55 protein-coding genes and 1 riboswitch (1 of these 56 running past the window's edge) are annotated in these 57,671 nt (G+C 35.3%); of the genes, 40 read left to right on the top strand and 15 right to left on the bottom strand.

All coding sequences use genetic code 11. The features are described from left to right. Nucleotides 1-158, bottom strand: partial view of a transcription repressor NadR gene (locus T513_RS0103905; RefSeq protein ID WP_330014156.1) — the 5' portion only. The gene continues 343 nt to the left of window position 1, outside the view; the window shows 158 of its 501 coding nt (coding positions 1-158); it begins with the start codon at nt 156-158; the stop codon falls past the left edge of the window. Nucleotides 159-401: 243 nt separating this feature from the next. Here T513_RS0103905 and T513_RS0103900 point away from each other — a divergent pair, with 243 nt between their 5' ends. The 17 genes from T513_RS0103900 to malQ all read left to right on the top strand — a co-directional run bounded on the left by T513_RS0103900 (nt 402) and on the right by malQ (nt 17,405). Next, complete coding sequence (locus T513_RS0103900; protein WP_031589011.1) at nt 402-1,379, top strand: carbohydrate kinase family protein; 978 nt, start codon at nt 402-404, stop codon at nt 1,377-1,379. Between the two features lie 12 nt (nt 1,380-1,391). Beyond that, a complete protein-coding gene (locus T513_RS0103895) occupies nt 1,392-3,599 on the top strand; it encodes an amylosucrase (RefSeq protein WP_236700958.1) in 2,208 nt (735 codons plus the stop codon). 1 nt (nt 3,600) lies between these two features. Then, complete coding sequence (locus T513_RS0103890; RefSeq protein WP_031589009.1) at nt 3,601-4,431, top strand: HAD hydrolase family protein; 831 nt, start codon at nt 3,601-3,603, stop codon at nt 4,429-4,431. A gap of 67 nt (nt 4,432-4,498) precedes the next feature. Further along, nucleotides 4,499-6,364 carry a PTS sucrose transporter subunit IIABC gene (locus T513_RS0103885; RefSeq protein ID WP_031589007.1) on the top strand — a complete coding sequence of 622 codons (1,866 nt, stop codon included), beginning with the start codon at nt 4,499-4,501 and terminating at the stop codon, nt 6,362-6,364. A gap of 43 nt (nt 6,365-6,407) precedes the next feature. Continuing rightward, nucleotides 6,408-6,665: an HPr family phosphocarrier protein gene (locus T513_RS0103880; protein WP_029071593.1), complete on the top strand. Its 258-nt coding sequence runs from the start codon at nt 6,408-6,410 to the stop codon at nt 6,663-6,665. A 47-nt stretch (nt 6,666-6,712) separates the two neighbouring features. After that, entirely contained in the window at nt 6,713-7,414 is a 702-nt protein-coding gene (locus tag T513_RS0103875; protein ID WP_031589006.1) for a hypothetical protein, read from the top strand. 118 nt (nt 7,415-7,532) lie between these two features. Further along, on the top strand, nt 7,533-8,228 hold the full coding sequence (locus T513_RS0103870; RefSeq protein WP_031589005.1) for a hypothetical protein: 696 nt from the start codon (nt 7,533-7,535) through the stop codon (nt 8,226-8,228). A 212-nt stretch (nt 8,229-8,440) separates the two neighbouring features. Beyond that, entirely contained in the window at nt 8,441-9,142 is a 702-nt protein-coding gene (locus tag T513_RS0103865) for an amino acid ABC transporter permease (protein WP_029072667.1), read from the top strand. Then, entirely contained in the window at nt 9,132-9,863 is a 732-nt protein-coding gene (locus tag T513_RS0103860) for an amino acid ABC transporter ATP-binding protein (protein WP_029071589.1), read from the top strand. The genes T513_RS0103865 and T513_RS0103860 overlap by 11 nt, the downstream gene beginning before the upstream one ends. A gap of 11 nt (nt 9,864-9,874) precedes the next feature. Beyond that, the gene (locus T513_RS0103855) at nt 9,875-10,621 is read left to right on the top strand and encodes a transporter substrate-binding domain-containing protein (RefSeq protein WP_029071588.1); all 747 of its coding nucleotides are present in this window, start codon (nt 9,875-9,877) and stop codon (nt 10,619-10,621) included. Nucleotides 10,622-10,684: 63 nt separating this feature from the next. After that, nucleotides 10,685-11,503 carry a 16S rRNA (adenine(1518)-N(6)/adenine(1519)-N(6))-dimethyltransferase RsmA gene (gene rsmA, locus T513_RS0103850; protein WP_029071587.1) on the top strand — a complete coding sequence of 273 codons (819 nt, stop codon included), beginning with the start codon at nt 10,685-10,687 and terminating at the stop codon, nt 11,501-11,503. Further along, nucleotides 11,500-12,348, top strand: a complete 849-nt coding sequence (ispE, locus tag T513_RS0103845) for a 4-(cytidine 5'-diphospho)-2-C-methyl-D-erythritol kinase (protein WP_029071586.1) — start codon at nt 11,500-11,502, stop codon at nt 12,346-12,348. Before rsmA ends, ispE begins: the two co-directional genes overlap by 4 nt. 108 nt (nt 12,349-12,456) lie before the next feature. Next, nucleotides 12,457-13,401: a bifunctional UDP-N-acetylglucosamine diphosphorylase/glucosamine-1-phosphate N-acetyltransferase GlmU gene (locus T513_RS0103840; RefSeq protein ID WP_031589003.1), complete on the top strand. Its 945-nt coding sequence runs from the start codon at nt 12,457-12,459 to the stop codon at nt 13,399-13,401. A 51-nt stretch (nt 13,402-13,452) separates the two neighbouring features. Further along, complete coding sequence (locus tag T513_RS0103835) at nt 13,453-14,406, top strand: ribose-phosphate diphosphokinase (RefSeq protein ID WP_029071585.1); 954 nt, start codon at nt 13,453-13,455, stop codon at nt 14,404-14,406. Nucleotides 14,407-14,456: 50 nt separating this feature from the next. Continuing rightward, complete coding sequence (locus T513_RS0103830) at nt 14,457-15,209, top strand: TatD family hydrolase (RefSeq protein ID WP_031589001.1); 753 nt, start codon at nt 14,457-14,459, stop codon at nt 15,207-15,209. Nucleotides 15,210-15,251: 42 nt separating this feature from the next. Then, a complete protein-coding gene (locus tag T513_RS0103825) occupies nt 15,252-15,920 on the top strand; it encodes a DUF975 family protein (protein ID WP_029071583.1) in 669 nt (222 codons plus the stop codon). A gap of 93 nt (nt 15,921-16,013) precedes the next feature. Further along, the gene (malQ, locus tag T513_RS0103820) at nt 16,014-17,405 is read left to right on the top strand and encodes a 4-alpha-glucanotransferase (protein ID WP_031589000.1); all 1,392 of its coding nucleotides are present in this window, start codon (nt 16,014-16,016) and stop codon (nt 17,403-17,405) included. 120 nt (nt 17,406-17,525) lie between these two features. Here the strand turns inward: malQ and T513_RS0103815 are convergent, their stop codons facing one another. Together T513_RS0103815 and T513_RS0103810 are read right to left on the bottom strand one after the other, a co-directional pair. After that, nucleotides 17,526-18,635, bottom strand: a complete 1,110-nt coding sequence (locus T513_RS0103815; RefSeq protein WP_031588999.1) for an ABC transporter ATP-binding protein — start codon at nt 18,633-18,635, stop codon at nt 17,526-17,528. A gap of 93 nt (nt 18,636-18,728) precedes the next feature. Then, complete coding sequence (locus T513_RS0103810; protein ID WP_031588998.1) at nt 18,729-20,579, bottom strand: amylo-alpha-1,6-glucosidase; 1,851 nt, start codon at nt 20,577-20,579, stop codon at nt 18,729-18,731. A gap of 144 nt (nt 20,580-20,723) precedes the next feature. On the opposite strand from T513_RS0103810, the gene T513_RS0103805 reads away from it, so the two are divergent. From T513_RS0103805 to T513_RS0103760, 10 genes are all read left to right on the top strand, one after another. Beyond that, nucleotides 20,724-21,218 (top strand): hypothetical protein, encoded by a 495-nt coding sequence (locus T513_RS0103805; RefSeq protein ID WP_029072675.1) that lies wholly within the window; start codon nt 20,724-20,726, stop codon nt 21,216-21,218. 3 nt (nt 21,219-21,221) lie between these two features. Next, on the top strand, nt 21,222-22,736 hold the full coding sequence (locus T513_RS0103800; RefSeq protein ID WP_031588997.1) for a response regulator: 1,515 nt from the start codon (nt 21,222-21,224) through the stop codon (nt 22,734-22,736). A 2-nt stretch (nt 22,737-22,738) separates the two neighbouring features. Beyond that, the gene (locus tag T513_RS0103795; protein ID WP_031588996.1) at nt 22,739-24,436 is read left to right on the top strand and encodes a cache domain-containing sensor histidine kinase; all 1,698 of its coding nucleotides are present in this window, start codon (nt 22,739-22,741) and stop codon (nt 24,434-24,436) included. 135 nt (nt 24,437-24,571) lie between these two features. Further along, the gene (locus tag T513_RS0103790; protein WP_031588995.1) at nt 24,572-25,804 is read left to right on the top strand and encodes an extracellular solute-binding protein; all 1,233 of its coding nucleotides are present in this window, start codon (nt 24,572-24,574) and stop codon (nt 25,802-25,804) included. Between the two features lie 47 nt (nt 25,805-25,851). Continuing rightward, nucleotides 25,852-27,219, top strand: coding sequence for a carbohydrate ABC transporter permease (locus tag T513_RS0103785; RefSeq protein ID WP_173438340.1), 1,368 nt, complete (start codon nt 25,852-25,854; stop codon nt 27,217-27,219). Further along, nucleotides 27,219-28,079, top strand: coding sequence for a sugar ABC transporter permease (locus T513_RS0103780; protein WP_031588994.1), 861 nt, complete (start codon nt 27,219-27,221; stop codon nt 28,077-28,079). Before T513_RS0103785 ends, T513_RS0103780 begins: the two co-directional genes overlap by 1 nt. Nucleotides 28,080-28,239: 160 nt before the next feature. Then, a complete protein-coding gene (locus tag T513_RS0103775; RefSeq protein WP_236700960.1) occupies nt 28,240-29,706 on the top strand; it encodes an extracellular solute-binding protein in 1,467 nt (488 codons plus the stop codon). A 106-nt stretch (nt 29,707-29,812) separates the two neighbouring features. Continuing rightward, complete coding sequence (gene mnmG / locus T513_RS0103770; RefSeq protein WP_029071572.1) at nt 29,813-31,672, top strand: tRNA uridine-5-carboxymethylaminomethyl(34) synthesis enzyme MnmG; 1,860 nt, start codon at nt 29,813-29,815, stop codon at nt 31,670-31,672. Nucleotide 31,673: 1 nt separating this feature from the next. Next, nucleotides 31,674-32,372 (top strand): 16S rRNA (guanine(527)-N(7))-methyltransferase RsmG, encoded by a 699-nt coding sequence (gene rsmG, locus T513_RS0103765; RefSeq protein ID WP_029072679.1) that lies wholly within the window; start codon nt 31,674-31,676, stop codon nt 32,370-32,372. 15 nt (nt 32,373-32,387) lie between these two features. Continuing rightward, on the top strand, nt 32,388-33,200 hold the full coding sequence (locus tag T513_RS0103760; protein WP_029071570.1) for a ParB/RepB/Spo0J family partition protein: 813 nt from the start codon (nt 32,388-32,390) through the stop codon (nt 33,198-33,200). Nucleotides 33,201-33,221: 21 nt separating this feature from the next. Here T513_RS0103760 and T513_RS0103755 read toward each other — a convergent pair whose 3' ends face one another. Next, nucleotides 33,222-34,250, bottom strand: coding sequence for a lactonase family protein (locus tag T513_RS0103755; protein WP_031588991.1), 1,029 nt, complete (start codon nt 34,248-34,250; stop codon nt 33,222-33,224). Between the two features lie 162 nt (nt 34,251-34,412). Here T513_RS0103755 and T513_RS0103750 point away from each other — a divergent pair, with 162 nt between their 5' ends. After that, nucleotides 34,413-34,904 carry an Lrp/AsnC family transcriptional regulator gene (locus T513_RS0103750; protein ID WP_029069945.1) on the top strand — a complete coding sequence of 164 codons (492 nt, stop codon included), beginning with the start codon at nt 34,413-34,415 and terminating at the stop codon, nt 34,902-34,904. A 1-nt stretch (nt 34,905) separates the two neighbouring features. Beyond that, the gene (locus T513_RS0103745; RefSeq protein ID WP_029069946.1) at nt 34,906-36,084 is read left to right on the top strand and encodes an aminotransferase class I/II-fold pyridoxal phosphate-dependent enzyme; all 1,179 of its coding nucleotides are present in this window, start codon (nt 34,906-34,908) and stop codon (nt 36,082-36,084) included. 10 nt (nt 36,085-36,094) lie between these two features. Here T513_RS0103745 and T513_RS0103740 read toward each other — a convergent pair whose 3' ends face one another. Beyond that, the gene (locus T513_RS0103740; RefSeq protein ID WP_031588989.1) at nt 36,095-36,511 is read right to left on the bottom strand and encodes a hypothetical protein; all 417 of its coding nucleotides are present in this window, start codon (nt 36,509-36,511) and stop codon (nt 36,095-36,097) included. Between the two features lie 130 nt (nt 36,512-36,641). On the opposite strand from T513_RS0103740, the gene T513_RS11685 reads away from it, so the two are divergent. Further along, the gene (locus tag T513_RS11685; protein ID WP_051654375.1) at nt 36,642-37,376 is read left to right on the top strand and encodes an alpha/beta hydrolase; all 735 of its coding nucleotides are present in this window, start codon (nt 36,642-36,644) and stop codon (nt 37,374-37,376) included. Here the strand turns inward: T513_RS11685 and T513_RS0103730 are convergent, their stop codons facing one another. From T513_RS0103730 to T513_RS0103705, 6 genes are all read right to left on the bottom strand, one after another. Further along, the gene (locus T513_RS0103730; protein WP_031588987.1) at nt 37,377-38,009 is read right to left on the bottom strand and encodes an epoxyqueuosine reductase QueH; all 633 of its coding nucleotides are present in this window, start codon (nt 38,007-38,009) and stop codon (nt 37,377-37,379) included. Beyond that, complete coding sequence (gene queA, locus T513_RS0103725; protein WP_031588986.1) at nt 37,993-39,042, bottom strand: tRNA preQ1(34) S-adenosylmethionine ribosyltransferase-isomerase QueA; 1,050 nt, start codon at nt 39,040-39,042, stop codon at nt 37,993-37,995. Before queA ends, T513_RS0103730 begins: the two co-directional genes overlap by 17 nt. Nucleotide 39,043: 1 nt before the next feature. After that, on the bottom strand, nt 39,044-40,177 hold the full coding sequence (gene tgt / locus T513_RS0103720) for a tRNA guanosine(34) transglycosylase Tgt (RefSeq protein WP_029069951.1): 1,134 nt from the start codon (nt 40,175-40,177) through the stop codon (nt 39,044-39,046). 84 nt (nt 40,178-40,261) lie between these two features. Then, nucleotides 40,262-41,215, bottom strand: coding sequence for a TIGR03943 family putative permease subunit (locus T513_RS0103715; protein WP_029069952.1), 954 nt, complete (start codon nt 41,213-41,215; stop codon nt 40,262-40,264). A gap of 3 nt (nt 41,216-41,218) precedes the next feature. Next, nucleotides 41,219-42,346: a CobW family GTP-binding protein gene (locus tag T513_RS0103710; RefSeq protein ID WP_031588985.1), complete on the bottom strand. Its 1,128-nt coding sequence runs from the start codon at nt 42,344-42,346 to the stop codon at nt 41,219-41,221. A 97-nt stretch (nt 42,347-42,443) separates the two neighbouring features. Beyond that, entirely contained in the window at nt 42,444-42,968 is a 525-nt protein-coding gene (locus T513_RS0103705) for a folate family ECF transporter S component (protein WP_035876578.1), read from the bottom strand. 63 nt (nt 42,969-43,031) lie between these two features. Beyond that, nucleotides 43,032-43,130: riboswitch (THF riboswitch) on the bottom strand. Between the two features lie 208 nt (nt 43,131-43,338). Between T513_RS0103705 and serC the strand changes: the two genes are divergently transcribed. Together serC and T513_RS0103695 are read left to right on the top strand one after the other, a co-directional pair. Beyond that, a complete protein-coding gene (gene serC / locus T513_RS0103700; protein ID WP_031588981.1) occupies nt 43,339-44,424 on the top strand; it encodes a 3-phosphoserine/phosphohydroxythreonine transaminase in 1,086 nt (361 codons plus the stop codon). Between the two features lie 15 nt (nt 44,425-44,439). Further along, nucleotides 44,440-45,609 carry a phosphoglycerate dehydrogenase gene (locus T513_RS0103695; RefSeq protein WP_031588980.1) on the top strand — a complete coding sequence of 390 codons (1,170 nt, stop codon included), beginning with the start codon at nt 44,440-44,442 and terminating at the stop codon, nt 45,607-45,609. A gap of 30 nt (nt 45,610-45,639) precedes the next feature. On the opposite strand, the gene T513_RS0103690 is transcribed toward T513_RS0103695, so the two are convergent. Both T513_RS0103690 and T513_RS0103685 read right to left on the bottom strand, forming a co-directional pair. Beyond that, nucleotides 45,640-46,485 carry a Cof-type HAD-IIB family hydrolase gene (locus T513_RS0103690; protein WP_031588979.1) on the bottom strand — a complete coding sequence of 282 codons (846 nt, stop codon included), beginning with the start codon at nt 46,483-46,485 and terminating at the stop codon, nt 45,640-45,642. 72 nt (nt 46,486-46,557) lie between these two features. After that, nucleotides 46,558-47,418: a YitT family protein gene (locus T513_RS0103685; RefSeq protein ID WP_031588978.1), complete on the bottom strand. Its 861-nt coding sequence runs from the start codon at nt 47,416-47,418 to the stop codon at nt 46,558-46,560. Nucleotides 47,419-47,525: 107 nt separating this feature from the next. On the opposite strand from T513_RS0103685, the gene T513_RS0103680 reads away from it, so the two are divergent. The 3 genes from T513_RS0103680 (at nt 47,526) to T513_RS0103670 (ending at nt 50,884) form a co-directional block, all read left to right on the top strand. Beyond that, a complete protein-coding gene (locus T513_RS0103680) occupies nt 47,526-48,206 on the top strand; it encodes a response regulator transcription factor (RefSeq protein ID WP_029072864.1) in 681 nt (226 codons plus the stop codon). Then, nucleotides 48,199-49,875, top strand: a complete 1,677-nt coding sequence (locus T513_RS0103675; protein ID WP_035876575.1) for a sensor histidine kinase — start codon at nt 48,199-48,201, stop codon at nt 49,873-49,875. The genes T513_RS0103680 and T513_RS0103675 overlap by 8 nt, the downstream gene beginning before the upstream one ends. 70 nt (nt 49,876-49,945) lie before the next feature. Beyond that, a complete protein-coding gene (locus T513_RS0103670; RefSeq protein WP_031588974.1) occupies nt 49,946-50,884 on the top strand; it encodes a 3-hydroxyacyl-CoA dehydrogenase in 939 nt (312 codons plus the stop codon). Between the two features lie 28 nt (nt 50,885-50,912). Here the strand turns inward: T513_RS0103670 and T513_RS0103665 are convergent, their stop codons facing one another. Continuing rightward, nucleotides 50,913-51,326 (bottom strand): Hsp20/alpha crystallin family protein, encoded by a 414-nt coding sequence (locus T513_RS0103665; protein WP_029069962.1) that lies wholly within the window; start codon nt 51,324-51,326, stop codon nt 50,913-50,915. A gap of 203 nt (nt 51,327-51,529) precedes the next feature. On the opposite strand from T513_RS0103665, the gene T513_RS0103660 reads away from it, so the two are divergent. Both T513_RS0103660 and T513_RS0103655 read left to right on the top strand, forming a co-directional pair. Further along, on the top strand, nt 51,530-52,288 hold the full coding sequence (locus T513_RS0103660) for an esterase family protein (RefSeq protein ID WP_029072861.1): 759 nt from the start codon (nt 51,530-51,532) through the stop codon (nt 52,286-52,288). 15 nt (nt 52,289-52,303) lie between these two features. Beyond that, nucleotides 52,304-53,635 (top strand): ATP-grasp domain-containing protein, encoded by a 1,332-nt coding sequence (locus tag T513_RS0103655; RefSeq protein WP_155266064.1) that lies wholly within the window; start codon nt 52,304-52,306, stop codon nt 53,633-53,635. A gap of 29 nt (nt 53,636-53,664) precedes the next feature. Here the strand turns inward: T513_RS0103655 and asnA are convergent, their stop codons facing one another. Next, entirely contained in the window at nt 53,665-54,681 is a 1,017-nt protein-coding gene (gene asnA, locus T513_RS0103650) for an aspartate--ammonia ligase (RefSeq protein WP_029069964.1), read from the bottom strand. A gap of 273 nt (nt 54,682-54,954) precedes the next feature. Between asnA and thrC the strand changes: the two genes are divergently transcribed. The 3 genes from thrC to T513_RS0103635 all read left to right on the top strand — a co-directional run. After that, entirely contained in the window at nt 54,955-56,439 is a 1,485-nt protein-coding gene (gene thrC, locus T513_RS0103645; protein WP_029072859.1) for a threonine synthase, read from the top strand. Nucleotides 56,440-56,442: 3 nt separating this feature from the next. Continuing rightward, nucleotides 56,443-57,339, top strand: coding sequence for a homoserine kinase (gene thrB, locus T513_RS0103640; RefSeq protein ID WP_029069966.1), 897 nt, complete (start codon nt 56,443-56,445; stop codon nt 57,337-57,339). Between the two features lie 143 nt (nt 57,340-57,482). After that, nucleotides 57,483-57,671 (top strand): hypothetical protein (locus tag T513_RS0103635; RefSeq protein ID WP_031588972.1); only part of this gene is annotated, 189 nt, incomplete at its 3' end.

Here is a 57,671-nt window from a genome sequence, read left to right as displayed (position 1 = left end):
CGAGGTGTCGCAATGATCTTATGGCCACTTGCTCTAAGAAGGGCAACATCACCAACGATAATCTGACGAGAAACGCCAAGCTCTTTAGCAAGAGCACTTGCGGAAAGTGGTTTTTCAGATTGGGTAATACGTTCAATTACTTTTTGTTTTCTATCCATTTTCATCACCTTTTGCTCATTATAAAAGAAAGAGTAAGTTAATGCAAACAAACTGGTAAAAGTGCAAAAAATCCCTCCCTATACAAAAGATTTAAAAAAATCAAGTGAAAATATTTTTTTATAAAAAATATCGTTAAAATGAAAGGTTTTCATGTTTTTATAATTTGAAAAGTGAAACGCTTTCATCATAAAAAAAATTATTGTATAGTGATGATAATGAAACAACATGAAAGGGGTATAAAAATGAGTGATTTAAAAGAATTTGATGTAGTAGCATTGGGAGAGCTGCTCATTGACTTCACGCAAGGAGGAATTTCGGAACAGGGGAATCCGATGTTCGAAGCTAATCCAGGAGGAGCTCCATGTAACGTATTATCAATGTTGACTCGTTTTGGGAAAAAGGTTGCCTTCATTGGGAAGGTTGGTAAAGATGGCTTTGGTGAACAGCTAGCACAGGCTATCGAAGAACAAGGAATCAGTACACGTGGTCTTTGTTTTGATGAAGATGTACATACAACATTGGCACTTGTACATAAATTAGAGAATGGGGATCGTGATTTCTCATTCTATAGAAAACCAGGAGCTGATATTAATCTTAAAGCTGAAGAAGTAGATGAAGATTTAATTGCAGGCTCACGTTTGTTCCATTTTGGAACTTTGTCATTAACTGATGAACCAGTTAAGAGTGCAACTAAGAAAGCAATCGAAGTTGCTGAAAGGAATGATTTGATCATTTCTTTTGATCCTAACTTAAGAGAACCACTATGGGATTCATTAGATGATGCAAAAGAAGCTTTTGATTATGGTATGAAACATTGCCATGTATTAAAGATTTCTGATAATGAAATCTTATGGTTTACAGGAAAAGATAATTATGATGATGGTATTGCATATTTACAGTCTCATTACCCTAATATTCAGTTAATTTGTCTTTCATTAGGTCCAGACGGATCAAGAGCTATCTATAAGGATCAGGTTGATGTTACTATCCCTGCTTTCCTTCAGGATAAAACAATCGAAACTACAGGTGCCGGAGATACTTTCTGTGCATGTGTTCTTAATGGTGTATTGGAAAACGGTCTTGATCACCTTGATGAAGAAAAAATTAAAACAATTATCACTTTTGCAAACGGTGCAGCTTCAATGATTACAACTAAGAAAGGGGCATTAAGAGTTATGCCTCATGTTGAAGATGTAGATCAGTTTATCAATAACTATTAAGGAGGACATCTTGTGATTAATCCAAATTGGGAACCAGAATTTAAAGAAAGACTTGAAAAGCATTATGATGAATTAAAGTGGCTTTATGCAGAAATCTACAATAATAATGAAGAAGCTTTCAATTATTTCTGTACAATGCTACATGATTATTACGTACAAAGAAAACCACTTCTTAAAGAGTGGGATGAAGCAAGACTCGCTGTCCCTGATTGGTATCGTGGAAACGATATGATGGGAGAGTTGATGTATACTCAGTGTTTTAATGAAGATTTAAAAGGTCTTAAGGAAAAACTTGATTATTTAAAAGAATGCCGTATTAATTATCTCCATTTAATGCCATTGCTTGAATCACCTGAAGGACGTAGTGATGGTGGATATGCGGTATCTGATTTTAGAAAAGTTCAGCCTGAAATTGGTACTATGGAAGACTTAGCTGCACTTGCAGATGAATGTCATGCTAAAGGTATGTCGTTATGTCTTGATTTCGTTATGAATCATACTTCAGAAGATCATGAATGGGCAAGACGAGCAAGAGCTGGTGAAAAAGAGTATCAGGATCGTTACTTCTTCTTTGATAATTGGAATATTCCAAATGAATTTGAGAAGACAGTTCCTCAGGTATTCCCACAGACAGCACCTGGAAACTTCTCTTGGTGTGATGAAGCTGGTAAGGTTGTAATGACTACATTCTATCCTTATCAGTGGGATTTGAATTATGCTAATCCAACTGTATTTAATGATATGACTGCCAATATGCTTTACTTATGTAATAACGGTGTAGATATCATTCGTTTAGATGCTGTTCCTTATATTTGGAAAACATTAGGAACAACTTGTCGAAACCTACCTCAGGTACATACATTAGTTAGAATCATGCACATGGCTGCTGATATCGTATGTCCTGGTACATTGTTATTAGGTGAAGTTGTTATGGAACCTTCAAAGGTTGTACCTTACTTTGGTACAGTTGATAAGCCAGAATGTCACATGCTTTATAATGTTACAACAATGGCTTCTACATGGCATACAGTTGCAACTAAGGATGTTAGATTATTAAGACATCAGCTAGAAACTGTATTTGCTTTACCTAAGTCATATACATTCCTTAACTACTTAAGATGTCATGATGATATCGGTTGGGGACTTGATTATGATTTCTTAGGACAGTTCGGTATTGAAGAAGTATCTCATAAGAAATACTTGAATGATTATTTAAAAGGTGCATTGTGGGAATCTCAGGCACGTGGTGAACTTTATAATGATGATCCACGTTTAGGTGATGCCAGAATGTGTGGTACAACAGCATCGCTTTGTGGTGTTGAAGCTGCTGATTTTGAACAGAATAAATGGAAATTGAAGATGGCAATTGATTTAGATATTACTCTTCATGCATTCCTATTTACTCAAAGTGGTATTCCAGTTCTTTACAGTGGTGATGAAATTGGTCAGCTTAATGATTATTCTTATCATGATGATCCATTAAAATGGGATGATTCAAGATACCTTCATAGAGGTAAGTTGAATTGGGATCATGTCGCTATGAGAGAAGATCTTTCTACTAGACAGGGACAGTTGTTCCAGGCTATCAAGAAATTACAGATCTTAAGAGCTTCATATGATGTATTTGACAGCAATGCAGATACATGGATTGTTGAACCATGGAATGATCATATCTTAGGTATCGGTAGATATTATAATGATCAGAAGCTGATTGCATTATTCAACTTTGCGGATAATGAGCAGACAGCATGGATTGATGAACCAGAAGATTTCATTGAATTAATGACTGGTGAAAAACGTGAAGCAAAAGCTGTACAGTTACCACCACATGGTTTCGTATGGTTATTCCATTCTTATAAAGAAAACAAGAAAACAATGACTGCGCCAGATCTTGAAGCTTTAACTAAGCCAAAGAAAAAAGCGCCAGCTAAAAAAGCAGCAAAAAAGACAACTGCTAAAAAAACAGTAAAAGCTAAAGCTGCTAAGAAAGAAACTAAGACTGAAGTGAAAACTGAAGTCAAGGAAACTAAAGCAGCAGCTAAAACTGTAGCTGCTAAGAAAGAAACAAAACCAGCAGCTAAGGCTGAAGTTAAAGAGACTAAGGCTGCTGTTAAGAAAGAAACAAAGCCAGCAGTGAAAACTGCAGCAAAAAAAGAGACTAAGAAGTCTTCGACAGTAAAAAAGACAAAATCAAAGAGTACAAAAGCGAAAGGGAAATAGTATGAGTAAGAGTGGTAAACTAATTTTCCTTGATATTGATGGAACATTAACAGAGCCAGGCTCAAATACACCTCCAGAAAGTGCTCTTAAGGCATTGGAAATGACTAAGGCAAAAGGAAACAAAGTTTTCCTTTGCACTGGTCGTAATGTTGCAATGCTGGCACCACTTTTAAAGTATGGATTTGATGGACTAGTTGCACTTGGAGGAGGGTATGTAACTGTCGGTGATGATGTCATCTTTGACTGTCCAATGTCGGATAGACAACGTGATATCGCTTTAGATGTACTTGGCAAGAATGGTGTATTCAGAACCATTGAAGCAAAAGACGCAACTTTTGGAGATGAAAGCTTAGGAGATTTCTTAAGTGATCAGACTGAGGGTAACAGTGAAATTGAAAGATGGCGTAAAGCTCTTGCTGAAGGATTGGGCATTAAGCCAATGAGTGAATATGATGGCCGTCCAATTTATAAAGTTGTTATCATGTGTAATAAGAGTGAACAGCTCGATGAAGCAAAGAAATATCTTGAAGGTGATTTCGCATTCATGATTCAGGATGTTGCCGCTCATAATTGCCTTAATGGAGATCTTGTAAACAGAAAGTTTGATAAGGGTCTTGGCATTAAGCGTATTTGTAAGACATTGGGTGTGGATATCAAGGATACATATGGTTTTGGAGATTCTATCAATGATCTAGAAATGATCGAAACAGTCGGTACTTCTGTTGTCATGGAAAATGGCAGTGAGGTATTAAAGAGAATGGCTGATGTTATTGCGCCTTCTGTTACTGAAGATGGTATTTATAGATCGTTTGAAGAACTTGGTTTAATTTAGTGAGAACATAGCTAGTTTCTATGTTTTATAAATCACAAAATTTAGTGTAAAGAGAGGGGAACAAAAAATGGCACTAGATTACAGAAAATGTGCAGAAGAAATCTATAGCCACTTAGGTGGAAAAGATAATATTGCTTCTGCGGCTCATTGTGCTACGCGTTTAAGACTTGCGATTGTTGATATCGATAAAGTTGATACGAAAGCACTTGAAAATGTTGAAGGAGTACAGGGTGTATTCAGTTCAAACGGACAGTTACAGTGTATCATCGGTACTGGAACTGTAAATCATGTTTACGATGAATTCTTAGCTGTTACTGGTTTATCTGCTGCAACTAAAGATGATGTAAAAGCTGCTGCAGCTGCTAACCAGCCATTACCACAGAGAATGGTAAAAACTCTTGGTGATGTATTCGTACCTATCTTACCTGCAATCGTTGCATCAGGTTTAATGATGGGTCTTGTTGAAGCCTTGGCAAAAGCAATGCCTGGATTTGGGGCTACTGACTGGTTCGCATTCCTTGATATGGTTTCAAATACTGCCTTTGCTTACTTACCAGTAATCGTTGCAGTTTCTGCTGCAAGAGTATTTGGTGGTAATATCTTCTTGGGCGCTGTTGTTGGTTTATTGATGATTCATTCAAACTTAACAAACGGCTGGAATGCTGCAAATGGATACAAAGTATGGTATCTATTTGGACATGCTAGAATTGGTGATTACGTTTTAGGTCAGATCAACCAGTTAGGTTATCAGGGGCACGTAATTCCAGTTATTATCGCAGTATGGTTCATGTCTAAGATTGAAAAGAAACTTCATGACGTTGTTCCTGCTGTTGTTGATTTATTTGTAACTCCATTAACTACAGTATTAGTTACTGCATTCTTAACTTTCATCGTTATTGGTCCTATTTTCTCAACACTTGAAACTTACGTATTACAGGCTGCACAGGTATTAATTACAGTTGGTGCTGGTATCGGTTCAGCTGTAATGGGTGCTGTATATCCAATTACAGTTGTAGCTGGTTTACATCATATGTACAACGTAATCGAAGCAGGTTTATTAGCATCTAAAGATTTTGGTAATTTAAATATTTGGATGCCTATCGCATCTGCAGCTAACTTCGCACAGTTCGGTGCATGTTTGGCTGTTGCCGTTAAGACTAAGAATCCTAAGATGAGAACAGTTGCTATTCCATCTGCATTATCTGCTTCATTAGGTATCACAGAACCTGCAATCTTTGGGGTTAACTTACGATTAATGAAACCTTTCATCGCTGGTATGATCGGTGGTGCTATTGGTGCTTGGTTCGGTGCAATTTCTAAATTAGGCGCTTCTGCTTATGGTGTTACTGGTATTCCAGGTTACTTAACAATTACAAATCCTGCAGTTTATACAATTGAGTTAGCTATCGCAGGTGGTATTGCATTCGCATTAACAATGGTTATCTGGCATGAAGATCCTGATGATATTCCTGCTGCAGAACCAGAAGGATTAGAAGCTCCTAAAGAAGTAGCTTTCACTACTGATAAAGGTGAAGTATTAGTACCAGTAAATGGTAAAGTTGTACCAGCTTCTGAAATTCCTGATCCAATGTTCTCTGCTGAAACTATGGGTCCATCAATCGGTGTTGAACCAGTTGAAGGTAAAGTTTATGCTCCATTCAATGGTACAGTTTCAATGATTTTCCCAACTAAACACGCTATCGGTATCCAGAGTGATGATGGTGTAGAATTATTAATTCATGTTGGTGTAGATACAGTCAACATGGAAGGTAAAGGCTTTGGTGCTAATGTAGAACAAGGTGATAAGATTTCTACTGGAGATCTATTATTGACATTTGATCGTGCTGAAATTAAACAGGCAGGATACTCTGATACAGTTGTCGTTGTTATTACAAACAAAGACGCATTAACTGATATCAAGAAAGCTGCTTAACATTAAGTCTTATACTTAAACAACTTCAAGAAAGGATAGAGATATGAAAGAATTTACATATACAATAAAAGATCCTGAAGGAATTCATGCACGTCCAGCAGGTCAGGTTGTAGCAAAAGCAAAGGAATTTGAATGTCATACAACTTTATGGGCTGATGGAAACGAGTATGACCTTAAGAAACTTCTAAGTGTCATGGGTGCTAATGTAGCAAAAGGTGACACAGTCGTTATTCGAACTGAAGGTGCTGATGAAGATAAGGCTGAAGTTGCGTTAAAGAAAGTATTCGAGGATAATTTATAAAAGATTCAGGTGGGAATTTATCCCTCACCTACTAAGGAGAGATTAAAATGAAATTAAAAAATGTTTTATTTGCAGCGTTAGCTGTCTGCTTAGTGGGATGTTCTAATGGTGCAAGTGCTAAAACAGTTGATTTAACTGATTATGTTGGTCAATCACCAAAAAGCACTTATTCACAGTTACGTAAACAGACAGATGGTGGTCAGTTTAAAGATGGTGGTATTTCTGGAAACTTAGCTTCTGATGGTGCCAACTATCGCTATCAGTCTACAGATGAGTTAACAGAAGTGACTGCTGCTGCTCGCTATAATACAGACAACAAACTTAAAGGTGATGCTGCTTTTGCTGATCCATATAGTGCATATACTAAGATGACTGTATTAAATGGTGAAATCGTTTATGCAACAGATGGTAAGACTGTTAACTATGTAACAATCTTAAAGAATGGTTATAAATCATATAAGATTTATGGCGTATCTCTTACTGATACATTAGATCAGGCCAAAGATACATTAAGCAAAGCTGGATTTACTGTAAAAGAAGAAACAGTAAATGAAGAAAAATATACAGTTGCAACTAGAGCAGCTGGTAAGAGTGAAGAAAAAGTTGTTCTAAAGCAGGATAAAGGTAAAATCGGTCGTATTGAATATTATTTAAATGCACCTTATCATAAGTTAGATGCAGAAAATATCAAGAAGACTGCAGAAGTCGTTGCTGCTGAAGAAGAAGCTCAGCTTCATGGAAAGAAATAGTAATAGATGATCAGCTCAAATGAGAGCTGATCATTTTTTTTAATAGACTTAATAAAATATGTATTGACGTTAGAATTACCATAAATTGTTATGATAGAAAAAAAGGGGAGGAAATGGTATGAAGAGATTGATTTTAGCATGTTTTATGGTAGTTGTATTGTTAATGGGATTAGTGTTGTTTTATCCAAAAGAAAAGTGGGAAGTTAAAGAAGGAAGTGCAAATGATGGCAATGTGTCCTATTCAATTGCTGTGAAAGATGCGTGGTATGATGAAAAAGCAGAAAAGTCATATGTTTCATCAGAGATTACTTTTAACTGGAGTAAAGCAGCATTCTTTAATAATGATGCTAATGTGCTTTCTGTGAAATGTAGTAATAATTTTTATGCAGTAGAAACAAAAGCCGACGTGAGCTATGCAGAAAATGATTATTTTGGTGAACTTGGTGAAATAAGAAATGTGTCTCATCCAACTGTTGATTTAAATGACTTTGGTCATGAGGCTTATATTGCATTTCCTCTGTCAAAGACTGTAAAGCTTCCAGGTACTAAGTCTGTAAGAATTCCTGGTACGAATTTTGTGGATTATTCGATGCAATATACAAAAGTAAAACAAGGTAAATTGACAATTTTGTGGGCAACAGATGGAAGAAAGAAAAACTGTAAGCTACCTTGCACATATGGGACAAAAGGAATTTCTTTGAATCCTTCGTTAATTATAAGATTTGTAGGTGTTCTCTCTCCAGATGTACGATTTAATCCTAAGATGGATTTAAAAAATGGGCCTGAAGCTACTGTTAATGTACAAATTAAATAATAATAGGATACCAATCAGTAATTGATTGGTATTTTTGTTTATATAAAGATGTCTTTATGAAATGACATGCAGTCATACAATAATACAAACGTTATAAAAATTACTTGAAAAGTAGATAAAAAAGAAAGTATGATATAATAAATAAGAAATATCCTAAACGTATTGCGCACAAAATGTAATTATAGTAATATATCTTGGCGAGGAGGAGAATTATGAGCGATTTTATTTCTAATATCGGTAAATACTTACCACTCTTTTTTACCGCATTTACAGTTACAATCTCATTAGCGCTTATTTCTTTAGTGCTAGCAACTGTTGTTGGTATTTTAGTGGGACTTATTAATACAACTAAATCTAAAAATATATTTATGAAGCTTCTTAGAGGCTTAGCGAATATTTATATTGAAATTATCAGAGGGACACCAATGCTTGTACAGATCTTATTCTTCTGTTTTGGTGTACCAGCTGCGTTAAGACCTATTACTGGATTTACATGGGCTAGTGTTGGTGGAATGTTCACTGCGGGGATTGTCGTGTTAACATTGAATGCTGGAGCTTATATGGCTGAAATTGTTCGTGCTGGAATTGAATCAGTGGATAGTGGACAGGTGGAAGCTGCTCGCTCGCTTGGTTTACCTTATGGCAAGACTATGACAAAGGTTATTTTGCCTCAGGCGATTAGAACAATGTTGCCAAGTATTATTAACCAGTTCATCATTACTATTAAGGATACTTCATTATTATCAGCTGTTGGGGTTGCTGAATTGACAAATAATGCAAAAACAATCAGTTCGATGTGGAGTTCACAGACATTATTGCTTTATGCGTTTACTGGTTTATTCTATTTTGTGATCTGTTTTACCTTATCACGTGTAGCGAGACTTTTAGAAAAGAGGATGAGTTATGGCAGATAAAGTTATTGTTAAAGACTTAAGAAAATCATTTGGTGAAAATGAAGTATTAAAGAGTATTAGTACTACAGTTAAAGAAGGGGAAGTACTTTGTATTATTGGTCCTTCTGGTAGTGGTAAATCAACTTTTTTAAGATGTCTTAATAGATTAGAAGAAATTTCTGGAGGACAGGTTATCGTAGATGGATATGATATCACTGATCCAAAGGTCGATATTAATAAAGTAAGAGAAAATATTGGGATGGTTTTCCAGCATTTTAATTTATTTCCTCATAAGACTGTTAAGCAGAATATTACTTTAGCACCTGTTGAATTAAAAAAGATGACTAAGGAAGAAGCTGACGTGCTAGCAATGCAGCTACTTGAAAGAGTTGGATTAGCGGATAAAGCAGATGCTTATCCTAGTCAGTTGTCAGGTGGACAAAAGCAGCGTGTAGCAATCGCAAGATCTTTAGCTATGAAACCAAATATTATGTTATTTGATGAACCTACATCAGCACTGGATCCTGAGATGGTTGGTGAAGTTTTAAATGTAATGAAAGAATTAGCTAAAGATGGTATGACAATGGTTGTTGTAACACACGAAATGGGATTTGCGAGAGAAGTATCTGACCGTGTTATTTTCATGGATGGAGGCTATATCGTAGAAGAAGGAAATCCACAGGAATTAATTAATCATCCAAAGGAAAAGCGTACTATTGATTTCTTAAATCAGGTACTTTAGGAGGGATAAGAATGAAGAAATTATTTAAAGCGTTGTTGGCTTGTGCATGTGTCTTTTCTTTAGCAGCATGTGGCCAAAAAAAGGATTCAAACAAGTTCATTATTGCAACTGATACAGCGTTTGTACCTTTTGAATGGAAAGATGGAAAAGGTAAGTTGACAGGTATTGATATTGACTTAATGAACGCAATTGCTAAAAACCAGGGATTTACTGTTGAATGGAAATCAATTGGTTTTGATGCATCAATGACTGCTGTAGAAGCAGGTGAAGCTGATGGTATGATTGCCGGTATGACAATCAATGATTCAAGAAAGAAGAAATATGATTTCTCTGATCCTTACTATACTTCAAGTGTATCAATGGCAACTGCTAAGGGTTCTGGAATTAAGTCTTATAATGACTTAAAAGGAAAGACTGTTGTGGCTAAGACTTCTACATCAGGATTTGAATTTGCAAATGCAAATAAGAAGAAATATGGCTATAAGCTAGAAGTAGTAGAAGAATCTTCTATCATGTATCAGAAAGTAAAGAATGGCGATGCAGTAGCATTATTTGAAGATACTCCAGTTATTAAATACAATATTGCTTCAAAACAGGTAAACTTTGAATTGCCAACAGGTACTGAAGGTAAATTCAACTATGGTTTCGCTGTTTACAAGGGTTCTAACAAAGAACTATTAAAGAAATTTAATGCAGGATTAAAGGCATTAAAAGAAAATGGTGAATACGACAAGATTTTAAAGAAATATCTTGGTTAATCATTTTACATCCTATTTTTATAGGATGTTTTCTTTTTAAAAAAATTTGTCTATAATGGTGATATGAAAAATGTCGCAAAAAAATCAAACACAATGGATATATTACAGCGCTATTCGTTGACAGCTTCTAAGAAGTTTGGACAAAACTTCCTCGTTGATCCAAATATCATTGAAAAGATTGTAACGTCTAGCGATATTACAAAAGAGACAGCAGTTATTGAAATAGGTCCAGGAATTGGTGCGCTAAGTGAAGGGTTAGCGAGAAAAGCTGGAAAGCTGATCTGTTATGAAATAGATGAGCGTTTAAAGCCTGTTTTAAAAGAAACATTGTCTGAACATGAGAATGTGACAGTGATCTTTCAGGATTTCATGAAAGCTGATTTAGATCAGTGTGTGAAGGATCTTTCTAAGGATTATAAGGATATATGTGTGGTTACGAATTTGCCATACTATATTACGAGTGATATTATTATGAAGGTTCTTAAGTCACGTTCATCGATCAATCGTATGATTGCGATGGTACAGAAGGAAGTCGCATTAAAGTTTACTTCAGATGAAAAGAGCCCAATGAGTGTCATGATTGATTATGTTGGAAACATCTCATATGTGATGACAGTCTCTAAGAATGTCTTTATGCCTGCTCCGCATGTGGATAGTGCGGTTATTAGAATCAATAAAGAAAGAAATCTAGAAGATAGCTTTATTGAAGTAGTAGAAGGGGCATTTAAACAGAAAAGAAAAACTATTCTTAATAATATGAAGGCTTTATTTGATCATCCTCAGGATGTTCTTGATGCCTGTCATATTGATGCAAAGAAAAGAGCCCAGGAGCTTACATTGGAAGATTATTGTGCGCTTGCACAGGAAAGGAAACGCGTATGAAAGTTAGAGCTTATGCAAAAGTAAATCTTGCCTTGGATGTCGTAAGAAAAAGGGAAGATGGGTATCATGATCTAGAAATGATCATGGCGCCAATTGCACTACATGATTTGATTATTATTGATCGAATTGAGAGTGGTATTGAGCTAACCGCAAATACGTATCGTGTTCCTACGGATGAAAGAAATATCATGTATAAGGTTGCCAAGCTTATGATAGATAAATATCATATTGATGGTGGTGTACGTATGCATGTTTATAAACATATTCCTTCGCAAGCAGGACTTGCTGGAGGAAGTGCAGATGGTGCTGCAGTCATGCGAGCTATTAATAAGCTTTATAAGCTTCATCTTTCTAATGAAGAGCTTGCGGCTTTAGGTAAAGAAGTTGGAGCGGATATTCCGTTCTGTATTCATAATAAGATTGCATTGGTAAAGGGAATCGGGGAAGATCTTACGTTTATTAATGACAATCATTTCCAGGCGCATCTTCTTTTAGTGAAACCAAAAAAAGGTGTTTCTACAAAACGCTGTTTTGAATCGTTGAATATACCTGAGTCATCTCATCCTGATATTGATAAGATGAAACAGGGAATTCAAGAGAATGATTATGAAAAAGTTGTGGCTTCACTAGGAAATACGTTGGAAACACCATCGTTGAAGATGGTTAAGGATATTGAGAAAATAAAGGATGAAATGAGATCAATGGGCTTTGATGGCGCATTGATGAGCGGAAGTGGGTCTTGTGTATTTGGTATTACACAAGATGAAGAACTAATTGAAAGAGCAATTCCATTCTTTAGAGCAAGATATCCGTTTGTAAGAAAAACGAAAATCCTTGAAAGGTAGCCATGAGCTACCTTTTCTTTTTGGGGAAATATTGCTCATAAGAAAGTTATCTCTTTTCAATTATAGTCATTTTTGTTAGAATGTTACCGGATAGGAGAAAATGAAAAAATGAAAGTCTATGCGATTGTTTTAGCGGCGGGTAAAGGTACTCGTATGAAATCTGACAAGCCAAAGGTTGTTCATGAAGTGCTTTATAAGCCTATGATTAATCATGTGGTAGATGAACTAAAAAAAATCGGTGCGGATGAGACTATTGTTGTTGTGGGACATGAAGCTGAGCAAGTTAAAGCTTTGCTTGATGATTCCGTTACAGCTGTTTATCAAAAAGAGCAGCTTGGAACAGGTCATGCTGTATTAATGGCTAAAGAAGCCTTAGGTGATAAAGAAGGTATGACTTTGATTCTTTGCGGCGATGCCCCATTGATTAGAGCTGAAACGCTTCAGGGTATGATTGAAGCACATGAAAAGAACCACAATATGGGAACTGTAATGACTGCAGATTGTGATACATCTACACATTATGGAAGAATCGTCAAAGAAGACGGTCAGGTAACTGGTATTGTGGAATTTAAAGATCTTCAGCCAGATCAGATGGACATTACTGAAATGAATACAGGTGAATATTGCTTTGACAACAAAGCCTTATTTGAAGCACTTGAAGAAGTTTCTAATGAAAATGCTCAAAATGAGTATTACCTTACTGATGTCATTGGCATCATGAATAACAAAGGTTTAAAAGTTGATACATACAAGATTGATGACTTCAACGAAGTAGGAGGAGTCAATGATCGTGTTGCTTTAGAAGACGCGACAAAGATGCTTCAGAAGAGAATCAATCATGATTGGCTAGTAGAAGGTGTCAGCATTATTGATGCATCAACTACTTATATCGGTAGAGATGTTGAAATTGGTGCGGATGCTGTTATAGAACCAGGATGCATCATCACTGGTCATAGTCGAATTGGATCACATGCACATATTGGTGCTTATTCTATACTTCACGATGTTGTTGTAGAAGATGGCGAACAAATCGACGCTTATACAAAAAGATAACTATCATCATTTAAGAAAATTGTTTATTAATTAAAGGGGTCAAACAAACAAATGAAAAACAAAATTACAGTATTTGCTTTATCAGCAAGTCAAGGTTTAGCAAAAGATATTGCCAAGATTTTAGGTACAGAAGTTGGAAAATGTGATGTACATCACTTCGCAGATGGAGAAATCCTTGTAGAAATCGGTGAATCCGTACGTGGAAAAGATGTATTTATCGTACAGTCTACATGCAATCCTGTAACTGAAAACTTAATGGAAATCCTAGTATTATGTGATGCTTTAAAACGTGCATCTGCTAAGCAGATCACAGCTGTTATCCCATACTTTGGATATGCAAGACAGGATAGAAAAGCTAAACCAAGACAGCCAATTACATCTAAATTAGTTGCTGACTTATTAACAGTTGCTGGTGTTAATAGAGTTGTAACTATTGATCTTCATGCAAGACAGATTCAGGGATTCTTTGATATTCCTGTAGATGAAATGCAGGCATTGCCATTAATTTGTAAATACTTTAAAGATCAGAATCTTGAAGATTTATGTGTTGTCTCTCCAGACCACGGTGGAGCTACACGTGCTAGACAGATGTCTGAATACTTCGATTGTCCAATTGCGATCATTGACAAGAGAAGACCTAAACCAAATGTTGCTGAAGTTATGGGAATCATCGGTGACGTTTCAGGCAAGAACTGTATCTTAATTGATGATATGATTGATACTGGTGGAACAATTACTGCTGGTGTTGATATGTTAAAACAGAAGGGTGCTAAAGATGTATATATCGCATGTACACACGGTGTATTATCTGGCCCAGCTATTAATAGACTTGCAAACTGTGATGCTAAGGAAGTCGTTGTAACAGATACAATTCCACTTCCACCAGAAAAACAGTTAGATAAAATCAAGGTTGTTACAGTTGCTGATTTATTAGCACATACAATCGAAAACATTGAAAATAATTTACCAGTCAGTGATGTAGTATTAAGATACGGCTGGAAATAATGAATGAAGTCATATCATAATGATATGACTTTTTCTTAAGGAGATTAATTATGTTCTTTAATACACACACACATTTAAATAGTGATGATCTTTATGAAGAAAGAGAACAGCTTATTAAAAACTGCTTTGAAAAAAATGTTACAGAAATGACAGTTGTAGGTTATGATCTCGCATCTTCAAAAAGAGCAGTAGCACTTGCACATGAATATGAATGCATTCATGCAACAGTAGGCATTTCTCCAAATGATTGTGAAGATTACAGTGAAGAAGCCTTTAAAGAGATTGCTGTTCTTGCAAGAGATGAAGAAGTTGTCGCTATTGGCGAAATTGGTCTAGATTATTACTATGATACAGATAAGAAATTACAGAAACGTGTTTTTAATAAACATCTTGAATTAGCTAAAGAGTTAGATCTTCCCATTGTCATTCATTGCCGTGATGCCTATGAAGACTGCTATAATATGCTAAAAGAATCAGGATGTAAAGGAATCATGCATTGCTATAGTGGAAGTGACCAGATGGCTATGCGCTTTGTTCAGCTGGGCTTCTATATTTCTTTAGCTGGACCTGTAACTTTCAAGAATGCTAAAATGCCTAAGCTGGTTGCTAAAAATGTACCGCTTGATAAGCTTCTTATTGAAACTGATGATCCCTATATGGCCCCAGTACCTTTAAGAGGAACAAGAAATGAACCAGCAAATGTTGTTTATATTGCAGAAAAGATTGCGGAATTAAAAGAATGTTCTATTGAAGAAGTAGAAAGACAAACTTTTGACAATGCTAAAGACATATTTCATATTTAAATTATCATGTTATAATAAGTATTAGAAAAAGGAGGGGTTTTTATGTGGTCTAGAAAAGAAATCAAAAGTCGAGGTAAAGCAGCGTTCCTTAGAAACTACTGGAAATGTGTAGTTGTTGCATTTATATTATCATTATTAGTAAGTGGATTAAGTTCACGTTCAGTAAATGGACAGGATGCTAATGTTGTAGTAGACAATATTTCATCTTCTTTTGATTTATTTATCACGGTAGCAACATTAGGCACTATTATTGGTTTATGCATTGGTATCTTTGTATTTAATGTAATCGAAGTAGGGGGAAAAAGATTCTTCTTAAACAATAGAGAAGGACCAGCCTTAATCGATACGCTTATTTATGGATTCCGTTCAAACTATATGAATATTGTGAAAACAATGTTTATGAGAGGGCTATTCACTTTCCTTTGGACATTATTATTTATTATTCCAGGAATAATTAAGGCTTATCAATATCGTCTTGTACCATATCTTTTAGCAGAAAATCCTGATTTGGAATGGAGACAGGCATTAGATATCTCTAAATCAATTATGAATGGACATAAAGCAGATACATTCGTTTATGATTTATCATTTATTCTTTGGTATCTTGGTTCAGCAATTACATTTGGATTATTAGGAGTATTCTTTGTTAGTCCATACGTATGTGCTTCAGATGCTGAATTATACGTTACACTTAAAACAATAGCCCAATAAGGCTATTGTTTTTTTGTGATATATATCAATTTTCTTAGGTGACATTTACACAAGAAAAAGGGGGTTTTAATATTAGAATCAGGAGGATTGATTATGTTTACATTAACACAAAGAGAAGCAGGAATCCTGATGCCAATTGCTAGCCTTCCTTCCCGTCATGGAATAGGTGAGTTTGGTCCGGAAGCCTATAAGTTTATTGATTTAATCAGTAAAACACAATTAAAATACTGGCAGATACTGCCATTAAATCCTTTGGGATTTGGCAATTCACCATATCAGCCTTATTCATCATTCGCAGGAGATGAAATCTATATTTATTTAGAAGATATGCCTCATTATGATATCTCATCTACAAAAATTGATTATGATGGTGCAAGAAACTGGAAAGAAAAATATTTAAGAGAAGCCTATAATAAATTTGAAAAAGATGAAGACTATGAAGCATTTAAGAAAAAAGCTTTCTGGCTTGATGACTATGCTCACTTTATGACAATGAAAAAACAAAATAGTTCATCATGGCAAGAATGGAAAAATGAAAAAGAAGATCTAGAAGAAGTAGAATATCAGTGCTTTATTCAGTATCTATTCTATAAGCAATGGATGGATATTAAAGCATATGCCAATAAGAAAGGCATTCAGATTATTGGAGATATGCCAATGTATGTAGGACTAGATAGCGCTGATGTTTATTATAGCAGAGAAGATTTTCTTCTAGATGAAGATGGCTATCCAACAAGTGTTGCTGGCGTACCACCTGATTACTTCAGCAAGGATGGTCAGCTATGGGGAAACCCATTGTATGATTGGGAAAAGCAGAAGAAAGATGGGTACCAGTTCTGGATGAAACGTCTTTCTTGGAATAAAGATCTTTATGATATCATCCGTATTGATCATTTCCGTGCTTTTGATACATACTGGTCTATTCCTGCAAAAGAGAAAACAGCACGTCATGGAGAATGGCTATTAGGTCCAAGCTATGATTTCTTTGATCAGCTATTTAAGGTTTATCCTGATATCAAACTGATTGCAGAAGACTTAGGGGACTTAAGAGAAGAAGTATTAACATTAAAAGACCACTATCATCTATTAGGAATGCGCATTGGACAATATAGCTTAGGCAAACAGGAAGAAAAAGAAGATTTTAAATTACCTGAATACTGCATTGTTTATACCGGAACACATGATAATGACTCAGTAAAAGGATGGTATGATAGCCAAAGTAAAAAGGAAAAAAGACGAGTAAGACGTATTCTTCATCGCTACAAGGGAAAAGCACCAGAGAAGATTTTACGATTCACGCTTGATTCTGACTGCATATTAAGCATAATACCAGTGCAGGATTTCATATTCCTAGGAGGAGAAAGTCGTCTCAATACGCCAGGAACAGTAGGTTCTCCTAATTGGGAATGGAAATTAAGAGATTTCTATAAGTTCGAGAGTAAACTAGGTTTCATTAGACAACTATTAAATGAGTATGATCGCTAACATTGTTAGCGATTTTTTAATAAAAAACATCTTCAAGATGAAGAAGGCGAAAGCCTTCTTTTTTTTAATTGAATTTACAATCTAAGTTCAAAAAAAAGAAAATGTGATAAACACATTTTCTTATAGGGCAATTTCTGTATCCTTATTAAATAGATGATAATTCTTAAGATCCAATGCAAAAGTTGTTGTTTCACCTTGTTTTGCATCAGTTGTAGGATCAACACGGGCAGTTACTTTTGTATCTCCAATATTGAAATAGAGATATACTTCAGCACCTAATGTTTCATATACATCAATGTGTGCATCAAAAGCAGTGTCCTGATGTGCTTCCACGAAAGATTTTTTATCATAAATATCTTCAGGTCTAATACCGAAGATGACAGATGATCCAATATATCCACCAGTCATTAATTTCTTTTCTCTTTCAGCATCAGCTTTGATATTAACACCGTTTTCTAATACAAGATGAACACCATCTTTTTCTAAAACAACATTTGCTTTTAAGAAGTTCATCTGAGGTGATCCAATAAATCCAGCTACGAATAAGTTAGCAGGTTTATTATAAAGATTCTGTGGTGTATCAATCTGCTGAACAACACCTTCTTTTAATACGACAATTCGTGTACCAAGAGTCATGGCTTCTGTCTGGTCATGTGTTACATAGATGAAAGTTGTTCCTAATTTTTGGTGAAGTTTAGAAATAACAACACGCATCTGTACACGAAGTTTAGCATCAAGGTTACTTAGTGGTTCATCCATTAAGAAGACCTTAGGGTTTCTGACAATTGCACGTCCCATAGCGACACGCTGTCTTTGTCCACCTGATAATGCTTTTGGTTTACGATCTAACAGTTTTTCGATATCAAGCATTTTAGCTGCTTCATGTACTTTTTCATCAATGATCTTTGAATCTACTTTCGCAATCTTTAATGCAAAAGCCATGTTTTCATAAACTGTCATATGAGGATATAGCGCATAGTTCTGGAAGACCATGGCGATATCTCTATCCTTTGGTTCGACATCATTGCAGATAGTATCACCAATTGTTAATGTTCCGTCAGTGATATCCTCTAATCCTGCAATCATACGTAATACTGTTGATTTTCCACATCCTGATGGTCCTACGAAAATAATAAATTCTTTATCTTTGATATCGAGATTGAAGTCTTTTACAGCTTCAAACCCATTAGGATATGTCTTATAAATATGTTCTAATGATAATTGTGCCATAATGAGTTTCTCCTTTGATATAAAAAGAATAACATGTAATAAAAAAAGGGGAAATATCAGTATTTTTAGAAAGATATAAGAAAAACAAGATGCTTATTGCATCTTGCTTAACGATTGATAAAGACATAAAACTTCAGCTACACTCCATGCCTGATTCACACAGCCTTTGCCGGTATGTGGAGCATTGCCATCATAGATTTCATTGATTCCACCTATCAGCTGTTCATTGATTGATTGAAGAAGCGGGTCAAGAAGTTTCAGTGCTTCTTCACGAGAATGATTGAGTTTTAGGAAGGTTCTGATATAGGGACCAATGAGATAACCCCAAGATGTTCCTTGATGATAGGCATAATCTCTTGATTCAAGTGGGCCTAGATATGTGCCTATATATTGAGGATCATCGGGAGTAAGACTACGAAGGCCACGCCCAACATAAAGCTTTTCAGTAATGATAGGGAATGCTCGACGAGCAATTGAAATATTGGCGACAGGGAAAGGAAGAGAGAAGGCGTATAACTGATTAGGACGCAGTGTGGGATCTGTGTCGGTATCTTTTAGATAGCCTAGCTGTTCATCAAAGAATACTTTGACGAAGTTCTCTTTCACCTTAATCGCAATAATATCATAACTTGGATCATTATCGGTAAAGCCGGCAAAGACATTCATAATCTTAAGTGCATTATACCAAAGGGCGTTGACTTCTACTGGCTTACCATGTCTTGGTGTGACAGCCTTTCCATGAATTCTAACATCCATCCAGGTAATCTGATCTTCACCGCTGCCTGCGAAAAGGAGGAAGTCATCAGACATATGAATATTATGTTTTGTGCCTGTGACATAGTGGGAAATAATCGTTTTCAAGGCAGGGTAGATGGATTGAATAAAAGCGAAGTCATTGGTATAAAGCAAATATTGATAGCACGCATGAATAAGCCAAAGTGAGCCATCAACCGTATTGTAGAGTGGAGGTTCTTGATCAGTGAACATATTGACGCATAGTCCATCTTTAAGATGATGAACAAATGTCAATAAAATATCTTTAGCATCATGGAAGCGCCCAGTACAGAGAGTAAGTCCTTCAAGAGAAATAAGGGTATCTCTTCCCCAGTCATTAAACCAAGGGTATCCGGCAATAATAGAATGACTATCTCCTCTTTTAACAATAAACTGGTCACTTGCCTTATAAAGCTGTTTTAAGAGACGGTCATTTCCAAGATAAAGTGAGTTAATACGTCTCTTTTCATTAAAAATAATGGTATTTGCATTAAGGGCAGAATTTTCCAGATCAAGGCTGCAGATAAAAGAATAACTTCTTGATTCCATATTGGAGATATGAAAGGTACCTGGAATAACGACCTTGTCACTAACTGTACCCCCAGTTAGTTCACCAAAGTCGTAATGGTAGGATTTACAGGTTTCCTTTTGAATAAACGTACTATCCTCAAGAGACATAGAAATACAAAGTTCTTTGTGTTTTAAAGGAATGATATTGATTGTGTCTTTATAGGAAGTCACCATACATTCAGGCTTATGGCGATTTCCTTCATGATGAGAACGTAACGCTAATTCCGGAGAGACAAATAATTGCAACTTTTTACCGGGGTTTGTGATATGATATGATATAGCTAAAGTATTTTGATCATAGGCATATGCTATTTCTTTTTTGATGCTAATATTTTTAATCTGAAAGGTATATGTGACAATATCTTCGACGTCAACACTGACAATATGTTCATTGAGCAGGTAGGTATTATTATCAATGATGACTTCTTCATTTACATTTTCTAGCACACTATAGCGATCCACCGGTGTATGAAGTGCTACACACATCAATGATTGATAACAGCTAGTATTAATAAGTGGGAGACTCATATAACTATAGCCACCAAGACCATTTGTGAGTAGCCATTCTTTTATGTTGAATATGTCAAGATTACTCTTCATATCATCTACCTCCATTCACACTATAAAACAGTTTTTTAAAAAAATATAGAGCATCTAAAAAAAGTGATATTTATCTAAAAGGATTCATATAGTTTATATTTTTGTCTCTTTTATAATGAAATATATAATAAGGAGGATTATGTCATGAATAACGTTTATGTAGAATATAATTATGAAAGAGATGTCCCAATGACATCCCGTCTTATCTTTAGTGGTTTAGTAGCTATAGCTGCAGTATTATCATTCTATAGCTTATTTGTGCCCATCTTTATTCCCGTTGCATTGTTGTTTATCATCTTAGGCTATTATTACCATAAATCCTTTAATAGTGAATATGAATATATCCTACTTGATGATGATTTAGCCATCGATCGCATCTTAAATCTATCAAAAAGAAAAAAAGTAGCGCGTTATGATCTAAGTACACTTATAGATTGTGAAAAAGAAAACCCACATTTCTATAAAAAATATGAGCATATCTCATATAAGATTAAAACATATCAGTCAAAGAAAAACACTGATCCCATTTATTTATTTATGTTAGAGAAAGGCAATATGCACACATGTCTAAGAATGCACTGTAATCAGGAACTCATTGAAGCATTGCAGAAAAGACACAATCGTGTGATGAAGGTGTAATCTATGTATAAAGTATTGGTCGCAGATGATGAAAAGATAGGTAGAAAAGGTGTTCATTTCCTTCTAGATCAGATGGAAGAAGAATTAAGTATCGTAGAAGCAAAGAACGGAAAAGAAGCACTCCATTATATTGAAAACAATCCCATCGATATTCTTTTAACAGATATTAAGATGCCATTTATTGATGGTATTGAACTCATTGGAGAAGCATTAAAAATACAGCCTCATATCAAAATAGCTATATTTAGTGGATACAGTGATTTTGAATATGCTAAAAAAGCATTATCTTTAGGAGTAATGGAATATATTTTAAAACCAGTCAATCCAGAAGAATTTAAGTCTACTATTAAAAAAGTCATTCATCAGGTAGATATGGATCACCAGAGATCTGAACAAAGTCAAAGACATGAAGAAATATTAAAAGAACATGTCCTTTATAATCTTGTAAATGGCAATAACTTAAAAGCTATTGAAAAGCAGCTGAATGGAAAGCCAATTGAAGATTATATTGCACCATATCACAGTATCATATTGCTAGAATTTCCTGGTACATTCTTTGATCAATCACCAGATATTCAGGAAGATTTCAAGAAACATATTCGTATTCCATTTGATTATCTTAACTTGAATCTTTCTCAATCACTGTTCTTCTTTGAAGAAGAAGACAATGAAAAACTTAATGCAGTAGCTCATGAAATCTATAACATGTTGCAGATTACATATCATACAAAAGGATATCTTGCGATATCTACTAAGATTACATCATTAGAAGATATTGAAGGAGAAGTAGAAAGATTAGAGGATCTTCTTGAAGGAATGTATTATCATCCTCATAAACATATTTATCAGGGTGATGGAGAAGAAGAACTTGATATTAAGCCATATGAAGATGTAGAAGCACTCACTGCAAGAGTAAAGCATGATATTCATGTTAAAGATATCAATGCAATAAAGAAAGACTTTGAAAACTTTTATGCACTTTACTATTCACAAAATGATTATACCAATGATTATATGAAATTCCTGTTCTCAGGTATGATCAAGGATATTTATCAGGCATTATCTCATACTGATGAGAAGATGCTTGATCAGATGATCGTCAGATTCTATCGTACAACTGACTTTAAGGCAATGAAGCAGATCATGGATGAATTTGTAGATCTATTAGCAAAAGAATTTGAGAAATCTGAATCATTGTCACACAGTGAAGTTAAGGATGTTATCAGATATGTCTATAATCACTATAATCTTGATTTAGGAGTAGAATCATTAGCTAACGCTGTTAATCTTGCCCCAAGCTACCTTTCTCATATTTTCAAAAAGGAAACAGGAGAAAACTTAGGTAAATTTATTAAACGAGTAAGAATGGAAAAAGCTAAGGAGATGCTTGAGACAACGCATGAAAAGATTGTCAGCATCGCTGTAGCAGTAGGCTATAGCAACGTTTCTTACTTCTGTCAAAGCTTTAGAGAATACTATGGCCTTTCACCACAGAAGTATCGCAGCAAGGGAGAATAGTCATGAAAATCCTTAGAAACATGAAACTGCGCTATAAGATGATTCTCATCTATTCTCTTATAGCCTTTGTTCCTCTTGTCATTGTAGATACATTTGCGATGCAAAGAATTGGACATCTTGTCAATGAACAAGAAAAAAGTACATCCAAGAATATGATTAAAGTCGCTAAGAATGCCCTTGATGGAGATATAAAGGTCTATAACAACCTCTCTAATTACTTAGCCTACAGTGATACTGTCGGTAATCTGCTTACTTATCAGTTTGATTCTGAGTATGATCTCTATAAGGCATTAACGACAGGCTTTGATCCCTTGCTGACATCGGTTTCTAATTTCCATACGGATATTTCTTCAATTACAGTCTATTCACAAAAGAATATTTCACATAGTACAACCTTGATGCCATTAAGCAAGATTCAAAATGAATCTTGGTACAATCAAGTAAAAAAAAGCAATGATCCCTTATGGATTGTACATGGGAAAAATGTTCTCAATGTAAGAAAAATGCCTATTCTAGAAAGAAAAGGGCAACTGGGGATTATTGCGATTACAATCAACTATGATGATGTCTTTAAAAGCTTTACCAACTTAAAAAATAAGAACTATGGTATTTACATTGCAGATGCTAAAGGAAATGTTATCTATAATCATCAGAACTTTGAACATGGCTATTATAAGGACATGCTTAGCTATAAGCAGTGTGTCGCATTATCTAAAAAGAAAGATGGTCACGTGTTAACAAAGTCATCAGAAGAAACAGGATGGACTCTTTATTATTATAATTCCTTTACATCCATGTCAGATAATACGGTACAAAAGACAACACAGTTTATGATTGTCGTCGTATTTATTTCATCATTATTGATGGCCTTTGCGATATGGGTTACTTCAAGAGGGATTGTCGCAAGACTAGAAGCGCTTCAGGATAATGTGAAAGCAGTTGAAGAGGGTGCACTTGAAGTTACTGTCACTAGTGAAGATCAGGATGAAATCGGTTCTCTTATCAGAGGATTTGGTGAGATGATCAATCGTATCAAATTCCTTATTGAAGAAGTCTATGAAAGCAAGATCAAAGAAAAGAACTTTGAAATGCGTGCTTTACAGCAGCAGATCAATCCGCATTTCTTGTATAACACATTATCAATGATTAACTTCATGGCCATTGAAAGTGGACAAAACGATATATCGAAGATTACTCTTTCGTTAAGTGACTTTTATCGAACAGCATTAAATAAAGGAAATAATACCTGCAGTCTTGATGATGAACTTAAGAACATGAAGGCCTATCTTGATATCCAGCAGATGATGCATGACTATGATTTTGAGTTAGACATAGAAATAGATGAAGAAATCAGAGGGTACGAAAGTCCTAATCTTATTCTTCAGCCGATTGTAGAAAATGCGATTGGACATGGTATTGATCTATTGGAAGAAAGAAAAGGTGTCATTAAGGTCTATGCTACTGAAAATGAAGATCAGGTCTTCATCATGGTAGAAGATAATGGTGTAGGAATGGATGAAGAGACGAAACATCGTATGCTAAATGAGAATTCAAAGGGATATGGCATGAGAAATGTCAATCAGCGTATTAAGCTTTTATATGGTGAAGAATACGGTCTTCATATAGAAAGCGTAATAGGCGAAGGAACATTAGTAACAATTCGTCTTCCAAAAATAGTTTTCAAAAACAGGAACGTATAAAAAATGTTTCTGTTTTTTCATATTCTAAAAATTTTTATATAATTCAAAATTTTATGATATGTGAATGAAGAATAGGTAACTCTATAATAAGAATTGTAATAAATGAATACGCTTTCGTAAAAAGGAGGAGAAATCATGAACTTGAAAAAAATTTGTGCTGCGGCTTTAGCCGCAACAATGATGGCAGGGGTTGTTGGATGTAGCTCTAGCAAACCTGCAACTACGGAAGACAAAGAATTAACAGCTACAATTAAAGTATGGTCACCACAGGAAGATCAGTCTAAAGACAGTGGAAACTGGCTTCAGAAACAGTGTGATGCATTCAATAAGGCACATCCTAAGTGGAAATTAACTTTCGATTATGGTGTATGTTCAGAAGCTGATGCTGGAAAAGTTGTTTCACAGGATCCATCTGCAGCAGCTGATGTTTACATGTATGCTAATGACCAGTTAGGACAGTTAATTGATGCAAAAGCAATTGCACAGTTTGGTGGGGAAACATTAGAAGAAATCAAGAAGACTAACTCTTCAACTATGTTAAAGAGTGTTACTTCTAATGGAAAAGTATATGGTATTCCATTTACTGCCAATACTTACTTTATGTACTATGATAAATCAGCTTTCACTGATGATGAAGTGAAATCATTAGATAAGATGATCGCTAAACATACAGTTGCATTCCCAATATCAAATGCTTGGAACTTACCTTCATTCTTCTATGCTAACGGTGGAAAGATGTACGGTGATGGTACTGACGCCAGCAAAGGTATTGATTTCGGTGGAGAAAAAGGATATCAGGTAACTCAGTATTTAATCAATTTAGTTAATAATAAGAACTTCGTTGATGATGCTGGTGGAAAAGGTTTATCAGGATTACGTTCTGGTACAGTTAAAGCAATGTTCTCTGGTTCTTGGGATTATGATTCAGTTAAGAAAGCATTAGGTAAAAACTTCGCTTGTGCTAAATTACCAACAATCACAATCAACGGTCAGGAAAAACAGTTAAAAGCTTTCGCTGGTTCTAAAGCACTTGCAGTTAACCCTAACTCTAAACATCAGGAAGTTGCTGTTGCACTTGCTAAATATTTAGGTGGATCTAAAGCTCAGGAAGATCATTACACAATGAGAAGCATTATTCCATGTAACACAGAATTATTAAAGAAAGATTCTATTTCTAAAGATCCATTGATCACAGCTCAGAATGATACTATTAATGAAACATCAGTATTACAGCCTACAATTACTGAAATGTCTAACTTCTGGGGACCTGCTGAAACATTTGGTAAAGCATTAGCTGGTAAACAGGTAAACGCTAATAACTATAAAGAAAAAACAGATGCGTTTGTTAAAGGTATTAATGGAAAATAATTGATTTAAAGGTCTCTATAAAATAGAGACCTTTCTAGGAGATACGTATGAAGAAAAAGAAAATTAAACATAATACGACTCCCTATACGTTCGAAAATGCGGTTATAAAGGGAGATGCTACTACCAAGCTCTCCATGGTGTTGATGGGAGTCGGTTTATTAAAAAGAAAACGTTTTGTAAAAGGTGCTCTATATCTTTTATCTGAAATAGCGTTTATCTTATTTATGGTATTAAATGGCTTCAATAATCTTGCAAAGTTACCAAGTCTTGGTACTTCTGCACAAAAAGAAGTATGGAATGAAGCTAAAGGCATCTTTGAATATAGTGCAGGAGACAATTCTTTATTGATCCTGCTCTATGGAGTTGCCACATTATTCTTGCTTGTCGGATTTATTCTTATTTGGAGAAGCAACCTGATTGCGAACTACAAAGCGCAGTATCAGGAAGAACATGGATTACATCTTAATACTTTCAAGGAAGATGTAAAGTCATTATTTGATGAAAACTTACATAAACTCTTATTGACAGGACCAGTTGCAGGTGTTCTTGTCTTCACAATCCTGCCCCTTGTTTTCATGATCTCAATGGCCTTTACAAACTACAGTATTCAAGATAATCATTTGATATTATTTGATTGGGTCGGCCTAAAGAACTTTGTCGACATATTGAACTTCGGAAGTTCAATTGGTAAACAGTTCTGGGGTGTATTGGCCTGGACGTTAGTATGGGCAGTCTTCGCCACATTCTTAAATTATATCTTTGGTATGTTGCTAGCAATCTTGATCAATAGAAAAGATACACGAGGTAAAGCATTCTGGAGATTCTGCTTTATCTTAAGTATTGCGGTTCCTCAGTTCGTTTCATTATTGATCATGAGAACAATGTTACAGCCTGAAGGGGCAATCAATGTTCTATTAAAGAATGCTGGTCTTATCAATAATGCATTGCCATTCTTCTCAAATGCGACATGGGCAAGGGTAACTGTTATTGTGATCAACCTTTGGGTTGGTATCCCATATACAATGATGCAGGTTACAGGTATTCTTCAGAATATTCCTGCTGAACTTTATGAGTCTGCAAAAATGGATGGCGCAAATGCCTTCACAACATTCACAAAGATCACATTGCCATATATGCTATTCGTAACCACACCATATCTTATTACACAGTTTACTGGCAATGTAAACAACTTCAATGTCATCTACCTATTATCTGGTGGTGATCCTACTCCTGTAGGTGCAACTGCCGGTAAGACTGACTTGCTTGTCACTTGGTTATATAAATTAACAATTGATAAACAGTATTATTCTATCGGAGCTGTCATTGGTATTATGACATTCGTAGTCTTAGCTATCGTTGCCTTATTGACTTACCGTAATACGGGAAGCTATAAGGATGAGGAGGGATTCATGTAATGAAATCATCTTATAGTCAAAAAAGAAAAATCAAGAATATCATCGTACATGTATTTCTTGCAATCTTAGCTGCCATTTGGCTATTGCCAATCTTCTGGGTTGTGCTTACTTCATTTAGAGCAGAACCAGGAAGCTATGTGGATACCTTCTTCCCTAAATCTTATACTTTTGATAATTATATTAAACTCTTTACTGATACAAACATCTTAAACTTCCCACGTATGTTTATGAATACATTGATCATTGCTATCTTCTCATGCTTGATTAGCTGCTTCTTTGTATTATCAGTAGCTTACTGTATGAGTAGATTAAGATTCAAGTTACGTAAGCCTTTCATGAATATCGCAATGATCTTAGGATTATTCCCAGGGTTCATGAGCATGGTTGCTATCTACTATATCTTAAAGACAGTGGGATTATCTGAAGGTGCTATGATCAGAGTTGCACTTGTACTTGTCTACAGTGCAGGTTCTGGAGTAGGCTTCTATATTGCCAAAGGGTTCTTTGATACAATTCCTAAGGCAATCGATGAAGCAGCCTATATTGATGGTGCTACAAAATGGCAAGTATTTACAAGATTAACTATACCTCTCTCTAAGCCAATCATTGTATATACTGTCTTAACATCATTCTTAGCGCCATGGCTTGACTTTATTTTTGCAAAAGTTATCTGCCGTGCCAATGCTGACTACTATACAGTCGCAATTGGTTTATGGAACATGCTGACAAAAGAGTATATCGACGTATGGTATACACGATTTGCTGCCGGAGCCGTTTGCGTATCTATTCCTATTGCTGTATTATTTATATATATGCAAAGATTCTACGCCGAAGGAATGTCAGGTGCAGTAAAGGGTTGATTATATGTTAAAAAAACTAAGTTTCATTTTCCTTTCCTTAATTATAATTACATCATGTCAAACGGGGTCGCTACGCGACTCCTTTGATGCGTCTTACAAATATGCACAAAATACACCTTATGGACGATACCCTGAAACGGTGACCTACACATTGGCACATATGGCAGGAGTAAACAACTCCTATATGCCAGAAGGAGATACATCGGAAAATAATGCGTATACACGCTATCTTTCTAAGAAGCTGAATATTCAAAATATCAATAAGATTGATGAAGTAGAAGATCGTTATTTTAAATCAGTTAATTATTCAATCTTAAAAAAGAATATTCCTGATGTCATGATTATCAATAACTATCATGATCTACAGTATCTTGTAGAACATGATATGATAGAAGATCTATCTACCGCTTATAAAAAATGTACCACTCAGCGTATTAAGGATATTTATAATAGCTATCCTTCCATCTTTAATCACGTTACAATCAATGGAAAACTTTATGCTATGCCAGAAACAAATATCAATGATGGACCAAACTTGTTCTGGTGTCGTGAAGATTGGTTAAAGGAATGTGGTCTTCAGGCGCCAAAGACACTTACTGATGTAGAAAATATTGTACGTACTTTCAAGAAAAAGAAGAAAACAGTGGGTCTTGTTACTGATACATCATTGACGGCAGGAACAGGATTTAGTAGTGAGTATTTACTGAATCTTTATTTTGCGTCTTACAACACTTATCCCAAGCAGTGGATCATGAAAGGCAATCAGGCAAACTATGGATCGGTGGATCAGAATGTCAAGAAGGTGCTTTCTCATCTTCATGAACTTTATAAAGAAGGAGTACTCGATCAGAAGTTCTTAGAAAGAACTTCCAATAATATTGCTCAATTGATCATTGATGGACAATGCGGGGCTTTCTTTGGACCATGGTGGGTACCAAATAATCCACTTGTTACGGCTAAGCAGAAAGATGCTTCTATTAATTGGAAACCTTATCGCATTGAGACAAATAAGAATGGAGAAACAACTTATCATTCTATTAATCCTTCTACAAAGTATGTTGTTGTAAGAAAGGGATTTAAGCATCCGGAAATTATCTTTAAGATCATTTCCGTTATCTTTGATTATCTTCGTTATGAGAATAAGAATGTAAAAGAAATCAATGATTACTATCGTTTAAATGTTGATCCTACCGCAAGACCTATTTCTATTAATGTAGATTATAAAAACGCCTTACATCGTAGTTATGAGAATGTTCAAGCTATTCTCAATGGAGAAAAGAAAAGAGATGTCATGGCAATAGATTATCCATATGCTGAAGCATGCAAAAATTATTTGAAGAATGATAAAAAGAACCAGGCTGAAAACTGGGCAGCCTATGCTTCAAGAATAGAAGCTCTGAAATTATTGGAGACTCCTTTAGTTAAGGAGGTCAACTCAGTATACTTTGGTACAACGAAAACGATGATGATCAAATGGTGGCGTCTAGAAGAAATGGAAAAAGATACTTATCTAAAAATTATATGTGGAAAAGATTCAGTGTCTTCATTTGATCAATTTGTAAAGAAGTGGTATGAACATGGTGGAAGTGAGATTACCAAGGAAGTCAATCAAGAAATAAAGAAGTGATAGAGGCATGAAAATCATGCCTCTATTTCATTGGATTGCCACTTACATTGATTGAAATAGACATAATGTTATGATATAGTTCAATATGTGAAAGAAGGTCGTTTTTATGTATGATATTATCGTTGTAGGGGCGGGACATGCCGGGATTGAAGCATGCCTTGCTGGTGCAAGAATTGGTAAGAAAACGTTATTAGTAACAAGTCACTTTGAAAATGCAGGACAGATGCCATGTAATACCGCCATTGGTGGACCTGCCAAAGGGATTATTGTAAGAGAAGTGGATGCACTTGGCGGACAGATGGGAAAAAGTGCAGATCGCAATTATACACAGATGAAAATGCTTAATACTGCCAAAGGGCCAGGTGTATGGGCATTACGCTCGCAGGAAGATAAGAAAGCATATCCTAGATATATGCAGAAGGTTCTTAAGGAACAGGAAAACCTTGATATTGTAGAATCAATGGTTGAAGATCTTATTATAGAAGATCAGGAATGTAAAGGTGTCATCTTAGAAGATGGAACACGCTATGAATCTCATACTGTCGTGTTAACAACAGGTACATATCTTAAGGCTGAAATACTTGTTGGAGATACAAAGACACCAAGTGGACCAGACAATGAACGCTATTCTAAGTTCCTTTCAAGCAAGTTAAAAGACTATGGTTTTAGAATCCAGAGATTAAAGACAGGAACTCCACCTAGAGTTGCAGCTGACAGTATTGATTATTCAAAAACAGAAGTACAGCCAGGAACAGATGATGAATTGGCATTCTCATATGAAACAGATACATTCATGCCTGTTGAAAAGCAGGATACATGCTGGTTGACTTATACAAATGAAGAAACACATAAGCTCATCCGAGATAACTTAGATAAGAGCTCAATGTATTCAGGAATCGTTAAAGGAATTGGACCACGTTATTGTCCATCCATTGAAGATAAGGTTGTAAAGTTCGCTGATAAAAAAAGACATCAGATTTTCCTAGAACCTGAATCAAGAGAAATGAATTCTATTTATGTACAGGGATTCTCTACTTCAATGCCTCATGATATTCAGGAAAAGATGGTAAGAACATTACCAGGATTAGAAGACTGTGTCATTTTAAAATATGCTTACGCTATTGAATATGATGCTATCGATCCATTACAGCTTTGGCCTTCATTAGAAACAAAAGTTATCAAGAACTTATTTACTGCTGGTCAGATCAATGGAACAAGCGGTTATGAAGAAGCTGCCGGTCAGGGTATTGTAGCTGGTATCAATGCGGCTAAAAAAGTTGATGGAAAAGAACCTATGATTCTTAGAAGAGATGAATCATATATTGGTGTACTTATTGATGATCTTGTAACTAAAGGTACAAAAGAACCTTATAGAATGTTAACAAGTAGAGCAGAATACCGTCTTCTTTTAAGACATGATAATGCTGATGAAAGATTAAGAAAATATGGCTATGAAGCAGGTCTTGTAAAGAAAGATGTCTATGATCAATATGAAAGAAAGATGGAACGTATTGCAAATGAAATAGAAAGATTAAAGACAATTCGTTTTACTCCAAAGAGTGACATCAATGATCGTATTGAAGAATTAGGATCAACACGTCTAAAAGAAGGAATTAGTGCTAAAGAACTTCTTCAAAGACCAGAATTGACTTATGAGAAAATCAAGGATTATCTTGGAGAAACTGATTTAACTAAAGAAGAAAGACAGCGTGTTACAATCAATATCAAGTATAAAGGATATATTGATAAAGCATTAAGACAGGTAGAAAAAGTCAAAGCTATGGAAGAAAAGAAGATTCCTTCTGACATAGATTATGACAAAGTTGTTAATCTTGCCTTAGAAGCAAAGCAAAAATTAGAAGAAGTACGTCCATTGACAGTAGGACAGGCTTCACGTATTTCAGGTATTAATCCAGCTGATATCTCAGTATTGCTTATTTACCTGAAATCAGAATACGGAGAATAATATGAAAATACTAGAAGAGATTTTAAAAGAGCATGATATTCATTTGAATGATACTCAAAAAAAACAATTTCAGAGATACTATGAACTATTGGTAGAATGGAATCAGAAGATGAATCTAACCGCAATTACTGATGAAGAAGGTGTTGCGTTAAAACATTTTTATGATTCAATCACCATATCTTTTGATTTCTCTTTTGAGAACCAGTCACTTGTCGATGTAGGAGCAGGGGCTGGATTCCCTTCTATTCCATTAAAGATCATCCATCCAGAACTCAAGGTGACTATCGTAGATAGTTTAGGAAAAAGAATTACTTTCTTGAATCATCTTATTGAAGAACTGCAGTTAAAAGATGTAAAAGCTGTTCATGCACGTGCAGAGGAATTTGCGAAAGATCATCGCGAAGCATTTGATCTTGCCACTGCAAGAGCAGTCGCAAGATTAAATATTCTTGATGAACTATGTCTCCCACTTGTCAAGAAGGGTGGATACTTCCTTGTTCTTAAAGGTAAACAGGGAGAAGAAGAGTATCAGGAAGCAAAAAAGGGCATTGCGACACTTGGTGGTGAGTTTGTGAAGGATCATCATTTCACATTAAGTGGTGAAGATGATCACCGTCATAACCTTGTAATCAAAAAAGTAAAAGAAACACCAAAGAAATACCCGAGAGCTTTCGGCACTATTAAAAAGAAGCCGCTTTAAGAAAGAGGGATTTTTATGAAAAAGAATGTCTACAAATTTATCGATATTTCAAAGATCGAACCTAATAAAGAACAGCCAAGAACACATTTTGAAGATGAGAAGATTCAGGAACTCTCTGAATCCATTAAAGAAAATGGGCTATTGCAGCCTATTGTTGTTCGTCCACATGGCGGTTCAGTCCTCAATAAAAAATACCAGATTGTCGTAGGGGAAAGACGATATCGTGCCTGCAAGCTTGCTAATATCAAGGAAGTCCCTGTGCTTATTCAGGAATTAGATGACGATGAAACAGCCAATGCGGCTTTGGTAGAAAATATTCAAAGAGAAAACTTATCGGCTATTGAAGAAGCGCTCGCTTATCAGCAGATTCTTGATTCACAGGATCTTACTCAAAAAGAATTAGCTGACAAGATGGGGAAGAAGCAGTCTACCATTGCGAATAAACTAAGACTATTACAGCTCCCTATTACTGTACAAGAGTCTGTTAAGAAGAAAGAAATCACTGAAAGACATGCACGTGCTTTGCTGAAGCTTAAGACAACAACTGAAAGAAATCAGATGTTAAAGCGTATCATCAAGGATGAACTGACAGTTGAAGAAACAGAAAAGCAGATCAAGAAGAAACTTGAACCAAAGAAAAAGAAAAATGTGAATATTAAAGGCAGCAGCAAGAACCTTTCTCAAAATATTCAGATTGCCTTAAATACACTACCTGTAAAATCAATCAACAAGGCCATTAAGACAATGAAAGATTTTGGTGTAGATGCTTATCTTGATCAAAGTGAAAGCAACGATGAAGTTTTAGTTACAATTCATATAAAGAAATAAAAAGGTACCGATTGGTACCTTTTATAATGCAACACAGACCGGCTGTGGTAAAGAAATAGCTTGTGGAGTAAGAAGAAGTTTCTCATTTTCTTCATCAAAGCTCATTACCTGTAAGAGATTTCCATTCTGACAAGCAACAATCAAGTAGGCATCATCAATGATATTGAAATCACGAGGATCTTTATCAGTGTGTACCATATACAATAAAGAAATCTTTCCTGTTTCCTGATTAATACGATAAAGAGCAATAGAATCATGTCCTCTATTAGAAATAAACAGATGTTTTCCTGTAGAAGTCATACGAATAGCTGCAGCTGCTGAAAAGCCCGTAAAATGATGTGGTATACAGCTTACATTTTGAATAAGACTAAAATGATTATCCGCTACCTTAAAGACCATCACCGAGTTAGCAATCTCATTTACCAGATAAGCAAAACGTCCATCCTGAGAAAAAATCATATGACGAGGACCACTTCCAGGAATGACACTGACAGAATAATCTTTATTTTCTTCTAATTGACCATTTTTATAATCATACATAACAATACGATCAGAGCCAAGATCTACACTGTAAACAAAACGCTTATCAGGAGTAAATCCAACATTGTGAACATGGGGAGATGTCTGTCTTTTTAATAAGTCAGGACCAAATCCCTTATGTCTTACAGCAACGATCTTATGATCAATCTTATGATCATTGACCTTATAGGAAGCTGTTGCACCAATATGATAATTAGCTGCAAAAATATATTCCTGATCATCACTTAAACATAAGTGGGTATAGCTTCTTCCACTTGAAGAATAATTGCTTTCTTTGATAAGCTTATTATCTTCAATTAAAAAACTTCCTAATCCACCACCATCATTGGTATTGTCTGCATTTTTATAGGCAACATAGAGATGATCATCTCGAGTGATCATATACGAAGGAAAATCCTTTGTTGGGATATGTTCTTCTTTTTTTAATTTCATTGTATAAGGATCAAAAGATAACGTATAAATGCCCTTATCTTCGCCTTTTCCATAACTAGCAACATAAATCATCTTCATTTTCTGATACCTCTTTCTTTTTTATATTTTACCATATGCAAGCGTTATAAATAGGGATTTTTCCAAATTTTGAATAATTATTCTTATTCATCGTTAAGCGATTTCTTTACACACTTAAAATATTGAATTATAATGATAAAAATAAAAAGGAGAGAATATATTATGGACGATAAGCTATTGCTTGCGGTTATGCAAAAAAATGCACGTATCAAACTTACTGATTTAGCAGCAACATTGGATGAGTCAAAAGAAGATGTCATTGACGAATTAACACGATTAGAAAAAGAAAAAGTCATCTGTGGTTATCATACTGTCGTCAATTGGGATAAAACAAACACTGATGTTGTAACAGCATTGATTGAAATCAAGGCTGAACCAGAAAGAGAATATGGGTATGATCGCATTGCCTCAAGAATCTATAAATATCCAGAAGTTGAAACAATGTATCTTCTTGCCGGAAGATATGATTTCGCTTTAATTATCAAAGGACATACAATGCAGCAAGTTGCTCACTTTGTAGCAAGTAAACTCGCACCAATTTCAGGTGTAACAGAAACTGTTACTACATTTGTATTGAAGAATTATAAGAATAGTGGTCTTATTATGATTGAAGATGAAGATGGCAAGAATGACAGATTGGTGGTGACACCATAGTATGGATTATGAATCATTAATTAGTGATAAAGCAAAGGCAATTAAGCCTAGCGGTATCAGAAAATTCTTTGATCTTGCCAATCAGATTGAAGGTGTCATTTCTTTAGGGGTAGGGGAACCAGATTTCACTACACCATGGACAATTAGAGAATCTGCCATCTATTCAATTGAAAAAGGACGTACATTCTATACAGCCAATAAGGGATTATTGGAATTACGTCAGGAAATCTGTCGCTATTACGACGAACGTTTTCATGTAAAATATGATCCAGAAAAAGAATGCATTGTCACAGTTGGTGGATCAGAAGGTATCGATATCGCAGTAAGAGCACTACTAAATCCAGGAGAAGAAATGATTATCATGGATCCTGGTTATGTAGCATATGAACCATCAATTATCTTATCAGGAGGAACACCGGTGCGTGTTCATCTAGAAGAAAAAGATGAATTTAAGCTTACTCCAGAAAAACTTAAAGAAGCTATTTCTGATAAAACAAAGCTATTGCTTATTAACTATCCATCCAATCCAACAGGTGGATTCATGAGCAGAGAAGATTATGCTAAAATTGTACCAATCATCAAAGAATCAGGGATTATTGTTATCTCGGATGAAATCTATGGTGAATTGAGCTATGAACAGGAATTCTGTTCCTTAGCTTCTTTTGATGAAATCAAAGATCAGGTCATTACTATCAGCGGTTTTTCAAAAGCATTCGCTATGACTGGATGGAGACTTGGTTACGTGTTAGCTAATCCCATCTTGACTAAAGCTATGGTTAAAATCCATCAGTATGTTATCATGTCAGCTCCAACGGCACCACAGTATGGCGCAATCGATGGACTTCGTTCATGCCGTGATGAAGTAGAAGAAATGCGAGAAGCTTACTTATCTCGTCGAAATTATCTTGTTAAAGAATTAAATGATATGGGCTTAACAACATTTAAGCCACAAGGCGCATTCTATGTATTCCCAAGCATTCAATCTACAGGATTAACATCTGAAGAATTCTGTAATAAATTGCTAGAAGACCAAAAGGTAGCCTGTGTACCAGGAAATGCTTTTGGTGAAAGTGGAGAAGGGTTTGTAAGAATCTCTTATGCTTATTCACTTGAAGAATTAAAGATTGCGATGGAAAAGATGAGAATATTCTTAGATAACTTAAAAAAGAACGCAAAATAAGCGTTCTTTTTTAAATAGTTGTACGAAATGTGTTATTGAATTCATCAATGATATATGATGAAGAGTCTTCAAGATGAAACATCATCAGCTGATATCCGGTTGTATTATTATAATATCTAGTAAGAGTAGGGCAACGTCTTATCATCATCTGAGAATAGCGTGGATCATTTTCAAATACAGCTTTTCCAGTATAGCGAAACCATTTACGATCATTGCGATAGGCAGTCAGACATATATGGGGATTTGTCTTCATTGACTGATAAAGTGGATTATCAGTACCAATCGCAAACATGAGCTTATGATCATAATACATATGCATTTCGATAGGACAGCTTTTTGCTTTATTATTTTCTACAACACTGAGGTGAATTACTTTCGCATCAAATAGGAAACTATTGATCTGATAAATATTATAGATTTTATCCATACTTTTTACACTCCATTGTAGATTATATATGAAAATATATGTAAATAAAAGAGGTACATTTACCCTTTTTTATTATGAAATGTAATCATTATGAAATTTGTGTATAATAGATTCTATTGGGGGGAATACTATGAGACAGTTTATTGAAACGAAAAGAGGAAGAACCACGCTTAGAGGAACTATTGATATGCCACAGCTATCAATTGATCAAAAGGCACCAGTCGTTATCTTTTTTCATGATATCATGTCATCTTCGCGTGTATATCCTTCAGATACACTTGCACAATTATTTATCCAATATGCCTACGCAGTCGTACGCTTTGATTTTAGTGGACACGGAAGAAGCGATGGCAGAATTGAAAAGTATACATTAAAAAAACAAATAGAAGATGCCAAGGCCATGGTCTCATATGTTTCTGAGTTGGAATTTACTAGTCGCATCATTCTTTTAGGACATGGAATAGGGGGAAATATTGCAGCCATGATTGCGGATGAAGTGCCTTGTGAAAGCATCATTCTATTAGGTCCATCATGTGATGTCGCTGATACAATAAAAGAAGGTTTATTCTATAATCGACGTTTTAATAAAAAACGTCTGCCAAGACGTCTTAATTTAGAAGGAAGAGCCATCAGTAAACACTATCTTGAAGAAACAAGAGACGTATCGTTAAAGCCTTGTGAAAAAGAAGTGCTTATCCTTCAAGGAAAAAAAGATGAGATTGTTTCCTATAAGAAAACATGGCTCTATTATAAACACTTAAAACATAGTACTATTCATCTTATTAATAATGGTACACATGATTTTCGCAGTTGTCTTAAAGAAACATGTTACTGGATAGATGAATATCTCATGAAAAAAAGATAATCATTCCTGATTATCTTTTTGACGTTCTAGACTTTCCTGATAGCTGTAAACACAGCCACAGTAGCTTTGTCTATACATATGATACGCATCAGCTGTTTGTACTGATTTCAGATAGCCGTTGCGTTTTTTAAAATCTGAATGCAGAAACTTAGGGTGATCACACATAAGTGACTCGCCAATCTCATTGATCCATCTGCTGATCTTATGAGGAGAAACGGAAAGAACCGTTGTCCAATAATCAAAGTCATTCTCTTTTGCATAAGCGAATGCTTTCTTCATTCTCATCTCATAACAAAGATGACATCGTTCACCTTTTTCACCAGTATCCTTAAGTGGAGCAAGCTTTTGTGTATAGCTCCTTAGATCATAATCATCTTCAACGACAGTGATAGACTGATTTTCTTTCTCATTAAACTGAGGAATAAATGTCAGCAGTTCATCACGTCTTCTGACATACTCACTTTCAGGATAAATATTAGAGTTAGAATAAAAGATAGTGATATCAAAATATTCACTTAATTCTTTAATGACATTGCTTGAACATGGCCCGCAACAAACATGAAGAAGAAGCTTAGGACGCCCAACTAGCGTCTTAAGTTCTTCTTGCATCATTAAATCATAGTTCTGTTTCATTGGTAATAAACATCGAATCACCGAAAGAGAAGAATCTATATTTCTTTTCTACGGCTACCTTGTAGGCATGAAGAATCTTTTCTCTTGAAGCAAGTGCAGATACAAGCATCACAAGAGTAGATTTAGGAAGATGGAAGTTTGTGATCAGGCAGTCAATAGCTTCAAACTTATATCCTGGATAAATAAAGATTGAAGTATTTTCATGAGCAGCAGTGAACTGACCATATTTCTTGATATTAGATTCAAGAGTACGACATGAAGTTGTACCTACTGCAATAATACGACGACCTTCTTTTTTAGCTTTATTAAGTTCATTAGCAACATCTTCACTAATCTCATAATATTCACTATGCATGTGATGTTCCAATACGTTCTCTACTTTAACAGGTCTAAATGTACCTAATCCAACATGTAAAGTCACATCAAGTATTTCTACACCTTTCTCTCTAACTTTTTCTAAAAGTTCAGGAGTAAAATGTAGACCAGCAGTAGGAGCAGCTGCGCTGCCTTCTACTTTCGCATAGACAGTCTGATAACGATCTGGATCATTTAATTTTTCCTTAATATAAGGAGGAAGAGGCATAATACCAAGCTGATCTAAAATTTCATAGAAGATACCATCATAAATCATCTCTAAGATACGAATACCTTCATCTCTTACTTCTAGACATTTAGCTTTAAGTCTGCCATCTCCAAAAGAAATAACTGTATCAACTTTAATCTTTTTAGCATTACCACAAAGACATTCCCATACATCATCATGAGTATTCTTTAAAAGCAATACTTCCACATGGGCATTTGTTTCTTCCTTAGTTCCAAATAATCTTGCAGGAATAACTTTAGTATTATTTCTTACAAGAACATCTCCAGGTTTAAGATAATCGATAATATCATAGAAATGCTTATGTGTAATATCACCAGTTTCTTTATTAAGTACCATTAAGTGAGAAGTATCTCTTTTCTGTAATGGTGTCTGTGCAATTAACTCTTCTGGGAGTTCATAGTCAAATAAATTAATATCTAATGTTTCCATATTAAAAAGCCCTTTCGTATACATCTCTACCATAGCGATCAAGGAATTCTTCCTTGAAATCACCAAGTCTATCTTCTTTAATTGCTTCTCTGATATCCTTAGCTAAATCTAATAAGAAAGCAACATTATGAATAGAGAGAAGACTCTTTCCAAAGATTTCATCACTCTTATGAAGATGTCTTAAATAGGCACGTGTATAGTTACGACAAGTATAACAATGGCACATATCATCAATAGGAGTGAAATCATATTTAAATTTCTGATTATTGATGTTCATACGACCATAATGAGTCATCAATGCACCATGTCTTGCAACACGTGTAGGAAGAACGCAGTCATACATATCAATACCACGAATAGCTGCTTCAATAAGATCGATAGGATTACCTACTCCCATTAGATAACGTGGTTTATCTTCAGGAAGAAAAGGAATCGTATCATCAATCATCTTATACATGACATCCTTAGGTTCACCGACAGAAGTTCCCCCGATAGAGTAGCCAGGGAAATCCATTTCCACAAGTGCTTTAGCACACTTTTCTCTAATATCAGGATACTCTCCACCTTGAACAATACCAAATAAAGCCTGATCTTCTCTTGTATGTGCGTCTTTCCCACGCTTTGCCCAGCGAATAGTACGAGCAACAGATTTTTCCATATACTCTCTGCTTGCAGGATAAGGAGCACATTCATCAAAGCTCATGATCATATCGGCTCCAAGATCTTCCTGAATCTGAATTGCCTTTTCAGGAGAAAGGAAAAGCTGTGAACCATCGATGATGGATTTAAATGTAACGCCTTCTTCTTCAATCTTTCTTGTCTTACCAAGAGAGAAGACCTGGAATCCACCACTATCCGTCAACATTGGTCCATCATAGTTCATAAACTTATGAAGACCACCAGCTTTTTTAACAACATCATTTCCTGGTCTAAGCCATAAATGATATGTATTAGAAAGAATAACCTGAGAACCCATTTCCTTAAGTTGTTCAGGAGAGATTCCCTTAACTGTAGCTAATGTCCCTACAGGCATAAACATAGGTGTTTCCACATCTCCATGAGGAGTATGAAGAATCCCATATCTTGCACCTGTCTGTTTACATACATGTTTTAATTCATACCAAAAATCTTTCATATTTACACCTCATCAAATTGCATAACCATTATACATAAAAAGTACGTTAAAGACAAAGAAAAATACAAAGCCAATGGCTTTGTATTAATCAAAAGTGACATACTCGTAAGAAAGAGGTTTTGTACCTTCAAGCTTTGTAACATCCATCACACAAATATTCTGTCCATATTCAGGATCATACTGTGTATGAGTATCACCTTCTACGATAATCCACTCATTAGGAATAAGCTGATCACGGTATTCTTTAGAAATACAGATGAGCCCAATTAATGAAGTATCTTGCTCGCAGCATACCATGGCATATCGTCCAAGTACAAATCCGTTTTCTTGAACACGGTCTTTTCCAATGAACTTACCTTTAATACGAATATGTTTATTATCATATCTTTCAGGATGTTCCATTAAATCATAACAGAAGATTCCGAAGTCATGATCTTCAATGTTAAGATCATGATCTTCATAATTATAAGGCAATTCTTCTTCGACATTGTTGTCAATTGTACCATCTTCAAGTTCATAGATGATCTGACACTGTGGATTCATCGCCTTAATATTATTTCTATAAGGACGCTTCTTAGCACCCTTAGGTAATCTATTAAAGATTACAAGATCAGAACGTGAACAATGCTGGAAAAGCAATGCACGCATATTCTGTACGAAAAGCTGGAATGTAGAAGCATTGATTGTAGTTAAGATCTGAACAATCTGCCATCCATCAGGGCGTTCTTTCTCGATAAACTTATCAACATCCCACATACCATTAAATTCAATAAGAATCTGAGTAGGATCATAATCCTCCTTGATCTTATTCCAGAAGTCCAAAGTAAATTCTTCAGGATCTTCTACCACAATCATATGTGTTCCTTTCGCTTCAAGTTCTTCTTTCTTATATTCAACTTCACCTTCTTCAGTGACAATAAGAACAGAACGTTCACCATCAGTAAAGTTTGTATTGACGATTGTATCATTGATAAAAGTTGATTTACCAGATTCAAGGAACCCAGTAAACAAGTACATTCTTACCTGTAAATTATCCATGTTTTATCCTTTCATTAATGCATAAATTTTATGGGCATCAATATCCTGTCCAATTACACATAGTCTTCCACCTACATCAGGTGTAGTTTCTCTGATTTCATAATCACCTGCTACAAAATCAAACTCAAACCATTTTCCATCTTTTCCTTTTACAATACCCTTAGAACGAAGAATATGACCTAAAGAATGATCACTAGCAAGAACCTTAAGTTTTTCATCTAATTCATCATGAGAGAAAGCGTGTGCTGTTTCAATACCAATTGAGTTGAAGACTTCATCAGCATCATGTAAATCATCTTCATCAAAGTAAGCTTTACTTTCTTCATCATGAATAGCTGCATGTGAATGATCATGGTCATGATGATGGTGATGATGTTCATGTTCATGGTGATGTCCACATTCACATTCTTCATGATCATGGTGATGATGACCACATTCACATTCATGGTCATGATCATGTTCATGATGATGGTGATGATGTTCATGTTCATGCTGATGTTCCAATTCAGCAGCTACTAAAGCTTTTTCTAAAGCTTCTTTGTTATTAGTAGCTTCAAGAATCTGATCACCAGTAATGTCATCCCAGCTAGTTGTAACAACTGGAGCATGATCATTAAGTTCTCTTACGATATCAAGACATTCTTCAATTTTTTCTTCAGTAACATCCTGTGTTCTTGAAAGAACAACACAAGAAGCAGAGGCGATCTGGTTGTTGAAGAATTCACCGAAGTTCTTATGATACATCTTACATTTTTTAGCATCTACTACAGCTAAGAAACGATCAAGTTCAAGTTCCTGACTCTTTACATTCTTAACTGCTGCAATGATATCTGAAAGCTTACCAACACCAGAAGGTTCAATGATAATACGATCAGGATGATATGATTCAATAACTTCAGAAAGTGATTTTTCAAAGTCACCTACAAGACTACAACAGATGCAGCCCTGAGATAATTCATTGACTTCAACGCCAGCTTCTCTCATGAAGCCACCATCGATGCCGATTTCTCCAAATTCGTTTTCAATTAAGACAACTTTTTCATCTTTTAAAGATGATTCTTTTAATAGTTTTTTTATTAATGTTGTTTTACCAGCTCCAAGGAAGCCAGAAATAATATCAACTTTGCTCATTAGAAATTTCTCCTTTCAAATCACATGTATTATAGCACCTTTGTCAAGTTTATAAGAAAAATATGCTTAAAGCATGAAAAAAGACCCGAAGGTCTTTTTAGTTGAGTGTGACACTCTTTTTTAATTGTGGAATGTGGCTTACTGACTTTAAGATAAACGTGATTAATGCACAGTTGATAGGCAACATGATAAGTTCCTTGACAATACGTGCACCAACTAGTGGAATGAACGCTTTACCATAAAGCATGGATAACCATAAGGTATTAAGGAATAGATTAACAATAAGCATCTGTAAGACTTCTGTTAATACAATTCTCCAGATTGTCACTTCTTTATTGTGAAGCATAACACCAAAAATCGTACCAGCCACAATACTGCTGATTGTGAAGCCCACAAAGAATGGACCAGTAGGACGAATTAAGTATCCTCCTACATCAGCGACAGCACCAACGATAGCACCAATAACAGGACCAAATAAGAATCCAGTTACTGATAGTGGGAGTGACCCGAATCTGATTTCAATCACTTGATTTAAAGGGATCTTAAAGAATCCGAGCACAATTGCGATTGCTGCTAACATGGCAGCAGCACTTAAAACTTTTATGTCTTTCAATTTAGACATCAAAAACACCTCCTCTGCAGTATGTCCTTTTACTACATTGAAGGTGTCTAGTACCTAGTCTGTAGCAGCGGGATGCGATGATGAAACCGCAAGATAATACTTTTCGTCCTAGTGACAACTCCCCGTTCACTAGGCACTTAACGCCTCGTCATCTACTCTGCACTTTTAATTTATGACATTACTATATAGTAACTTAGCAAACTATGCAAGGAAGAATTTGAATCTTCAGACAAATTATTGTCACATGCCTAATTAATTGTATACAAAAAATAAAAATGTATAAATTATTTGTCTTTTTTAATAATCACTGTTTACAAATTTATGGAAAAGACATATAATCTCATTAAATTAGTTTTGAGGAGGAGAAAGAATGACTAACAAAAGAGTTTACAATTTTAGTGCGGGGCCTTCACAGCTTCCATTGGAAGTATTGGAGACAGCACGTGATCAGATGCTAAATTATGAAGGCTCTGGTATGAGCGTAATGGAGATGAGTCATAGATCCTCCACATACCAGAAAATTTTTGATGATACAAAAGCAACTTTAAAAAGATTAATGAATATTCCAGATAACTATAAAATCTTATTCTTACATGGTGGAGCAACACAGCAGTTTGGTGCTGTGGCCCTTAACTTAATGGACAAGGGAAGAGCTGACTATGTCGTAACTGGAAATTTCTCTAAGAAGGCAGCACAGGAAGCAGCTAAATTTGGAGATGTTCATATTGCCTATGATGGCAAAGATAACAACTATACACATATTCCAACACAGGATGAATTAGATATCAGAGATGATATCGACTATGTTCATATCTGCCAGAACAACACAATCTATGGAACAGAGTGGAATTATGTACCTGATACAAAAGGAGCACCACTTGTAGCAGATATGTCTTCAGATATCTTATCTAGACCAGTAGATGTATCACGCTATGGCGTAATTTATGCAGGCGCACAGAAAAACATGGGAATCGCCGGTTTAGGTGTTGTGATCATTAGAGAAGATTTAATTAAGCCACATAAAGAAAACATTCAGGTATTAGCTGAATACGACACAATGGCAGATAAAGATTCTATGTACAATACACCACCAGCATACGCTATCTATGTTTTAGGACTTGTGCTTAAATGGGTTGAAAAACAGGGTGGACTTGAAGAAATGGAAAAACGCAATATCAAGAAAGCTGCTTTATTACAGGATTATCTTGATCAAAGTGATTTCTATATCTACGAAACAGAAAAAGGCTCACGTTCACGTATGAATGTGGCATTCAAGACACCAAATAAAGATCTAGATGCTAAATTTGTAAAAGAATCAATTGAAGCAGGCATGACAAACTTAAAAGGACATCGTGCTGTAGGTGGCATTAGAGCTTCTATTTATAATGCAATGCCTTATGAAGGAGTAGAATATCTACTTCAGTTCATGAAGAAATTTGAAGAAGAAAATCGTTAATTCGGGGGAAAAAATATGGCTATTAAGGTTAAGACAGTCAATAAGATCTCTGAAAAGGGATTGCAGTTATTTGACGAAAGATATGAAGTAGGGGAAAATGTTGAAAACGAAGATGCGATTCTTGTCAGATCTGCAAAACTTCATGACTATGATTTCCCAGAAAATTTAAAAGCAATTGCACGTGCGGGGGCAGGTACAAATAATATTCCAGTAGAAGAATGCGCTAAAAAGGGGATTGTCGTATTCAATACACCAGGAGCAAATGCCAATGCGGTTAAAGAATTGGTACTTTGTGCCTTATTCCTTTCTTCTAGACGTGTATTAGAAGGAATCGAATGGGCTAAATCATTAAAAGGTGACGACTATGCTAAACAGGTAGAAGCAGGAAAGAAGGCATTTGTCGGACCTGAAATCGATGGAAAGAAATTAGGGGTTATCGGACTTGGTGCCATCGGTGTAGCAGTAGCTAACGCTGCTGTTAAGCTTGGTATGGAAGTTCATGGATATGATCCATATATTTCAGTAAATGCAGCTTGGGGAATGTCAAAATGGGTTCGTAAAGCGAGCACTGTAGAAGAAATCTTCAAAGAATGTGACTATATTACAATTCATGTTCCATCAACTCCAGAAACACAGGGGATGATTGATGAAAAAGCTATCAATTTGATGAAATCAGGCGTGCATATCTTAAACTTTGCACGTGGTGATCTTGTCAATGAAGAAGACATGATCGATGCTTTAAGAAAAAATAAAGTAGCACGTTATATTACTGACTTCGGTAGTGAAAAACTAGCTAACACTGAAAATGTTGTGGTAATGCCACATTTAGGTGCATCTACTCCAGAATCAGAAGAAAACTGTGCAACTATGGCCGTTGATGAAATCAGAGAATTCTTAGAAAACGGTAATATCAAACATTCAGTTAACTTCCCATCAGTTGTAGAACCACGTACTACTACATATAGATTATGTATTATTCATAAGAACATTCCTAACATGTTAGCGAAGTTCGCTGGTACTATTGCTAAAAAAGATATGAACATCGAAAACATGGTCAATAAGGCAAAAGGAGACTATGCTTACACAATCATTGATACTAATGATTTAAGTGAAGATATCACTAAAGCTATTGAAAAACAGGAAGGTGTCATCAAGGCACGTATTATTGCAAAAGTAGTATTCTAATAAAAAGAGAATGGCCTAGGCCATTCTTTTTTATATGAGATTAAGTTTCTTAAAGGCATTATATAAGCCATCTTCATCAACATCATCAGTAATATAATCAGCAGCTTCCTTGATCTGTTTTCCACCATTTCCCATAGCGACATTATAATTGCAGCATTCAAACATAGATAAATCAATTTTCGCATCACCAAATGAAATTGTTTCTTCTTTACTAGCATGAAGATGATCAAGCAATACTTCAATCGCATGTTTCTTAGTAATACCCTTAACGCCAAGATCACCAAATAAAGCCTGCTCATCTTTTCCACCCCATGTATTAGCAACAAGGTTAGGGAAGTCTTTGATAGAATCAAGATGATCCTGATAGCTTCTTAAGACGAATGATACTTTATTGACATCATCACGATAGAGATCTTCTCCTTGAAGATGAATATACTGATTCATGCTTTCCGCTTTAAATTTAGCAAGATCATCAATCTTTTTCCCTTTGCCAAGAACATACTTCGCTAAAGCTTCTGGCCCCTGCTTGATATAGTAGTCATTGATATACATTCCACTGTTTGCTTCAAGATAAAAGCCTATTTCTCTTTCATTGCACCAATTAACAATCGCTTTTACATCGTCTTTAGAAAGACTCTTGTGCATGATGACTTCTCCTTGATCTTCCACATACCCACCATTAGCACCAATCATGCCATCTAGTTTCATAGTTCTAAAATCACGCTGTTCAATTTCAGCCTTAGAGCATCCAGTACAAATATAGACCTTATGTCCATTTTCTCTAGCCATATTGACTGCTTTTTCAGCAGAGACAGGCAGTTTTGCTTCATAGTTGATTAATGTACCATCTACATCAAGAAATATTATTTTTTTCATATCATATCCTCCATTTTCATTTTAACAAAGGATCCAATAAAAAATACAAAAAAAGCACATTCTGAAAATGTGCTAATCCAAAGGTTCCTGATAAAATTTTCCTTTAATTGCCATAGAGTGGGTGACATTGACAAAAGCATTAGGATCAATGGTCATGATAGAATCCATGGCTATCGATAATTCATTTTCACTTATGACTGAATAAAGCATAGTACGATTTTCATGCTTATAGCTTCCTTTAGCAGAAATTCTTGTACTTCCATGTTTTGTTTTCTCATAAAGCATCTTTTCAATTTCATCAGCTTTATTTGTAACAATAAACATTGTGATCTGATGATCATTGGTATGGAAAGTCTTGATAGCTTCAGTGGAAACAAATTGAAAAACAATGGAGTAAAGGGAAGCTTCAAAGCCAAATAGGAAGCCTGCTGTAATAAGAATACAGATATTAAGACCTAAAATAATATTCCATGATGACATGTTATATTTTCTATTTAAAAATATGGCAATAAAGTCAGTTCCTCCCGAACTGGCTTTTCCTTTTAAGGCAATCGTAATTGCAATACCATTTAGTAGACCACCAAATAACGCAATTAACAATGGGTCATTGGTAATGGTATAACTTGGAAGAAGATCAACCATAAAAGAGTTCAAGATAATCATAATAACACTGAAGGCGGTAAACTTCTTGCCCACAAGTTTAAATCCTAAAGCTGCTGGAACCGCATTTAATGCAATATTGATAATGGAATAGGGAAGAGGAAGATCAAAGAACTTCATCGCACTTCTTTGAATAAGCAAAGTCATCCCTGTAAGACCACCTGGAACCAGATTCCCTGAATGAACGAATGTCTTAATGTTAAATGACATGATCAAAGATGCCAATAAGACAAAGAGAAAAGATTTTATATACTTGATAATAATAGATTTCATAATTTTCACCTGGAGCCATTCTAACCTTTTTAGCAATTAAAGAAAACAGGTTATTGACATTATCTTTACTTTTTTTATGATAAGATTTGTATAAAAGGAGTAGAAGCATGGCAGAAAGAGTATTTGTAGTAGAAGATGATGAAAATATTCAGGAAATAGTGAAACTAGCATTAGAATCTAATGGGTATGAAATCACCTTATTTGATAATGCAGAAGATGCTGTTAAAGAAATAAACAAGGAAACACCCGATTTAGCAATCTTTGATATCATGTTGCCAGAAATGGATGGCATTGAAGCAATCAAGCTTATTAGAGAAAAGGATAAAGAATTACCATTGATGATCCTATCTGCTAAAAACAGAGAAATAGACAAAGTAAGAGGATTAGACTGTGGCTGTGATGACTATATGACAAAACCATTTGGGGTATTAGAACTTAATGCACGAGTACGTTCACTTTTAAGACGCTCTAAAAAGTTAGGAAAAGTTTTCCATACCTCCACATTAAGAATAGATGACAATGCCCACAATGTGATCTTAAACGAAGAGAAGATAGAACTTACTCACAAAGAATATCAGGTTCTCGTCTATCTTATAGAAAACAGAGATCATGTTGTAAAAAGAGAAGAACTCTTGCAAGAAATATGGGGTTATGACTATGTAGGAGAGTCTCGTTCAATTGATGTACATATCAGATCATTAAGAGCGAAGCTTAAAGATGATGGGACAAAATATATTAAGACAATACGATCAGTGGGCTATCGTTTTATAGAGGATCTCAATGACTAGATATATTATCAAGCATTTCATTATCGTCCTACTTATATCCCTTGTCATTACTTCATCAATTACTTTTGTACTGTTCTCATTTAAGCAGGTAGATAATACAAAAGAAAGACTGATCTATGATGTTCAGCTTATTGATTATGCCCTTAACAATAAAAAAGATTTTAACAAGCAGATTGATAAACTTAGTCCCTTATCATCAATAAATAATTCAAGAATTTCTGTTATTGATAAACAAGGAAAAGTCATTGCGGATACATACGGTATTCATCAAGGAAAAGATCACTTAAACCGTGAAGAAGTTAAAGAGGCACTAAAAAGCAAAGATCATACTGGCTTTGCGATTAGAAATAGTTCAACTATCAATGAAAGAGAAATGTATGCAGCATACTATGATGGACAATACATTGTCAGATTATCCATTCCCTATAATGGCATTGGTATCTTCCTGCCACTGATGATACCTTCTCTTGCTTTAAGTTTCACTATTGCTTTTATTGTCGCTGTCATTATTGCAAGACTGCTTGCTAAAAGAATATCTCAGCCATTGACTGAGATATCTGAATCCTTAAACAATATGACAGATGACTATCGTTTTAGTGTTCATAAGTATCCTCATGAAGAATACAATAATATCGTTGCAACGATTGAGAAGCTTTCTCATCGATTAAGAAAATCGATGAGAGAAACGCAGTTTGAACAAAACAAAATTGATCTTATTATACGAAGAATGAATGAAGGATTCATACTTCTTGATGAAAAGAAAAGAGTTCTTAGTATCAATAAGTCAGCCAAGAAGATTGTGGGACCACTTCATGAAAAAGATGACTTCAAGGACATCAAGCTAGAAGCTCTTCGTGATGCCTTGCATTCACCAGAAGAAAAAATTCGCGTTAAATTGAAATTAAATAATCGCTACTATAAATGTTATGTTTCAAAGTTTCCTTTTGGTACAGCCTTATTCTTTGTAGATATTACTGCCGCTAAGAATGCGGAAAAGATGAGAGAAGATTTCTTCTCAAGTGTCTCACATGAATTAAAGACACCGATTACTTCAATTAGAGGCTATAGTGAACTTCTATCAGAAGGGGTTGTTACTGATCCTTCCCTTCAGCATGATATGTTAGAGAAGATTCAAAAGCAGGTGGATAATATGTCCAATCTTATTAATGATATTCTTCTTCTCTCTCGTTTTGATAATGATGATATCGTTGTAGAACGAGTACCAGTCAATATGAAAAGTACAGTTGAAGACATTGTTTCAAGCTATGAATCTCTTTGTCTTAAAGAAGAGATTACTATTCATAAGGAAGTAGAAGATGTTAACATCCTGTTCCATCCGCAACAGATGGCTAACTTGTTAAGTAACCTTATTTCTAATGCTATTAAGTATAATCATCCAGGAGGATTGGTTAATGTTAATGTCTATAAAAATGAAGATGATCTTTTTATCGAAGTAAGCGATACAGGAATAGGTATTCCTCAAGAAGATCAAAACCGTGTCTTTGAACGATTCTACCGTGTCGATAAAGGACGTAGTCGTATGAAAGGCGGTACTGGATTGGGATTGGCAATTGTAAAACATATTGTTTCATTTAATAAAGGAAAACTCACTTTAACAAGTACTCCAGAGGTGGGAACAACTATCACGATACGTTTCCCAAATATTTAAAAGTGCATATTGCTTTTTAATAAATTAGAAATTGATACAATGAGAATATCAAAAAAGGAGGTATTCTCATATGAATTGGAAACATATCGTCGTTGCCGGCGGTGGTGTATTAGGAAGTCAGATTGCTTTTCAGAGTGCATATAGTGGCTATGATGTCACAATCTGGCTAAGAAGTGAAGCGTCAATTGAACGTGCAAGACCTAAGTTAGAACGTCTTAAGGCGATCTATCTTGATACACTAGAAAAAATGAAAACAGATCCTCGTGCCTATGCAAGAGGATTAAGTGATCGTACTGATTTATCAGATGAAGAGATTGATCTTTTAAAGGAATATGTAGAAGAAGCATATCGTCATCTTCATTTAACTACAAGCTACGAAGACGCATTTTCAAATGCGGACTTTGTGATTGAAACAATTGCGGAAGATCCAGAACAGAAGATTGCATTTTATAAGAAAGCAAGCCAATATTTAAAAGATGAAGCGATTCTTGCTACTAACTCATCTACGATGCTGCCAAGTACTTTTGCCCCATATACGAATAGAGCAGATAAATATTTAGCTTTACATTTTGCAAATGAAATCTGGAGAAATAATACTGCTGAAGTTATGGGGCATGAAGGCACTGATCAGAAAGCATATGATCAAGTGGTAGAATTTGCAAAAAGCATTCACATGGTACCATTATGCTTAAAGAAAGAACAGCCAGGCTATATCTTAAATAGTATGCTTGTACCTTTCTTATCAGCTGCAGAAATGCTGCTGGCGACAGGTGTGGCTGATGCCAAGACTATCGATCAGACATGGATGCTTGGTACTGGTGCACCAGCAGGACCATTTAGAATATTGGATATTGTAGGATTAACAACAGCCTATAATATTGTCATTATGCATCCTGATGCTAAAAATCCTGAAACAGTTCAAGGCAAGATTGCCAATATGCTTAAGAGCTATATTGATGAAGGAAAAACAGGCATCAATGCTGGTGAAGGTTTCTATAAATATAAGTAAAAAGAAGATGCGCGAGGCATCTTCTTTTTTATTCAATAGGAATACGTGAAGAATGATCTTCAATGTAGGCATCTTTCTTTGGAATAGTGATATTTAATTCACCATTATCAAATGAAGCATTGAAATCACCTGCTTCATATTGATCACCTACATAGAAGCTACGGCTCATGCTGCCGGAATAGCGTTCTTTACGGATTACGTGACCTTCATCATTCTTTTCTTCGTTTTCATTCTGAGTATTTGCAGAGATATTGAGGTAACCTTGATCAAGGTTAATTGTGATATCTTCTTTTTTGAATCCAGGAAGCTCAATGCTCATTTTATAGTCATTATCTGTCTCCTTAATATCACATCTCATACTGTTTACTCTTTTTTGCGGAGTAAAGAAGCCATCATCAAAGAAATCATCAAACATAGACTGCATACTTGGTAATAATTTCATACTATCGCCCCTTTTCTCAATTGTTCTGTACCCTTGGTACAACTTTATTGTAGCACTTATTTTAGCAGAGTCAATAGGCGAGTGCTAATAATGATGAAAAACTATGAAAAAGATATGGTTATGAAAAAGGTCATGGTATAATGAATAAAAGAATTCTATTGCTATGATGATGTTTTTTCACATCATAAAAAAGGAGGGTTAGTATGAATATTGCATATTACAAAGAATACAGCCAATGTCTCGAAAGAGATATGGAATTTAAGGTTTATGGTCATGCCGGACGTCCAATTCTTGTTTTTCCATCGCAGGATGGTAGGTTCTATGATTTTGAAGATCAGGGCATGGTTGATACAATTTCATCTTTCATTGAAAATGGCGACTGTCAGTTATTCTGTGTAGATAGTGTCGATCAGGAAGGATGGAGTGAGAGTCATCTTCCATATGAACATCGTACCTATATCATTGAACAGTATTATTTCTATATTGTTAATGAACTTGTACCACGTATTTTTGAAATCAATGCTAATGGTGGTGATTATGCGGATGGTATCTATACAACAGGTGTTTCATTAGGTGCTTCTCACGCAGTTAACTTTATGTTTAGAAATCCTGATGTATTTAAGGGATGCATCGGATTAAGTGGATATTATGATTGTGATATCTTCTTTGGTAATTATTGTGATGATATCTTATATCGTAATAGTCCTATTCGTTATTTAAACGGTATGAATTATGATCATCCATATGTTCAGAAATACCGTGAATGCCGTATTGTACTTTGCTGCGGACAGGGTGCTTGGGAAGATGAGATGGTTAAATCTACCGGACGTATGCAGGAACTGCTTAATGCAAAAGACATTCCTGCCTGGTGTGATTTTTGGGGCTATGACGTAAGTCATGATTGGCCTTGGTGGAGAATTCAATTTCCATATTTTATGGAGCACATTCTATTTGATGATTAAGGGGGATATAATTCAATGAATGTCATATTTATTTCACCACACTTTCCTTACTACTATTACAATTTCTGTGATCGTTTAAAAAGGAGAGGTGTTAATGTATTAGGTATCGGAGATACGCCATATGCTGATATTTCCTTGGATACTAAGAACAGTGTTACAGAGTATTACTATGTTTCATCATTAAAGAACTATGATGATGTCTACAAGGCTGTAGCACACTATATTGCTAAATACGGTCGTATTGACTGGATTGAATCTGAAAATGAGTATTGGCTTAATCTAGAAGCAAAATTGCGTACTGATTATAATGTACCAACTGGTCCTCATATTGAAGATATGGGTAAATTAAGATATAAATCTCATATGAAGACTATCTATAAGAACGCCGGTATTCCAGTTGCTAACTATACGATTGTTGAAAGCGAAGAAGAGGGACTTGCATTTGCAAGAGAGAATGGCTATCCGCTTGTTGTTAAACCAGATAATGGCATGGGGGCAAGTGATACACACAAGTTGACTTGTGATGAAGATCTAAAGACATTCATGAAGAATAAACAGGAAGATGTACCTTATATTCTAGAAGTATGCGTACCTGGTCATGTAGAAACATTTGAAGGCATTACTGATTCAAAGATGAATATCCTTATTGCTACATCACATGTGATGGTTAATCAGGTAATGGATAATGTCAACGAGGGTAAAGATACAATCTTTTATTCTCAGCCTATTGAAGGTACTGATATTTATGAAATAGGAAAACGTACAGTAGAAGCATTTGAAGCTAAAGGAAGATTCTTCCACTTTGAATTCATGAGACTTGATGAAGATCATGAACAATTAGGAAAGAAAGGTGATCTTGTAGGACTTGAAGTCAATATGAGAGCACCAGGAGCCTATATTCCAGATATGATGAACTTCTGTTACGATGTTGATGTCTATACAATCTGGGCTGATATGCTGCTGTATGATAAATGCTACTATGATATAGAAAGAAAGTATTACGTAGAGTATGCTGGAAGACGTAAAGAGAAAGCGTATGCTTTAACGACTAAAGAAATATATGATCGACATGGCAATCATATATTACAGGAAGAATATGTTCCTGATGCTTTAGCTGAAGCAATGGGACATCATATCTTCATTTATAGAACTGATACAGTCGAAGAAATGAAGAAGATACGTCATGACATTCTTATGCCTGCTAGTGAACGAGAAGAATTTTTCGCATATGAACAGCTTCTCATTTCTCAAGAAGAAATGAAGAAGGCGCAAGAACAGGCAGAAAATGCAAAAAAAGCGCTAGAAGATGCTAAAAAGAAAGCACGGGAATTAGAAATTGTCATTTAAAAAAACCGACTCAATTGAGTCGGTTTTGATTATAGAAGTGAAACATTGTTTTCTTCACAGATACGCATTGTATCTTCATCCCATAATGAAGCCTGAACTTCACCGATGTGACATTTTCTTAAGAAGAACATACAGATACGGCTCTGTCCGATTCCTCCACCTAGAGATAAAGGAAGAACATTTTCCATGATATGTTTATGGAAAGGTAATTCAAGACGATCTAATGCATCAGCTTTTTCTAGCTGTTCTTTTAAGCTCTTAGCATCAACACGAATACCCATAGATGATAATTCTAAGGCATTATCAAGTACACTATTATAGACAAGAATATCACCATTTAATGCCCAATCATCATAGTCAGGAGCACGTCCGTCATGTTTTTCACCTGATTTTAGAACATCACCAATCTGTTCAATGCAGACTGCTTTCTTCTCTTTCGCAATAGCGTTTTCTCTTTCTTTTGGTGTTAGATCAGGATAACGATCTTCAAGTTCCTGAGTTGTAATAAAGTAGATCTGTTCAGGAAGAATCGGTTTACCAAGTTGAGGATAATGTCTGATCATTGTGAATTCAACATCTAATAAAGCTTTATAGATCTTCTTAACAGTTGATTCAAAATACTGTTTAGTACGATCTTCTTTATTGATGACCATTTCCCAGTCCCACTGATCTACATACATTGAATGAATGTTGTCGAGTTCTTCATCTTTTCTGATAGCGTTCATATCAGTGTAAAGACCTGTGTGTGGTTCAAAATTATATCTATGAAGAGCATCTCTTTTCCATTTTGCTAATGAGTGAATGATTTCAATTTCATCATCATTATTTAATTCGTAGGATTTAAATGATACTGGTTTTTCTACACCATTTAAGTTGTCATTAAGACCTGTATTCTTTAATAAGAAGAGTGGGGCAGAAACTCTTGTTAAACGTAACTGTTCTGCAAGTCTTCTTTCAAATGTATCTTTTATCATTTTGACAGCTACTTCGGTTTCGATAAGATCGAGAGGAGAACTGTAATCCTCAGGAATTAAAATTTTACTCATACTTCTATCTCCTTTGCTTTCCTGCATTATAAGATAGTTATTTGATGTAATCAAGAGGATTTTTCTCGACAAATAGCACCAATTATTGAAAAAAGAGGATTATTTTAATCAAAAAAGTAAATTAGGAGATAAATTTAAAAAGATTGATGGGCACAATTAGAAAATTGATAATTGTGATAGCTATTCTTTTGTATTATCATAAATATAAGATGAATTTTATTGACTTAAATTATCTTATCTAATACAATGACATAAACACAAGGAGGGTGGATTATGGAAAAGCTATATAAAAGTACAAGAGGACATCAGAAACCATTGGATTTCTACACGTCCATTTTACAGGGGATTGCAGACGATGGAGGTTTGCTTGTACCTGACTTTCCATTTGAAAAGAAAGATTTAAATGCACTTCTTTCTTTAAATTATGTAGACCTTGCAACAGAGGTTATTAAGGCATTTGTACCAGAGGATGCCGTTGAAGATATTAGAAAAGCATGCCAGGGTGCTTATGATACAGGATTATTTAAGGAAGGCGTTGTACCAGTTGAAAAAGTTGGCAATACTTTTGTAACAGAGCTATTCCAGGGTCCTACAGCCGCATTTAAGGATTTGGCTTTATCTTTATTGCCTAGATTTATGACATTATCTTTAAAGAAGAAAGGTGAAGAACGTGAAGTAATGATTCTTGCCGCTACTTCTGGTGATACTGGTAAAGCTGCACTTGAAGGATTTAAGGATGTAGAAGGAACTTGCATTAAGGTCTTCTATCCAATTGATGGTGTATCAGCTATTCAGAAGAGACAGATGGTTACTACAACAGGAAAGAATGTAGAAGTCATCGGTATTGAAGGAAACTTCGATGATGCACAGACAGCAGTCAAGAAAGCATTTGCTTCTGAAGAATTAAAGGATCTTTGTGATCAGCACCATGTATTCTTATCAAGTGCCAACTCAATCAATATTGGACGTTTGATTCCACAGATTGTGTATTATTTCCATTCATATAGCGTACTTGTCAATAGAGGAGAAATTAAGCTTGGTGATCAGGTTAACTTCACTGTTCCATCAGGAAACTTTGGTGACTGCTTAGCTGGATGGATTGCTAAAAACATGGGACTTCCAGTTAATAAGTTCATCGTTGCAAGCAATAAGAACAATATCTTAACAGACTTCTTTAAGACAGGTGTTTATGATACACACAGAGAATTTTATAAGACAAATGCCCCAGCAATGGATATTTTAGTATCAAGTAACCTTGAACGTCTTGTATGGTTTATGGTAGATGGAAATAGTGAAAAAGTAGATCAGTTCTATAAATCATTATCTGATGAAGGCGTTTATCGTGTAGATGAAGAAACACTTGCACGTATCCAGAAAGAATTCGTTGCAGGATGTCAGAGTGAAGAACAGGTTCTTGAAAATATCAAGGACTGTTATGATAAGACACATTACTTATTAGATACTCATACAGCAGTTGGTTATGGTGTCTACAATGAATACGTAAAGGAAACTGGAGATAAGACTCCAAATGTTCTTCTTGCAACAGCATCTCCTTATAAGTTCCCTGAATCTGTTTATGAAGCATTGACTGAAAAGAAGACAGATGTATTCACAGCTATCGATGCCTTAAATGAAATGACAAATGTTGAAATTCCTTACCCATTAAAAGGATTAAAGGAACGTGAAACATTACATGAAGGCGTAATCGCGAAAGATCATATTCTTTCTTTTATTGGCGAAAGAATCAAGGAGTTTTAAAATATGTATGTTAAAGTGAAAGTTCCTGCTACAAGTGCCAATCTTGGCCCTGGCTTTGATGTCGCTGGTTTAGCTGTAACACTCTATAACACATTTACCTTTGAACTGACAGATGGGCCATTAGAAATTACTGGCTGTCCAGAACAGTTTGCTAATGAAGATAATCTAACTTACCAGGCTTTCAAGAAAGCTGCCAAGCAGGTTGGGTTAGAATATCATAATGTAAAAATCCACACTAAGACTGAAGTACCTTTTACTAGAGGTCTTGGTTCTTCTTCCACTTGTATTGTTGCAGGAATTGTCGGTGCGTATGCATTAATGGATCGTGCTGATGAAAGAAAAGAGATTCTTAATCTTGCAACTGAAATTGAAGGGCATCCTGACAATGTTGCTCCTGCCATCTTTGGGGGCATGACTGTATCGGTTGTAGAAGCAGACTACAACGTTACTACATTATCATTGCCAGTAAAGCACGATTATCGCTTTGTTGCTCTTATCCCACCTTTTACCTTGTCCACTGAGAAAGCTCGTTCAGTTCTTCCTGAACAGCTTGAGAGAAAAGATGCTATTGCCAATGTCTCACACCTTGCATTGATGGTAGCTTCAATCATTAACGGCTATGATCATGGCTTGAAGCTTGGATTTAAGGATCGTTTCCACCAGCCATATCGTGGTCAGCTTATCAATAACTTTTTCCCAATTATGGAATGCCTTGAAAAAGATGAAGGCGTGCTTGGCGCTTATCTTTCAGGAGCAGGCCCAACTATCATGGCTTTAATCAAAGCAGAAGACACTAAGGGCGTTGTAAGAATAAAAGATGAACTTGGTGATCTGATTAAAGGATGGAGAGTTGAAAAACTAGAATTAGACACACGTGGATACACTTGTGATTATTTATAGGAGCAGAAATGTTCCTATTTTTATAAAGTTCCCGACAGAAAACCCACGTGCCTTTAGGCCGTGGGATAAATATCAGTAAAATATATGGTATAATATACATACAGGAAATCCTATTTCCGAGTCTTTAGAAAGGAGAAAGCTGTATGCATCTTACCGTAAAACAGCAAGTAAAGCGTCTTTCAAAGGAAGATTACAGAACTATAAGAGAACTGTGCCATATAGCAAAGAATCTTGCCAATGAAGCCATTTACAATGTAAGACAGTATTACTTTTCTGAGGGCGAGTTTTTAAAATACGAAAAGAATTACACTCTTTTAAAGAACAGCCCTAAC

This window comes from Kandleria vitulina DSM 20405, assembly GCF_000702065.1.
Taxonomy (GTDB): Bacteria; Bacillota_I; Bacilli_A; order Erysipelotrichales; family Coprobacillaceae; genus Kandleria; species Kandleria vitulina.
Note: the sequence above shows the minus strand (reverse complement) of the source record. Positions and strands in the feature narration are given on the sequence as shown.

Coding starts and splice junctions, on each gene's coding strand:
- T513_RS0103805 (WP_029072675.1), top strand. CDS start 20,724: ATGAATAACGTTTATGTAGAATATAATTATGAAAGAGATGTCCCAATG.
- queA (WP_031588986.1), bottom strand. CDS start 39,042: ATGGAAACATTAGATATTAATTTATTTGACTATGAACTCCCAGAAGAG.
- tgt (WP_029069951.1), bottom strand. CDS start 40,177: ATGAAAGATTTTTGGTATGAATTAAAACATGTATGTAAACAGACAGGT.
- T513_RS0103715 (WP_029069952.1), bottom strand. CDS start 41,215: ATGGATAATTTACAGGTAAGAATGTACTTGTTTACTGGGTTCCTTGAA.
- thrB (WP_029069966.1), top strand. CDS start 56,443: ATGTATGTTAAAGTGAAAGTTCCTGCTACAAGTGCCAATCTTGGCCCT.
- T513_RS0103810 (WP_031588998.1), bottom strand. CDS start 20,579: ATGAAGAGTAATCTTGACATATTCAACATAAAAGAATGGCTACTCACA.
- T513_RS0103885 (WP_031589007.1), top strand. CDS start 4,499: ATGGCACTAGATTACAGAAAATGTGCAGAAGAAATCTATAGCCACTTA.
- T513_RS0103825 (WP_029071583.1), top strand. CDS start 15,252: ATGTGGTCTAGAAAAGAAATCAAAAGTCGAGGTAAAGCAGCGTTCCTT.
- T513_RS0103755 (WP_031588991.1), bottom strand. CDS start 34,250: ATGAAGATGATTTATGTTGCTAGTTATGGAAAAGGCGAAGATAAGGGC.
- T513_RS0103790 (WP_031588995.1), top strand. CDS start 24,572: ATGAACTTGAAAAAAATTTGTGCTGCGGCTTTAGCCGCAACAATGATG.
- T513_RS0103680 (WP_029072864.1), top strand. CDS start 47,526: ATGGCAGAAAGAGTATTTGTAGTAGAAGATGATGAAAATATTCAGGAA.
- T513_RS11685 (WP_051654375.1), top strand. CDS start 36,642: ATGAGACAGTTTATTGAAACGAAAAGAGGAAGAACCACGCTTAGAGGA.
- mnmG (WP_029071572.1), top strand. CDS start 29,813: ATGTATGATATTATCGTTGTAGGGGCGGGACATGCCGGGATTGAAGCA.
- T513_RS0103835 (WP_029071585.1), top strand. CDS start 13,453: ATGAAAAACAAAATTACAGTATTTGCTTTATCAGCAAGTCAAGGTTTA.
- T513_RS0103840 (WP_031589003.1), top strand. CDS start 12,457: ATGAAAGTCTATGCGATTGTTTTAGCGGCGGGTAAAGGTACTCGTATG.
- T513_RS0103705 (WP_035876578.1), bottom strand. CDS start 42,968: ATGTCTAAATTGAAAGACATAAAAGTTTTAAGTGCTGCTGCCATGTTA.
- T513_RS0103875 (WP_031589006.1), top strand. CDS start 6,713: ATGAAATTAAAAAATGTTTTATTTGCAGCGTTAGCTGTCTGCTTAGTG.
- T513_RS0103860 (WP_029071589.1), top strand. CDS start 9,132: ATGGCAGATAAAGTTATTGTTAAAGACTTAAGAAAATCATTTGGTGAA.
- T513_RS0103665 (WP_029069962.1), bottom strand. CDS start 51,326: ATGAAATTATTACCAAGTATGCAGTCTATGTTTGATGATTTCTTTGAT.
- T513_RS0103785 (WP_173438340.1), top strand. CDS start 25,852: ATGAAGAAAAAGAAAATTAAACATAATACGACTCCCTATACGTTCGAA.
- T513_RS0103745 (WP_029069946.1), top strand. CDS start 34,906: ATGGATTATGAATCATTAATTAGTGATAAAGCAAAGGCAATTAAGCCT.
- T513_RS0103685 (WP_031588978.1), bottom strand. CDS start 47,418: ATGAAATCTATTATTATCAAGTATATAAAATCTTTTCTCTTTGTCTTA.
- T513_RS0103800 (WP_031588997.1), top strand. CDS start 21,222: ATGTATAAAGTATTGGTCGCAGATGATGAAAAGATAGGTAGAAAAGGT.
- thrC (WP_029072859.1), top strand. CDS start 54,955: ATGGAAAAGCTATATAAAAGTACAAGAGGACATCAGAAACCATTGGAT.
- T513_RS0103660 (WP_029072861.1), top strand. CDS start 51,530: ATGAATATTGCATATTACAAAGAATACAGCCAATGTCTCGAAAGAGAT.
- T513_RS0103775 (WP_236700960.1), top strand. CDS start 28,240: ATGGCAGGAGTAAACAACTCCTATATGCCAGAAGGAGATACATCGGAA.
- T513_RS0103750 (WP_029069945.1), top strand. CDS start 34,413: ATGGACGATAAGCTATTGCTTGCGGTTATGCAAAAAAATGCACGTATC.
- asnA (WP_029069964.1), bottom strand. CDS start 54,681: ATGAGTAAAATTTTAATTCCTGAGGATTACAGTTCTCCTCTCGATCTT.
- T513_RS0103880 (WP_029071593.1), top strand. CDS start 6,408: ATGAAAGAATTTACATATACAATAAAAGATCCTGAAGGAATTCATGCA.
- T513_RS0103670 (WP_031588974.1), top strand. CDS start 49,946: ATGAATTGGAAACATATCGTCGTTGCCGGCGGTGGTGTATTAGGAAGT.
- T513_RS0103730 (WP_031588987.1), bottom strand. CDS start 38,009: ATGAAACAGAACTATGATTTAATGATGCAAGAAGAACTTAAGACGCTA.
- T513_RS0103795 (WP_031588996.1), top strand. CDS start 22,739: ATGAAAATCCTTAGAAACATGAAACTGCGCTATAAGATGATTCTCATC.
- T513_RS0103890 (WP_031589009.1), top strand. CDS start 3,601: ATGAGTAAGAGTGGTAAACTAATTTTCCTTGATATTGATGGAACATTA.
- ispE (WP_029071586.1), top strand. CDS start 11,500: ATGAAAGTTAGAGCTTATGCAAAAGTAAATCTTGCCTTGGATGTCGTA.
- T513_RS0103855 (WP_029071588.1), top strand. CDS start 9,875: ATGAAGAAATTATTTAAAGCGTTGTTGGCTTGTGCATGTGTCTTTTCT.
- T513_RS0103740 (WP_031588989.1), bottom strand. CDS start 36,511: ATGGATAAAATCTATAATATTTATCAGATCAATAGTTTCCTATTTGAT.
- T513_RS0103870 (WP_031589005.1), top strand. CDS start 7,533: ATGAAGAGATTGATTTTAGCATGTTTTATGGTAGTTGTATTGTTAATG.
- T513_RS0103760 (WP_029071570.1), top strand. CDS start 32,388: ATGAAAAAGAATGTCTACAAATTTATCGATATTTCAAAGATCGAACCT.
- T513_RS0103675 (WP_035876575.1), top strand. CDS start 48,199: ATGACTAGATATATTATCAAGCATTTCATTATCGTCCTACTTATATCC.
- T513_RS0103690 (WP_031588979.1), bottom strand. CDS start 46,485: ATGAAAAAAATAATATTTCTTGATGTAGATGGTACATTAATCAACTAT.
- T513_RS0103655 (WP_155266064.1), top strand. CDS start 52,304: ATGAATGTCATATTTATTTCACCACACTTTCCTTACTACTATTACAAT.
- T513_RS0103865 (WP_029072667.1), top strand. CDS start 8,441: ATGAGCGATTTTATTTCTAATATCGGTAAATACTTACCACTCTTTTTT.
- T513_RS0103695 (WP_031588980.1), top strand. CDS start 44,440: ATGGCTATTAAGGTTAAGACAGTCAATAAGATCTCTGAAAAGGGATTG.
- T513_RS0103710 (WP_031588985.1), bottom strand. CDS start 42,346: ATGAGCAAAGTTGATATTATTTCTGGCTTCCTTGGAGCTGGTAAAACA.
- T513_RS0103900 (WP_031589011.1), top strand. CDS start 402: ATGAGTGATTTAAAAGAATTTGATGTAGTAGCATTGGGAGAGCTGCTC.
- T513_RS0103830 (WP_031589001.1), top strand. CDS start 14,457: ATGTTCTTTAATACACACACACATTTAAATAGTGATGATCTTTATGAA.
- malQ (WP_031589000.1), top strand. CDS start 16,014: ATGTTTACATTAACACAAAGAGAAGCAGGAATCCTGATGCCAATTGCT.
- rsmA (WP_029071587.1), top strand. CDS start 10,685: ATGAAAAATGTCGCAAAAAAATCAAACACAATGGATATATTACAGCGC.
- T513_RS0103780 (WP_031588994.1), top strand. CDS start 27,219: ATGAAATCATCTTATAGTCAAAAAAGAAAAATCAAGAATATCATCGTA.
- serC (WP_031588981.1), top strand. CDS start 43,339: ATGACTAACAAAAGAGTTTACAATTTTAGTGCGGGGCCTTCACAGCTT.
- rsmG (WP_029072679.1), top strand. CDS start 31,674: ATGAAAATACTAGAAGAGATTTTAAAAGAGCATGATATTCATTTGAAT.
- T513_RS0103815 (WP_031588999.1), bottom strand. CDS start 18,635: ATGGCACAATTATCATTAGAACATATTTATAAGACATATCCTAATGGG.